This window comes from Shewanella sp. 0m-8 (assembly GCF_052977265.1).
In genome coordinates, this window is the sequence record NZ_JBRIMB010000028.1 from 1 (window position 1) to 57487 (window position 57487).

A 57487-nucleotide genomic window follows, 5' to 3' on the forward strand; every position below is an offset into this window, starting at 1 on the left:
CATGATTATACGCCTATCCTTGACTCTTTTTAGAGTACAGTTTGATAAGCAGTTACACAAAGTTAGTTACAGTCTCATTCTCAGGTTTACGTCTTGCGAATTAAAGATGATAAATCATCCCAAGCTTATTGCACCGCAAGGCCTGCAAAGTTGTTGGCCTTGTTTTACACATATGACAATAAGTCCCGTACTAGCCACTTATAGCGAGCTATCCCTCTCAGTTTACATACTGTACTTTCGCCTGGTTGATTTTTACTTTAGGATGCACAGCATCTATCGCTGTTAGTTGTAACCCTATGAATTTTATTAAATCTATTATTACTCTTGGCTTTATGTTCATCAGCTTATTATTTGTGGGTTGCAGCGATCAAGCAAAGCGTAAACCCATTGAGTGCAATACCTTTGAGCGCTGCTATGTATTGAGCTTGATAGCCGGGGAAGAAGCGCTGCAAAGCCACACTGAGTTTAGCCAGCTCAAAGTAGTGGTTGCAGTAGATTATGACGTTGGTAAAAGTACTGAAGTACAAACTAAGGTTAAAAAGTCGAGCGGTTCAGCGACATTTGATGCACTTGCTAAGCAGGAGTTACAAGGTTCAATCGAAGCATTATTGCCTGTTTTGGCGACACTTTCTGAAGAGGAACAAGAGAAAGGCGAGTCATTCAATACAGACTTTATTATGAAAACAGCCGATTTCCCCGTTGAGCCAAAAGTCGAACTAGAACCTGAGTTAGTTGAATATTTCTTTGATAATGGCCAGTTGAAGCTCCGCGGCTATGAGCTAGGAATTGATAGGGTGGGTCATTGGCAGACTTTTTATGAGGACGGCACACTACATTATGACGAGCACTACCCTGCGGGAATAAGAAAGCGTTTTCATGAAAATGGTCTGCTCGCACAAGAGGGATTTTTTGATGAAGGGCTAGAGCAGGGCGAATTTACAGATTACCACGACAACGGCAGCCTTAGAGCTAAGCGTAACTTTAAAGATGGCCAGATAGTCGGCTTCGCTGAATCTTATTCAGAGGATGGAACACTAGATCAACGAGCCAATTTCGATGCTCAAGGTAATGGCACATTACAAGAGTTTTGGCCTAACGGGCAACTGAAGTGGGACACGGCGGTTATTAATGGGCAGCCCAGTGGTGAGCAGAAGTATTACGACCTTCAAGGTCAGCGAATGGTTGCCAAGGCTCTCGCCGCCGCCAAGCTGTTTCAGCAAAGCATTACTGATAATGATGTTGATACGTTTATGGGCTTTATTCTCGATGAAGAGATAATGTTTGAAGGTGCAAGGGTCGCTTATCAACGTATTATTTGGCAGTTCACCGAAAGGATGAAGTCAGGCGCTTTTAGTCAAGATTCAGCGACATTTACTGAGCCCACCCAAATGTTTATTGATGGTGATGAATATTGCGCTTATTTGCCGATGACAATTAGTACACAAACTGCAGAAGGCAAGATATTCAGGAACTCTGCTTTATTGGGATACTCTACCGATATTGGTAAAACGTGGAAGTTTGTTGATGCCAGCGATGGTCACGATGTGATTGGTGCAGTGCTACCGCTAATTCCTAATGATTTGACTATCCCTAAGTTTGCAGAGCCTAAGATAATGGCGCGTGATTAAAGCTTGATGATTAAAAGCTTGTGGTTAAAAGATTGATGATTAAAGCGCTGGAAAAACTGATGATTATAATTGGTTTGATATAAGCATTTTCATCTGTGCTTGAGTGTATCGCTTAGCAACGCCTAATGAATGGCCGTTAGAAACAAAAACGCCTTGTAGCAAAGGCTGCGCAAGGCGTTTAGGATAACTTCTTTTGTAGTATTCAAGCTGCTTACTGCAAGAGCAGGTGCTTTACTTTTGCAACTATTACTTTTGCAGCTGGGCTTTTGCCGCTTCAACTTTGGCAAAGTCTAGGCCTAGCTCTTCAACAGCTTCTTTAATTAAAGCTGGGTTTTGCATAACAAGACCCATTAGCTGCTGTAGCTTCTCTGGTGGAATACCAAGTTGGCCAATCACTGCCATAGCCATCATTGGGTTTTCAGTCAGAGTTTGGAACAGCTCTTTAGCTTGTTCATCACTTACATTGTGCTCTTTTAAGATCGCAAGAATCGGGTTCATTGCATTACCTTTATATTGGCTAAAATCAATAGGCCTAGATTTTAACACTCATCACGGTTTTTATACCAAGCTAAATCGACAGTATGCCAAGTTTTACCGATTTCGACTTTGGTAAAGCGCCTTTATAGCAGCGCTGAAGCATTAACTGCGCGGGTAATAATCATGCTTATAAAGCCTGAAATTGCGCCTTGGTGATGCCATAGTGCACGCGGTCGTCAAACCCCAGCGCCATTTTGAAATAATCTTTTTGGGTACCTTCATGCACAAAACCGCACTTTTGCATGGTTTTATATGAGCCGGTGTTACTAATGTGGCAATCGGCAGTCACTTTATGGGCATCGAGCTCACTAAAGGCAAGATGAGTTAAAAACTTGCAGGCCGCAGTGGCAATACCTTGACCCCAAGCGTGCACTGGCAGTTGATAGCCGACTTCAAAGTTACCCTGCATAAACATAACCGCAGGTAAGCCAGCCATTCCCATATATTGACCATCAAGATCGCGAATAACGACAGTGATGTTATCTGGCCATTGGCCTTTGCTAATCGCCTCTGCGGTGTTTTCAATAATCGGGTTAAAGAAGCCTTGGTAAACCTCAACTGGCGATGGTGCGAAAAACAAATACTCTGCGACCTTAGGATCGTCCAGCATGGTGATGATCTCACTCAGATCACTCGCCTTAATTAACTCAATCGTTAGCGAGTCTGTTAATGGGATTGCTTGGCCTAATTTAAATTGTGTAATCGACAATGTTGCTTACCTAAATAATGAATATGCGCCCATCATAGCGTGGCCAATAAGCTAGCGATTGAACATTTGCGACAAGTTTCAGCTATCGTTTGCTCAAACCAATTGCTGCAGACAGCTTTAGCGGAACAGCTTTATTATTCAAAGTCGCCATAAATATCGATAACAAGATCCCGTGCGCTGATGTAACCAGCTGGGGTTACGCCTAAGATCTTTTTCATCTGGCGGATCAAATGTGGCTGATCGCTAAAGCCATATTGATCGGCTAAAGCGGCCCAATCTGGATTTAACGGATGCTGGTATAGATGGGTAAACAATGCCTCAAACTTCACTATGGTTTGATATTGCTTAATGCTCAAGCCAACCACTTTGCTAAAGGCACGCTCTAAGGTGCGTTTGGTACAAAAACACTGCTTGGCTAAATGCTCGCTGCTGAGCATGCCATTGCTTTGTTCGATAAAGAGTAAGGACTTTTCAACTAAGTTTACCGTGGGGTCAGACTTTGCGATGGTGAGCAGCGGGCTGAGATCTCGCTCAACCTGCTGTAGCAGTGTTTCTTTATTTGCTTGCGCTATTAAGGCTTGATAGCGTTCAGGCGGCAGTAAATCATCTAGCCAATCTATTTTTACGCATTGGTTGATAACTCCAGCTTGCTGTTGCTTAAGTTGATACAGCGCCGTGGGAGTAAAGCGAAAACCTAAACGGGTCAGTGGCGGTTTATCATCAAGGATCAAAGTCTGAGTATTGGCTGTAAGCAAGTAGCTGCCACTGCCTGAAAACTGAGCTTTAGCACTGGTGTATTGATAGGGCTGCTGGCTGGGCGAAATTATATAATGGGCATTAACATTGGGCACCAGTTGCGGCATGGCATCAATGTTGTCGTCAGCAGAAACATCGAGATACCACACCCAATCAATCAGGTGCTTTAGTGAGTCTATTTGATGTTTCCAAGTGATCATAGCTAGCTCGATAAAAGGCCGTGTTTGAATAATAACAGGCTTTAGAGGTTAGCCTAGGAAGATTTGAAGTGCAGAAAGATGATTTTTGTATATGTATTATGCAGTTAATTCCTTGTTTGTTGATATGTTCTGCAAAAGTTATTCGCCGCTATATAGCTAAACTACTGCCTTGGTTAAGCTACGCGAAATTTATAGCATTCGCTTGGTGTTAGTCAAAAGGTAGTTGGCATGCAAAGATCAGAAGTCAGTATGAATCGGTATTTATCAGGCGTCTTTTTAGAAGACAGGCCTGTAAGCAAACGGGTATTCAATTTAGTGATTGGTTTTGTGCTAATTTGGGGTTTTAGCATTAACTATCTTGCTGTTGCGTATTTTCCAGTTGAAATACTGCAATGGATAAATCCTTGGGTGTTATTGGCAGTTGTGTTTGCTTCATTAATGGCTGGCTGCTTGATTATGCTCAAGTATCCGGTGCCCTTGATTAGTTTTTTAGGCTACAACCTGATGACTTTGAGTATTAGTATTACCTTGAGCCTATTCCTACAAGGATTTACTGCTGCAGAGGTCGCGTTAGCTGTTGAGTACACTGCAGGCATTACCTTACTAATGATTATTACCGCAACGATTGTGCCTAAGCTCTTTGTTAGTTTTGGTAAAGTATTGTGCGTGGTAGGTGGTTGGATTGTGTCAGTTGAGCTGACTTGGTTGCTGTTCTTTGGTCAGAGTCACGATATGATCCATTTGATTGCTGCACTGAGCATGTGTGGTTACATTGGTTACACTTGGGCCGTTGCTTGTGAGTACGGTGAAACCTTAGATGAAGCGATAGACTTTGGTGGCATGCTGTATGTGCACATTATTAATTTATTTATGCGTCTTCTGCATCTTATTGAATCACTGCGCTCGTAATTTGGCACGAAATGAGATTGAACAAAAGCACAGCCTAAGCTGTGCTTTTTGTTTTTGATTGCGTTATAGCGGATTAAGGTAAGACTTAACCGCGGTTAAGCGCACGGTTGCGCCGCCAATAATGTCGAGAAAGCCTAATATCGACAGAGGTTTATCGGCACTTATCCATGCTGACCCCGTTGCGCCAATAGGTAACATCGCCATCGTGGCCTCATCAATTTCTAGCACTACGGTACGCCCAACAAGCATTGAACCTAAGTTGATATGACGAGATACCATCTGTTCGCGAGGTAAGATATCTCCTTGAGCTTCACCCGTTGCTTCAACCTTGCTGTGTACTCTAGCTCTAAAAATCTGCCCTGGATAAGCATCAATATAAAACTCGGCAAATTGACCTGGTTGAATATAGGCAAAGGATTGATCTGGAATGCGCATTTCGACAAATTTACGCCCAGTATCCCACAGGTGCATTGCACCGACTCTTGAGCCATCGGCGATATAAACATGGGTGACCATGCCGTCAAACGGAGCGCGAACTTCAAGGCGTTTGAGCTCAAATTGTTGCTTACGTAGTTGGGCATATTGCACCTCAAGCTGAGCGTGTTGCACCTTAAGCTCAGCTTTAATGATCTCTACGTTATCCTCGGCATTTTCTAAGTCGCGCTCGCTAACATGCTCGCCAAGGTTGGCTTTGCGTTGATGAGTACGCTTTGCTTGCGCCAGCTTAACTTCAGTGGCTTCGATGCTGCGTTCAACCTCATTGATGCGTGCATTGATTTCATCGATTGCGCTGCTGACCTTGTCATCCACTAAGGTGTAGAGTAGATCGCCCTTGTTTACCTGCTGGTTATGATCGATGGTAATTTTATCAATCTGTTGTCCAAACGCAGGTGAGAGGATCGCGTGAGGAGCTCTGACCGTTGTCGAGTTTGTCAGATCCGCAGGGGAGTAAAACCGGTGAGCTAAAAACAGGGTGAGGGCAATTAAGCAACCTACAAACACGCTGATAAAGTAGTTACGCGGTCTAGACTTGATCACCTTGAACTTGAACAACAACCAGACAATAAAAATATACGGTAGCATTATCTCTTTCATGCTCGGGTTCCTCTAATCCACTCTTGTGCTCGGTCCCAATCGGTAACGATGGCAATAACAGCCAGTACCCAAAGCGGCTTCCAAAACAGGCCTAACATACAAAGCCAAAAGACTAACTTGGCCTGTCGCATGCCGCGCTCTTTAGCGAGATATTTAGGAAGTGAATGTAGGTGCCATAGCTTTAACGCTAACCAGCTAAAAATACCGATAGTGATTAGGGTGACGACCCACATAAAGGCAACTGAATCAAGAAGTACCATCACACTAGGTAAGTGTTCATAAACTAGGTTGGTTTCATGGATTTTCATTCAACTCTCTTAATCAACATTTGATCGGTTAAGGCTTAATACGCATGCAATATTAGCGTTTGCTAGCTGAACCCAGGTTGAACTCTTGGGGCAGTTATAGAGATTTGTGTCATTAAATTGCTATTTTGATAATGAATCGATGTTTTAGGGGGGAGTTAATTTTGATACGTTAGTTTAGTTAAATGCATTTTGTTGAGTATTTTCATGCTTTAAGTTGGGTTTGCATTCGGTGAAATGCTGCTTTAATTTTATTTATCTTTAATTTTATTTTCATTTAATCAGTAGCTTGCTATCAGTATTTGTTTTTTGGTTTTTTTGGTAGGGATTATCGCTTAAGCGTTTGTTTTTAGCGCTATATGTTGTTTTGAACGATATGTATGAAGATAATCATCCGCGAAATAGCTACTCGGAACGCACCTAATATCCAGTTTGTTGTTTTCCTATTTTTTAATGGGGAGGGGTAAGTCAATGAAGTCGTTCTATAAAGCCATATGAATTGATTGAGCTTTTATCGTTTGCATGACTCGATATAGAATGACTTTTTATGGTGTTGATAAGTGGGTAATTAATAACGATTATAAAAAAATGCACTATGCGAGTAGAAAGTTGGCTATATTTTTCACTAGCTATTTCAATGCTTTCATCAGTAATTCATCTTTAATGCCCCTATCAAACAAAACTTAACACTGTTTTACTTTGCTGAATAAATACTTATACAAATTGATTACATACTTCTGTAAGATCATGTCTCTAAAATGAGTCGTGGGTCTGTGATGTTAGAGAGTGAGCTAATGGAATCCTCCCTTCTTTCGTCAGTTTGCTTACTCGCGATGTTTAACAAGAAAGATTATAGAAATAATAATCATGTTGAAGAAAAGCATATTGTCAGTATTTGTTAGTAGCGCTTTAATTAGTGGTTGTGGCAGCTCAGATGACAACACTCCAATCGAAATCCCCAATACCGCGCCTATGCTAAGTGCCGAGTTTGCTCCATTGACAGAGAAGTCAGCCTCGACGCTGTCAGTATCTGCGAGTGACAGTGATGGCAGTATCGCAAGTTATTTATGGGAGCAAACTGCAGGGCCAGAGCTTGAGCTTTTAGGCGCAGATTCAGCACAAATCAGCTTTACAGCTCCTTCAGTTGCTATCGATACGCCAATCAGCTTTAAAGTGACTGTTACTGATAATGAAGGCGCAACGATAGCAGTTACCGCTGACACCAATATTGAACGTATTGAAAATATCTATAAATTAGCTGGTAAAGTCGTAGGTGAACAATATTTTGGCGCTAAAGTGGCTGCGACAGTTGGTGATGAGGCTGTAGAAGGCTTAGTCGATGAGACGGGTAACTTTAGTGTTGATCTAGCTGTTGATGATGATGTTGAGTTGAACTCGAGTGTGAAGCTAACCGCGGCTACAGAATCAAGCTTGGAACTCGCTTCGCTTTTACCTTCATTATCTCAGTTGAGCGGACTTATTGTTGAGGTTCAGGCAAGTCCAAAGTATCAAAGAGTCGCATCTCAAGGCGTACAAGCGGTAGAGAATACGCCTGCTATCTCTGTCTCTGCAGTATCGACGGCATTATACAGTCTTCTCGTTGCTGCCAATGGCGGTGAAGAGCCTAGTAATTTAGAGGCCTTTGAACTCGTTGAAAGTCAGATTGATCCTGATGCCTTGATTGAGGCTGCTGCTGTTGTACAGATCCTAATTAATAGTGATGAAGCGATACTTGAAGACGGTGCCGATCTAGTATCTGTGCTTGCTGACCCTGCTCAATATAATGCATTGGTTGAAACCATTGAAGAGGCGACGCCAGGCGCTATAGAAGCGGCGATTGATATTGTAGTTACCGATCCTGAATTAACGCCGCCAGTTGAAGCTGCTGATATTCCATCTTTATATTACCAAACTACTCCAGTAGCACCGACTTTCATTGCCCGAGGCGGCAGTCGTTATGAGTTTGCCGATGATAACAGTGGTGAGCTTGCAACTAGCTATGGTGTTTCTAAGTTCACTTGGTTGGTTGAAGCTGGGGATATTTTACTCACATATACAGACGCTCAGCCTAGTGCGAGCTACCCAAGTGTTAGCTCATTAGATAAGCTCTCACAAGAGCTGAGAGATAAAATCCTCGCGGCAGGGATCACTCAAGTTGAAGTGAGTAATGAACCAATAACCGAGCGTATGACGCGCCTGACAACAGGCTCAGCATTAGATACTTATCGAGTAGAAAGTGTCACTAAAGTGATTATGTCACCTGTTGAAGTCGATGGTGAAATTATTACGGAGACTTGGGAGAGTACATATTCCTCTGATACTTTGATGCGTAAGTCGGCAACCGCAGGTGTCGAGTTCGTCGATACGAATATTGCCGGTTTATGGGGATTTGAGGTCTATAACGACATAAGCAAAGACAGTAATCACTTTGAAGTGCTGGAATTTCTAGCTGGTGGCAGTGGTGTGAGTAAGGACACTGGTGCTGAGTTTGATTGGTCTGTAACAGACGGCACTTTAGTACTAGTCTTTGCTGACTTTAATCAAACCTACTCTATTATCGATAGTAGTGAGGGTGATTTGGCGATCTATGCTGAAGCTTCAGATAAAGATGGCAAGTTACTCGCTTCACTGTTTGGCTTCGCGACTCAGTTAGATGCGGCGACAAGCTTTACTACAGAAACCGCTTTAACAGGCACAGAGCAATATTGGCAAACTACAATTAATCAGTGGTCAGCCGACTCCTGGGATGGTGATAAGCTGAATTACTGCTATTCAGTAACGAGTCTGGATTGCACTGCTGCCGAGAGCGTATTTTTTGGCTTCCAAACGCGAGATGACAACTCTGGAACTCGCTTTTGGGACGCCGAAGGCACACCGCCCAATCTAATCAATTATTCTGGTAATGCAATGACTTGGGCCGTCGAGACTAACGGTAAGTTAAAGCATAGCTTTGCCGATTGGAAGTGCTGGGATAAAGACGAGTCTTGCGAGTACCGCGAGTGGCGTTTACTAAAAGTGATTGATGGTCGTATAGGTAAGCGTTTCTATGTACAAGAAGCGCAGGTTTGGCGTCAAAACTCTACCGATGAGTGGAACTACTATATTGCACCACGCTGGAACATGTACGAGCTAATTGACTTAGAGTATTTCAACAATGCTAATTCAGAGCAAGCAAACTCACCGAGTAAGCGACTATCGAGCAGCCCAATGGTTAACTCTGCGGTTCAACGCATGATCCTTGAGCCAAATAGAGTATCTATGCTCAACCAGTAATCTAAAGTAAATATGTAGCATTTTGCTGCACATGATGTTCATTGATAAGGCCTCTTCATCGTCATTGAAGAGGCCTTTTGTTTTTAGCTTAAAGTGTTTTTCATAAGCAGATTCATCCTTTTATAAAATGGTAGTGCCCTTATGCAGAGAGTTAGGTTAGTGAGTCACTGGCCGCTATTAGGTTAACTTCGGCTATTTGGCTTAAATCAAATCTGTGCCTAATATTGAATGAGTATCAGCAACAGAGATTGTTATCTATGTCAGCTCCCCTAAGCTCATCATGCCAGTTACCCCCCGCCGATTGCATTTCAAACAATATCACTGAGCTTATTGGTAATACGGATCTATTACGTATTAACAGTCTCAGTGATCTTAGTGGCTGTGAGATCTTACTTAAGTGTGAACAGCAAAACCCCGGCGGTTCTATCAAAGACCGCGCCGCCCTGCAGATGGTGCAAGATGCTGTTGCTAGCGGCAAGTTAACTGCTGGAATGACCATAGTCGAGGGGACCGCGGGTAACACTGGTATTGGCTTAGCTTTGGTGGCAAAGGCTCTTGGGTTCAAGATGTTAGTTGTGATGCCAAAAGGCCAAGCGCCAGAGAAGGAGCAGATGATCTCGCTTTATGATGCCGAACTTAAGTTAGTGGATGCCTGTCCTTTTGCCAACCCCGAGCACTTTTATCATACGGCAAAGCGTCTTGGGGAAGAAAATAGTGATTACTGGTGGGCCGATCAATTTGAAAATACGAGTAATTTTAGGGCGCATTACCGCAATACAGGCCCTGAGATCTGGCGGCAAACCCAAGGCAAAATAGATGCACTCGTCTCAGTTGCGGGCACTGGTGGCACGATTGCGGGCAATTCTCGTTATCTATCAGCTAAGAATAGACAGTTGCAGACTTGGCTGGTAGATCCCGATGGATCCGGTATTTATCACTACCTAAAAATGGGCGAATATGCCTCTAGTGGAGGCTCTTTTACCGAAGGGATCGGCATTATGCGTTTGGTGGAAAACTTTAATCAGGCGAAGATCGATAAAGCGATCACCCTGCCTGATCTCGACTTGGTTGCCATTGCTCGGCATGTTAAATCGCATGATGGCATAGTGTTAGGCAGTAGCGCAGCGCTGAATGTCGCGGGAGCGCTTTATGCTGCGGCAAAAATGGGCTCAGGTAATACCATAGTAACTTTTTATTGTGACCAGCCAGAACGCTCTTCATCTAAGCTCTACAATGAACAATTTTTACAAGAAAAGGGCATTAGTGAACAGAGTGAAACGGCTGAGGCGATGTTTAGTCGCTATCAAAAACAGCCATTATCGGAGGTCGTGGAAGTTCAGTTTGAGTAGATAATATCGGCTGAGATTGGGAGCTAAGTTATATTTTTATTGATAACGATATAAAACTTTACTCCCATTACTGCAACTTTTCGGAGTTACATGTCATTGTCATTAAGACATAATCAGTGTCTTTTTGATGTGATTTATTGATGTCATTTAGACAGCTATTTGTTCGTGTTTTTTATTTAGTTCAGCATAATCAACTTGTTAATTTGTTGGCATGTTAACTGCTATTACTTATTCAAGTTTAGTGTAAACACACTAGTTGAATTAAGTAATAGGTGCACATATGACAATCCATGTAAAAAACAATATCCACTGGGTAGGCCAACGCGACTGGGAAGTACAAGATTTCCACGGTACAGAATTTAAGATGACTAAAGGTACGAGCTACAACAGTTATCTTATTCGCGAGCAAAAGACGGTATTGATCGATACCGTTGACCACAGATTTAGTCAGCAGTTTATTCAAAATCTAGAGATGGAGATCGATCTACATCAGATTGATTATATTGTTATTAACCATGCAGAAGAAGATCATTCCGGCGCACTGGTTGCATTGATGGCAAAAATTCCTAACACGCCGATTTACTGCACCGAGAATGCGGTTGATTCGATAGTGGGTCATCACCATCACCCAGAGTGGAACTTTAATGTGGTGAAAACCGGTGACACTTTGGACATTGGTAATGGCAAGCAATTGATCTTTATCGAAGCGCCGATGTTGCATTGGCCTGACAGCATGATGACATACCAAACAGGTGATGGGGTACTTTACAGCAACGATGCCTTTGGCCAGCACTATTGCGACGAGCACCTGTTTAACGATGAAGTCGATCAAACCGAGTTAATGGATCAATGTTTGCGTTATTACTCTAATATTTTGACCCCGTTTAGCAGCCTAGTCACCGCGAAAATTCATGAAGTGCTGAGCTTTAATGTGCCAGTGGATATGATCGCAACCTCTCACGGCATTGTATGGCGTGATAATCCGACTCAGATCATTCATCAGTATCTTGAGTGGGCGAATGATTACCAAGAAGATCGTATTACCCTGTTTTATGATTCTATGTCGAATAACACGCGCATGATGGCCGATGCGATTGCACAAGGGATCCATGATGTTGATCCGGGTGTGGCGGTTAAGGTGTTTAATGTGTCACGCCAAGATAAGAATGACATTCTTGCCAGCATTTTTAGATCGAAAGGGATCTTGGTGGGATCATCAACCATGAATAACGTGATGATGCCAAAAGTGGCTGGCATGCTTGAAGAGATCACTGGCTTGCGCTTTAAAAATAAGAAAGCGGGTGCTTTTGGTAGTTTTGGTTGGAATGGTGGCGCGGTGGATCGCATTCATACTCGCTTAACTGATGCGGGCTTTGAAACTACATATGGCATGAAAACTAAATGGCGACCAGACGGTAAAGCAATGCGCGAATGTCGTGATTACGGTAGACATATTGCTAAGCAATGGGCGCTTAAAGATCTATCTGAACCATTAAAGCAAAACATTGTTAATCGTGAACCACCTCAAGTTGATTTGGCTGTTGAATGTTTCACTCCAAGTGCTCCAGCGGCCGTTAGCGCTAGTGACACCAGCGAACAACGCATGCTCTGCACTGTGTGTAATTGGGTTTATGATCCGGCTATTGGTGAGCCAAATCAAGGTGTAGATCCAGGCACGACATGGGCCGATGTTGCTGAAGACTTTCTCTGCCCTGAATGTGGGATTGGTAAAGGCGTATTCCAACCAATAGCAGAGGCTTAGCGTGATGAAGGACCAACATGATGCACCGATTATCATTATTGGCAGTGGCTTTGCCGCTTACCAGCTTATTAGAGCGATCCGGCGTAGCGATCCCATTACTGCGATTCACGTTTTTACTGCTGATAATGGTGATGATTACAACAAACCAGACTTGAGCCATGTGTTTTCAAAGCAGCAGCTAGCGAGTGATCTGGTGCGAATATCAGGATCAGAGTTAGCCATAGAACTGAATTTTGAGTTACATGCCAACACTTATGTGGAAGAGATTGTTCCGGAACTACACCAGATCTACGCTGCAGGAAAAATCCATCATTATGCAAAACTGGTGTTAGCAACGGGTGCAAGCGCGGTGGTCCCAAGGATGACTGGCACGGCAGTTGATAGCGTGGTGACGCTAAATAGTTTGCAAGAATTTCAACGTTGCCAACAAGATTTGCATCAAGCGGAGCGGATCTTAGTGATTGGCGCAGGTTTGATCGGAGTCGAGTTGTCGATGGATCTTGCCAGTGCGGGTAAACAAGTGATCACCGTGGATGCTTGCGATCAACTGATGGCAAATTTATTACCTGAGTATATTGCCAATCAACTCGCTAAGCAGATGCAGCAATTGGGCGTGCAGCTTGTGCTTAGTAATACGGTTAGCCGCATTGATTATGGCGCTAATAGCGCAATAATCGAGAACAGTGAGCTTAATACTCCTAGTCTTAATAATACTCCTGATCTTAATCATGGTGGGGGGCTGGAGGTTGAGTTAGCGACAGGTGACATTTTTAGTGTCGATCGCGTCCTCTGTGCTGTAGGTTTGCAAGCTAACACCCATTTAGCCAAACAGGCTGGACTGCAATTGGGCCGCGGGATTGTGGTGGATGATTACCTGCAAACATCTGCGAGAGATGTGTTTGCAATCGGTGACTGCGCTGAAATTAATGGTCAGGTATTAGCGTATTTACAACCTGCTTTATTGGGCGCTAACGCATTGGCTAAAACATTACTGGGTCAGGCGACGACACTCACATTACCAGCCATGTTAGTCAAAGTTAAAACGCCACATTACCCCATTCAACTTGCGGGAAATGCCGCTAAAAATGTAAGTCGTTGGCAGCTGGATATTGATGCGAATGGTTGCAGTGTAACAGCGTTTAATTGTGATGGAGAGTTGCAAGGCTTTGTTGTAACGCAGGGACACATGACCAATGCTTTTGCTTTACTTAAACTTTTAAATTAACAGTTTACGTAAGCTTGTCTAAAAGCCAGCTTAGTTGGCTTTTTTTATTGGCTATTTTTTATTGATTATTCTTTATTGGGTTTTAGTTGTCTTTGACTATTTTTACGCTATTCACTTGTAATTGACTCGTTACTGATTAGTATCTATATGCTTGTTTTAATATGTTTATTTTGTATTTTGTCATGCTAAGTGAGAAAATCTTAGCGTGATTGCTAAAATTGCTGGCTAGGTCGTGGAATTTATAGCGGCTATCGGTATACTCCACGCTCAAAATTCTACCTAAATATTCCTTAAGTCGAGAGACATTTACAATGAGGTTTCAAGTGAAATCAAGGCGCACTTCTACGTTGAACAAAGGCTTGCTGGTCCTTTTCTTTTTCTGGGTGTCTGCTTCTCAGGTTATGGCAAGGGATTTAGCTGAGATTAAAGCTGAAGGGGTGTTACGTCATGTCGGCGTGCCCTATGCCAACTTCGTTTCTCAGTACACAGAAGGTAACAAGATTAGCCATAGTGGCCTCGATATTGAGCTGATGCAAAACTTTGCTGAGCATCTTGGTGTTGAATATCAGTTTGTGCCAGCACAATGGACAACGGTTCTGGGTAAGCTGACAGGTCGTAATGCGCAGTTTATTGATAAGCAGATTGTTTACGGTGAATCAATGCCGATAGCGGGAGACATTATAGGCAACGGCTTGACTACCTTAGATTGGCGTAAGGAAGTTATTGATTTCTCTGATGACTACTTTCCATCGGCGGTATGGCTAGTGGCACGTACCGGATCAGAGTTGAAGCCCATTAAGCCGACGGGGTCAACGCTTAAGGATGTCGCCATGGTTAAAGAATTACTCAAAGGTCGTGATATTTTGGCGATGGAGCAGTCTTGCTTAGAGCCTGATCTTTATGACTTACATTTGACGCAAGCAAATATCATTTTGCCCACTAAGCAGTTGCAGTTGAATGAAATGGTGCCATTTTTACTGACGATTGAAGCTGAAGCGACATTACTCGATGTTGCAGATTCACTTATTGCCATAGATAAATGGCCTAATTCGATTAAGATTATCGGTCCTATTTCAGAAGACCAAAGAATGGCTATTGGCTTTCGTAAGAACTCGCCGCAGCTGCGTGAGGCCTTTAATCAGTATCTAAAGCAGATCCGTTTAGATGGTAGCTATAATCGGTTAGTGAAAAAGTACTATCCGACAGTGTTCCATTATTATCAAAACTATTTTGAGCAGTCTGCTGCTGGTATTCATCATTAAAATGAAACACTTAAAATGGTTTAATAGTAAAACCACCATCATTATCGCGGGTATCTTACTCAGCGGATATTTAATCCTTATCTTGACTGTAACTAACTTAGGTCAGAGTCGCTTAAAGGAATCACAGAATAGCGCGCTGAATCTCAGGGTAAGTAATTACACCGAGAGTTTAAGTTTTTTCTTCGATGCCAGTGAAAAGAGCATTGCTAATTTAAGTCTTCAACGTGATGTGAATACTTATTTTTCAAACCTAGCCGCAGGTATGTCGCTGCAGTATGGCTTAGGAACAAGCTTGTTTAGCCTTACTCGGACGATAGATAATTTTACCCAGTCCAATAAGATGGAGGATCAGCTGATCTATTCTAGGGTGATGATTGTTGGATTAGGTGAAACAGTCATTATCGATACTGAGCCTGAGCAGAAATTTGATATTAGCCAACTGCCAATTAAAGAGATGGAGACTGTTGGCCAGAAGATGCACCTCGTTAAAGATGCTAATGGCATTAGCGTTCAGTTATTGCAGACGATTTATCATCAGAATAAGCCTATGGCTATCTTGGTTGCTTATTTTAATACCGACCTGCTTATTCAATTACTCTCGACTCAGGAACATAAAGACAGCGGCAGTTGTATCAAGTTGATCACGTCTGCTGGCGATATTTCAGTTTGGGATTCTCTGCCTAACAACCAGACAAAGTTAAGACACTTAAGCGGACAAGACTCTTCTGGGCTCATCTATTTTGAAAAAAGGGTATATTCGACTCCTTTTACATTAGAAGCTTGGTTTGAACCTGTTAGCGAACAAGATATTTTTACCTCTGCTTGGTTTATTGCTGCGATTTCGCTGCTTGCGCTGCCAGTATTTATGGGCTTGATCTTTCTAATGCGCGTCAATAACGCCAACTTAGTGCTCCAGACACAAGTGGAGTTATCTGCAGAGCAACAGCAAAAACTGGCGATGCAAAATACTCAATTGCATGAAGAGATCTCCAAACGTAAGACCTCGGAAAGTCAGCTGGCTTATCAGGCGACTCATGATGAATTAACCAACTTAGCTAATCGCACCCATGGTATGGCTCGTTTACAAGAGGCGATTCGTAACGCGCATGCGAAACAGGCTCAAGTTTTACTGCTATTTATCGACTTAGATAATTTTAAGCAGGTGAACGATACCGAGGGACATCACGCAGGGGATCTACTATTAAAGCAAGCCAGTGAACGCTTGATAAATGCTGTGCGTACCACTGATATTGTAGCGCGCTTAGGCGGTGATGAGTTTTTGGTTATTGTGCCAGAGATCCAGCATCAAGATTCAGCCAAGCTGGTGGCAAATAGTATTTTATCTGTGTTTGAAAAGCCGTTCCATATTGGGCAACAAGAGTTCTTTATTTCTGCCAGTATTGGTATGTCTGTGTATCCTAGAGATGGCAGCAATGCGTCGACATTACTGAAACGTGCTGATACGGCCCTGTATAGCGTTAAAGATATGGGCAGAAACGGTTTCAGTTTTTACGATGAGAGTATGAACCTCGATATACAGCGAAATTTTGCACTCAATGTGCGTCTGCATCAGGCTGTTCAGCAAGGTGATATCGAGATCTATTATCAACCGATCTTAGATCTTACCACACGCAAAATAGTTGCTGCCGAAGCGCTTATGCGCTGGACCGACAGTGAACTTGGTTTTGTTTCGCCTGAAGACTTTATTCCTTTGGCGGAAAAAAATGGTTTGATCCACCGACTCGGTGACATTGTTTTACATGAGGCTTGTACTCAAGCTGCTGCTTGGCAGGCGATTAGCCCAATCACGATAGCGATCAACTTCTCTAGTGTACAGTTCCGTTATTGTGAGCAGTTACAGGCGCGGATTGTGGATGTATTAAGGACTACAGGCTTACCTGCAAGTCAGCTCGATATGGAGGTGACTGAGAGCTTATTGATCGATCAAGGTCATGCCCTGATGCAGATGTTGTCATACTTGAAGCAACTCGGCGTCGGCTTATCTATTGATGACTTTGGTACTGGCTATTCGGCGCTCAGCTATCTGCAGAAGTTTTCATTCTCAAAGTTAAAAATTGATCGCGCCTTTATCAATAATATGAGCACCTGTAGCTCCGATGAATCGCTGGTATTAGCCATACTGGCGATGGCGAAATCGTTAAAGCTTAAGGTGGTTGCTGAAGGGATTGAAAACGAACAGCAAGCATTGTTTTTACAGCAAAATAATTGTGAGTTCGGTCAAGGATATCTGTTTAGTCGTCCGGTTCCTGCGGCTGAGTTTACCCAGCTATTAATTAATGATCAGCTATCACTTAATGAGCCGTTATGCAGCCAGCAAACTGATATCACCCAAAATCGGGATATTAAGCAAGTCAGTTGAACGAGCCCGTTGAATAGCCAGTTGAATAAGTCAGTTGAATGAGTCAGTGAGCAGGCCCAGTCGCTGCGATTAAATCAGAAAACGGTCTGTCTTTGATAAAAGACAGGCCGTTTTTATTTCTGTAAGCGTAAATTTTGCGAGGGGATTCACCTCACTTTACACCTATTGGTATTACTTCATTTCGCGATAGAGTTGCTTCATCGCCTTAACCAGTCCCTTAACATCATCGTCGTCGTGGAAAAGGTGAGTCGAGATACGCAAAGAGTGAGTCTTGATGTGGTCATTTGGGTCTAGATAGAAAGAGGTGGTTCTAACGATATAACCATACTCCTCATGTAAACGGTCGCGAAACTCGGTCAGTAGCTCGCCATTGTTTAAGTCATCAAATGGGTTAAACGTGGTTAGGCCGCTTGAAAGCTTGCGAATATTCGGCGCGAAGATCATTGCATCAGGGAACTTCTTAGCTAATTCTTTCTTACACAGCGCGCTTAAATCTAAAATACGCTCTTCAATTGCATCACGTCCAATTTCATCCCACAGTGCGCAAGCGTCTGCTAATGCACGTTTTGCTGGGTAGTTATCCTGACCAACCGATTGCAACTTAGTTTGTACTTCAGCTGCAGATGAAGAGGTATTGATGAACCATAGTGGTGTTTCGCGATCGCTCCAAAACTCAAATAGACGATTGGCGTTATCACGTACATATAGAAAACCGGTTGCGCCTGGGCCGCACTGCCACTTATGGCCTGCACCAGAGTAAAAGTCACAGTCGATATCATGGAAATCGAGATTGAACATACCTGGCGTGTGGGCGCCATCGACAATGGTGATAATCCCATTTGGAATGGCGACTTTTTTACAGATTTGCTTAGCAGGCAAGGTGGTGCCTGTAGTGAAGGTGACGTGAGAGAACACCATCAAGCGTACTCGGTTACCATACAGGTTGACTGCGTCGTTAAACACCTGCACGAAATCATCGCTGCTGACTTCATTATTCGGTGTATACACCGGCAGTGCCAACTCAATGACTTCGGCGCCATAGCGTTGTGCCACATGCTTTAGTGGCGTTGTAACGCCGTGGTGCTCATGGTTGGTGGTTAAAATGATATCGCCATATTCAAACTGCAGGCCATTGATAATGGTGCATAAACCGTCAGTAGTATTGCGACATAGCACCAATTCATGTTCATCTGCACCAAAACTCGGGGCGATCTGCTTAGCATAATCTAAGGTTGGAATATTGCTGTTCCAAGGGTTAATCGAGATCTGCTCATTGGTGCGGTTATAGTTCTTCAGTACGCGCTTAGGCATGGTACCTGCTGTACCGATATTCATGTAAGTGGTGCGTTTATTTAAAATGAATTCATTACGTACCTTGTTCCAAAAGCCATGTTCTGAACCGTGACCATGGAAAGTCTCAATATACTCATCAGTGCTCGCTTGAGCGCTTGCAGGTAATAGCGTTGTTCCGGCAGCCGCCAGTGCAACACCTGTCGTTGTCTTCAAAAAACGTCTGCGATCGACATTAGCTAAGCTTGCTTGATTTTCATGTTTCATATTTATCCTCGCCTTTAATTGTCTTTAAAATTAATTGTTTATATTTTTATTTGTTGTTTTTGGTTGTTAGGTGGTAAATGCTATGTTTATTGATGGATTTTATAGTCTAAAAATAGCTAATAACGTGATTTATATCGCATATAGTATTTTGCTTTTTTGTCATAAATCCATGCATTTCAATAGCTTTGACGGTAATTTGACGCTTTGTGTTATTGACGTGTTTAAACTTGATTTTTTATTGATTAATTTAACTTTTTCATAAAAACTAGCAGGGCTAGCCAGTGTGACTTAGCATTTTGTAGCAAAATGAAATTCATTGTCTAAAAGGCAAAAATTGATGCGAGTAGAAGCTATATTTTTACAGTCAAGTTTGACTAAAAGTGCTACCTTCGCCGCATAATTTTTTGATGAGAGTGAAACGACCATGATTACCTTTACCACTAACCTTGGTGATATTGAGATAGAGCTTGATTTTGACAAGGCACCTGTCAGTGCTAAGAACTTTATCAAGTACTGTGAAGACGGTTTTTTTGAGGGCACGATTTTTCATCGTGCGATTAAAGGGTTTATGATCCAGGGCGGCGGATTCACCGCTGAAATGGAAGAAAAGCCAACCCGTGCAGCTATCGTCAATGAGGCTAATAGAGGGCTTAAAAATGTGCGTGGCAGTATTGCCATGGCTCGCACCGACGCGCCGCACTCTGCAACAGGGCAGTTTTTTATTAACTTAGCGGATAACAGCTTTTTAGATCATACGGCCACCACCAACGCTGGCTGGGGCTACGCTGTGTTTGGTCAAGTGACCAAAGGTATGGATGTGGTGACTAAGATTGGTCGGGCTAAAACGGGCTCAAAGGGCGATCATGATGATGTGCCAAGAGAGGTGATAATTATTGAGAAAGTCACCATCAATCAGTAACGTTATCGCTTTATGGTCAGTGACGCCGTTAAGTTTAGTTAAGTTTAGTTTAGTTAAGTCAAAATCTGATTAATAAACAAAAACGAAGAACCCAGCATAAGCTGGGTTCTTTGCTTTAAAAGCGATAAACCATGAAGCGTTTACCGCGTAGTTCATTCTTATCTTTCGCTGCCATCGCATTTTCTGAGTAACGACTTTAAGTAAACACTATTACTATCTAGCGCTTTTTATTTTTTATGCTACAGGTCTAAAGTCAGTGCCTAGGTGCTGTGCGGATCTTATAAAGCCGATAGCTCATCGCCAGTGCGATACAGATAGCTGCGGGGGCAAGTAGGGCGAAGAACTGCAACTTGGCAAAAAGGTAAGCGCCTAATGTGCCACCGGAGATAAAGCCTGCAATGATTAACAGAAACAGTATGGCTTTGCGCTTGTCGAACTTCTCACCCTTGAAGGTGCCACCAAGCATGATGCCCAAATCTGTAAAAATACCAGTAACGTGCGTGGTACGCACGATGGCACCACTATAAGTGGTCGCCAGAGCGTTCTGCAGACCACAAGCTGCTGAAGCCATATAATGACCGTAGTAGGTGCCATCTTGCAGTAAGTAGATAGCAAATAGGAGAAAACCAGCTTCAATGAGCAACAGGGTGTCGTAGTGGCGGCCTAGCTTGACACTGCTGCCGGACAAAAATGCTCCAGAAAGCATTGCGCCAAGGGTAAAGCTGGCTAATATTCCAAGCAGGTGAAACAGGACTGTAGGTGATGAGCTTAACAACTGGGTGCCCACCAAAGTGGCTGTGCCAGAGAGGTGGGATACAGATTGATGTTCAAAGCCCAGTAAACCGATGGCGTTTACGCTGCCCGCAGTAAAAGCCAGAATGAAAGCGCCATACTCAACCCATTTAGGTAGTTTAGAAATCACGGTATAGCCTTAGTTGCACACATCGACAGCGCTTATTATGGGCGCAGAAGAATGCGGACAATTGGTCAGAAAATTAGGATCGTGGGAGCGTTAAACCGGCTCGAGACATACGGTTTAATTTGCACCTTATATTTTGCCAATTATCAACATACTAAACTGCTGCTTGGATCGCAAAAGTTGCGTGATGGCAGATGGCTTGCAGCGAGAGCCTACTTTTAAATGCGATTACTTTATCTGTCGCAATTAAGCCTATTTTATTACACATCAATCAAAGACAATCTTATTGCTTAATAGCGTTTTTTGAATGATAGACCACAAGCGAGTGCAGCACTGGCCAAGAGCACTTGAGCTAAGTTATGGCTGATTGCAGCCAGCGCAAGTCCAGCACCTAGCATTAAGTAATAAGCTAAACCAAAGAGTGCGCCAGCACTGCCTGCAGCATCTTTATATTGGGTTAATGCTTGGCTTAATATATTTGGGATCGCAATACCAAAGCCGATTACCGTTAAGCCCATGGGCAACAAAAAAAGTAAGCTGTTTTGTCCTAAGCAAACCCCTATAGCGCCAACTAAAGCTAACAGGCTAGCAAGGGAGATAAGTCGCTCAGGCCGCCAGCCTTTAGTGAGTAAAAACTTATTTAAAGCACTACCACACAGTACTGCTAGGGCGATAACAATGCCGCTGGTTCCAAATTGCGTCGTACTAAAACCCAGTTGATTAAATATGAAAGGTGCTAAAGAGTAATAGCTAAATAACATCAGATTAAAACTTGCGACCAATACAGCGCTGCGCCACAGGGTTAGGTCTTTTGCCATACAGATACTCAGTGCAAGTAAGGGCGGAGCTTTGTTAGATGAAGCTTGTGTTTCAGGCAGGCGCCAAATAGATATCCCAAGTAATACTCCTGCCAGTAATGCCAGTGCGCTAAAGACCCCCTGATAGCCCCAGATACTCGTGAGTACCGAGCCGCTAATTAGCCCAACTACAGGGCTAACCCCAATGCCTATACCCATGATAGAAAATACCTTAGCCAGCTCCGGACCTTGAAAGCTATCACGGAGCATGGTTTGAGTAATGATAGAGCCTACGGCTGCACCAAATGCACTCAGGCTGCGCGCAAGTAGCAACCATTCAAAGTGCACGCTGTAAAGGGCAATAATAGTGCCTATCCCATAGCTCATTAATCCTAATAGCATAGCGGGTCTGCGACCTATTACATCGGCTAAGCGTCCCCAAACAACCACGCCAAAGGCGAAAGCGATAAAGTAAATGGATAGGGTCTGAGAGGCTGCATGTTCACTGACGTCAAAGGCGCTAGCAATATTGGGCAATACAGGGCTGTAAATGGTCTCGACGATTTGTGGAAACATCATCAAGGCGGTGATTAACCCGATCTCCGGTTTGTTGTTCATATTCTTTCCTAAACGCTAATAGCTCAATTACGAGCGGAGTATAGCGCTGCCACATTTGCTCTATTACAATAATAAAGACTAAAAACAGCTAAAATCGGACAGAAGCGTTTATGGCATTAATTGATCATGAAACCAGATTTGATGCAGACCGTGTTGTGGCGAATGTTGTTGGTATCGCCGCCGATGTGGGCCAGCATGATTCGGGAATGCACTCCCATAAAAAAGCTCAGCTGTTGTATGCACCACGCGGATGTATGTCGATAACGTTATGCCAAGCGGGATTAGTTAAGCGTCAATGTGTGCTGCCACCGACAAAGGCTGCTTGGATCCCGGCTGGAGTAGAGTACTGCGCCAAGATGCGTAACGTGGTGGCCTATCGTTCTATCTATTTCGATATTGAGGTTTTTCCTGAGCTTCCTCAAACGGTTAAATTGCTAGGGGTGAACCCGCTACTTGGGGCCTTGATTGAGCGAATGGCAAAGTGGTCTTGGGATATGCCAAGTCAGCAGCAAGCGGCGATTATCGCCTTATTTATTGAAGAGCTCAATTTGGCTAAAGAGATAAAATTATCACTGCCTATGCCCGCTGATAAGCGCTTACAACATTGGCTACAGCAGCTACACGCAGGCAAGCATCAAGCAGAGCAGCTTAAGTTGATGGCGAGTGAGATTGGCGCCAGTGAGAAAACTATTTCACGGATCTTTAGCAAAGAAACAGGCATGAGTTATCAGGCTTGGCGGCAGCAATGGCGTTTGCAAGCCGCGATAGAACGCTTAGCTGAGGGTAAGAGTGTATCGACAGTCGCATTTTCACTGGGCTTTGCCAGTGATAGCGCATTTATTAGCTTTTTTAAACAGCACCTTGGGAATACGCCAAGTCAGTACTGCAAAAGTTAAGGTAACGCTTTTATAAGTAAACATTATTTAGCCTGTTTGAATATTTTTGAGTGTGAGTTTAGCCACAGTTTACCTGCAACAGATGTCTAATAATCAGGTTGTTGGCGTAGGCCAATAATGTCAGCCGTCACTCATCGGTGACTGACAACAGTAGAAGCGAAATCCACTAATCGAAGCGAGCCTTACAGTGCCTAGACCCAAGAAGTGTCGTCATCTTTCCTGCTGCGTGCCATGTAGCTTATTTAAACCCAATGGCATTGCATCGACTGAACTTGAAAAAATTCAATTAGAAGCTGATGAATTTGAAGCATTAAATTTAGGTGATGTACTGAAAATGAGTCAACTCGATGCCGCGACATCAATGGGGATCTCTAGGCAAACATTCGGTTATTTATTGGCGAGTGCCCGCAAGAAGGTTGCTACAGCCGTCACTCAAGGAAAGGCGCTTTTACTCCCTCAGAACATGAAGAAGGATTTACCATGATAATCGCAATTCCAATGAGTCGAGATCGTTTGGCTACTCACTTTACCAAGGCCGCTGAAATCGCTTTTTATGATGAGCAGCAGTTAATTGCTCGTTATGGCAACCCAGCGGTTAATGGCGGTTGTAGTGCTAAAAAGGCCATGTTAAACCTCATTATCGAGCATAAAGCCGATATCGTGATAGTGCAGCATATTGGCGAGCGCATGTTGGGCAAATTACTTGATGCGGGCATTAGCGTAAGTAAAGCGGATAACTCGCTCGATTTAGCGGAGCTGATTTGCACAGCAAAGGATTTAAATCGTCGTCTAGTGGATGCAAGTCAAGGGCGCGCATCACTTAACCATGAGAAGAAAGGCGGCTGCTGTGGCGGAGCGAGTGGTGGTTGTGGCTGCAGTACAACACCGAGTGCAGGTCATAGTCTAGACTCAAGGTTGCTCAAGATCCCTCAAAAAGTGAGCGTAAATGCCCAACAAGGCGTTGTGCAATATGCAGGCTTTAGAAGCATAAAGTAGGTGACTTGGTTTTATGGGATATTTTGTATTTAATTGTATGCAAATTGAGCGCTTTACATTTTTAGAAAAATATCCCATCTTAGAACAGTATTTCGTCAAAGGAGGACGTTATGGCTGTGATAGCAATGGGATTTATCATCATGTTTCTGGGGCTTGCCTTTATGGGTTTACCAGAACTTAACCGAGTGCTGAAGCAGCATGACAGAGCGCAATGGGATGCATTACTTGGATCTCAAGGCAGCTTTATGTCTTCTTTTGACCGTATGACGCTATTTACCTGGACTTTGAGTCGAGGCTTTGAAAATTCAGAGAATATTGATATTCAGTATGCGGGATTGTTAGCTTACAAGCAGGCGACCCGAGTCAAATATATGATCTTAACCGGCGTATCGCTGATTATTATCGGCGCGATAACGGCTTTGTTTGGATTGTAATTTCCTCGCTGGAATGGGTATAAATCTAAATCTAAATCTAAATCTAAACCTAAATCAAGATACAAAAAAGCCGCAAACACAGACGTGTTTGCGGCTTTTTATTAAGCCATTGCTTAGTCAACAGCAACCATTACGTTGCTTGCCTTGATGATCGCGTATGCTTGACCACCAACAACTAGACCTAGCTGCTCACAAGATTTTTTAGTTACAACAGATGTGATTTCAACACCTGGTGCTAGTTCGATAACAACTTCGTTGTTTACTGAACCTTCATCGATTGATTTGATTGTACCATTTAGGGCGTTACGTGCGCTGATTTTCATAAGTATATCCTTAATAATAAAGGAGTTATTATAAAGTTCTTATTGGCAAATTAGTATCTGTCACGGACAATATGTCGCATTTACTTGAATCACGTCGCATTTGCTTACCCCATATCTTATTTTTTGAGACATGGGTCATATGTTATTAATTTATCGATGATTATCTAGTGATGCTTCTTTTAGCAGCATCACCAACACTTCGAAATGGTCGGTATGGGGGAACATATCGAACAGTTGCACTTTTTGAATTCGGTAGCCCTTAATATTGGCTAAATCTTTAGCCAAAGTGTGTGGATTACAGCTCGAATACAGAATGGCCTTGGGGGCAAACATAGATAATGAGTCACATAGGCTTTGCCCAATGCCTCGTCTCGGCGGATTGACGATAACCACATCGGGTTTATCATTGGCATCACGCCCGTGAGCAAAATCAGTAGAGTCCAGTGCAGTAAAGTCGACTTGGGTTAGCCCCATAGCCTCTGCCGATATCTTGGCACAGGCAATGGCCTCGCTTGAGATTTCAATGCCAGTTAGAGCAATGTCTTTGGCAGCGCAGTGCAAGCCAAAACCACCCACACCACAGAAAAGATCCCATAAAGAGTTGGGCTTAAGCTCGGCAACCCACTCTCTGGCTGTTTGATAGAGTTTTGCTGCGACCTCAGGGTGAGTCTGGAAGAAGCTCTTTGGCCGAATAAATAAAGGCACATCATTAAATTGTTCGGCTAAGCGGGTTTCTTCAGTTAAGAAGATCTCTTCTTCACCTTCGAGGATCGCCATATGTATTGGTTGAATATTTACCGAAACCACTTTTATCTGTGGATATTCACCGACTAATTTAGGGAGCTCACGCTCGATACGTTCGATAGATTTATGAGAGTTGAGCACAAAACGCAGCAGATATTCACCTTTGACTTGGCTGCGGGTAAGCAAAATAAACTTAAGCTCACCTTTAGCTTTATCAACATTATAAGGAGGGATCCCTGCTTGGCGTACAAACAACTCAAGTCGATGCAGTAACTGCTGCATATCGTCAGGATATAGGCTGCAATCACATAAGCTCACAGGTGCCCCCGAAGGCGTGACAATACCTAGAATAGGTTGGTGTGCGGCGCCCAGAACGACCATTTTAGCTTTATTACGAAATCCACTATCAGGCCCAAATACAGGGGCATGCCATTGCTCAACCTCAAAGTCACTAAGAAGCTGGGTTAGGACTTGTGTTTTTGCGTCAACTTGCGCAGACATAGGCTGCTGAATATGGCGGCAAGATAGACACTGTTGTTGATCAAAGTGGGCGCATTTCACTGATAGGTACTCTACATCGAAGGTGACAATTTATGCTGACTATTCTCGATAACCGAATTTACATAGCCATCTAGTGCGCATTTTAGTGGTTTTTCACTAAAAAATCGCCCTTTAGTTGGGAGGGGATATTTTATTGCGTTGCTGGATAGCAAAAGCGTAGCTTTCGCTGCGCTTTTTATCGCATTTTACGCTAGGTATTAGCCAATAGCTGGTGTGTGGCCGCTACGGGTGTTTTGCAGGCTCTTAATCAGCATGTAAATAGACGTAGTCGTTAATACTACCGCTAGGTAGGTGATCAACGAGTGCGCCGAGCTACTGCTGTGCTCAGCAATGATAGGGCCAAATACCGAACCGACACTGTAGCTCAGTAGCATTAACTCTGTTGCCGCCACAATTTTTTCTAGCACCATCGACTCGCAAGCAAGTGTGATAGCGATAGGGTATAGCGCAAAGCAGCTAGCACCGAGTATAAAGTAGCTTGCTGTTGTAAAGGCGATAGATGCGCTATCGGCGATGCCGACGATGCCGATAGTACCTAATAGGCAAAACAATGCCATTAGCAGGCTCTTACTGATCCTCGTCGATAAATAGCTCACTAAAGGCTGCACTAGCATTCCGCCTAGAATAATCACTGCCATTAAAAACGCAGTACGTTCTGTACTGGCAAATTGGCCATTAATATAGCTTGGCATTAGGCCGTAAATAGGACCTAACAGCATGCCAGATACAAGGCAGCCAATAATCGCAGGCAGGCTGATCTTCTTGACTTCACGTAAGCTGATCTTTTGATGCTCTAGTGTTTCTGGCTGACCTCTTTTGACTAAAAGAGGTGGCAAGATAGCCAACATCAATAAGCCAATGACCCATAAAAATGGGGTGACGCCATTAACACCTAAAGGCCCAATCGCCAGCTGTCCAAGTGCACTACCGCCATAAAGGGAGGTCATGTACAGTCCTAAGCGTTTGGCTCTTTGCTTGGCGTTATCAGCCATTAATAGCCAAGACTCAACAACAACAAAAACCCCCGCTACTGCAAAGCCTGCTATAAATCTTGCAACTAACCAAACTGTCGGTGTCGGCATGACGAGCATAGCGACGATGGTTAGGGTGAGCATGGCTAAAAACAGCATCAAAGAAAATCGATGGCCGACTTTAGCCACGATAGTTTGAATGCAAGTTGTACCAACTAAAATCCCCAAATAGAAGATGCTCGCTAACCACGCCACCAATGAGTTATCCATGCCAAATGACGCTAATGACAATGGGATAAGGCTCATTAAGAAGCCAGATGCGACAGCAAAAAATGATAAACCAGCAACAGGTACGAACGTACTGTTTTTGTGTGGTTTGCAGGCAGAAATGTCCACCTTTATCTCCTATAGATTGATAGTTATTAAAGTTTGAGTGTTGGTCTTTGGAGGCGGATTTTATGCTTTTAATATAGAAAGTAAAGCTTAATTTATATACGGACTGATAAAAAACGTATTTTGCGGATTTTATTGCTCTATCTTTATGATTTTGCTTTATTTATCTTTTGATGGCTTTAGCTTTGTTTTATCTTTTTTTCGCTTTTAAATGGATGTTATATAGCGAAGCCTCAGGGGACAAGAGGTAGGTTATTATTTTAAGTTAATGCTTACTTATAGGTGGTTGAGTGGGGATAGGTTAATAGATGGTTAAAAAGCGGCTTTTAAGGCCGCTTTTTAGGGTTGGTTTATAGCTGGTTTAGAGGTATTAGCTTAATTGCAGCGCTACGATTTTTAATGGGTGGTTACCATCAAATGAGGGAAAGTCTGCATGACAGTCTAACCAGGTGTACTGTGTGACTGTTCGGCCTTGCTTTTCAACACAGCGCACTAAGCTTTCAAACCATGTATTACGGTCAACTTTAGCGACATTGTTACAGCACACGATAGTACCGCCAGCTTTGGTGGTTAATAGTGCGGGTTTAAATAAGCCTTGGTAATCATTAATGAGATCGACAATGCCGAATGCACTCTTGGCATATCTTGGTGGGTCGAGAAACACTAAGTCAAATTGAGTCGCACTCAGTTTTGGATAAGAGGGCAGCTTTTGGTTGCGGCGACCGCCCACTTTAAGGCCTGCAAATTGTCGTAAGGCAGGAAAAGCATCACTTTGAATAAATTCACATACATCCTCAGCTTGGTTTAAGGCTGCATTTTTACGGCCAGCGGCTAGGGCGAAAGAAGAAAAATCGACGTTAACCACGCGCTTAGCACCACCTACTGCAGCCGCAGTACCAATACCGCAAGTATAAGAAAACAGGTTTAGTACCGTCTTACCTTGGCTGTTTGCTGCAACGTATTCACGGCCGATACGCATATCTAAAAACAGTAACGGATCTTGCCCTTCATGGCGTAGTTTACTGGTAAATTGAATGCCATTTTCCTGCATCTGTTGTTCGCTGGTTGCGAATTCTTGCAATTGCTCAGTTAATGGATTCAATACGCGTGAGTTCTTATCTGAACGGTCGTTATAGATTACGGCTTGCTCGGTGATTGTCATCAACTGCTGAGTCACATCCGCTAACTCATCTTCAGTCAGTGATTGGTGAAAACTTTGAATGAGCCATGCATTACCGTAACGATCAATATTGAGTCCATTACAGCCTTCAACCGTACCGTGGAAGATACGGTAACAATCAGTTTGCTGCGCTGCAGAGCGCTGTAAGAAATCAGCTCGCTTGGCAATGGCTTGGCTCAATGCTTGAGAAACGGATAAAGCGGTTGGGTTCGATGTAGTTACCGACATAAATATTGGGCTCATTTTAAATACGGTCAGAGGTGACAGTCAATGATAGCAAAATTGCATTAATAAATACCCTCAATCTTAAAGCTAAGGCGATGAGAGTAAGGCTTTGGTGACTTATACCAATTAGTATGAGTATATGGGCTGATAAGATTTGACTCGGATAGGAAATTGACGCACAAATATGCATTGAAAGTGCTACGTTGTCATTGAGTCTAGCTAGGGAGTAAGCGGATGAAAGTGGTGTTAGTACATGGTATTTTTAATACGGGTCATGTGATGCGCTTGCTGCAAAAAAGACTGCAAGCCTCTGGGCATGAGTGCTTTTCGCCAACGATTAGCCCTTTTGATGGCCGCCATGGTATTGAGCATGCCGCCCAAAATTTGAGGCAACAAATTGATGAGTATTTTGGTGTTGACGCCGAGATAGTGTTAGTCGGCTTTAGCATGGGAGGCATTGTTGGGCGTTATTACTTGCAGCATCTAGGCGGTGCTCGGCGAGTGAGTCAGTTCTTTAGCCTATCTACGCCTCACAATGGCAGCTATTTAGCGTACCTACCATACCCTTCTATGGGCGTTAAGCAGCTAAGGCCTAATAGTCGCTTGCTTGCTGAACTTGCCGAGTCTGAAACCCTTTTAGCTGGGGTTAAGCTCTATTCTTACTGGACGCCCATCGATTTTACGATTGTACCCAGCTCTAGTTCTTGTTGGCGAGTTGCTGAAAACAAAAGCTTCATCATTATTTTGCATTTGTCGGTGATTTTTAGTCGGCGTATTGCGAAAGAGATCTGTAATAAAATGACTTGCGATTGAATGAACCAGGCTGTAAACCAAATAGTTATACCGATAATGACTTGCTACACGAACAAGTCATTAACGGAGCAAGTATGCGCCGTTATGCTGAGGCGGCTGGAAAGGTTAAACTTGCCCGACAACCCCGAGGCTTGATATCCACTAAGCTAAATTGCCACTGATAGCGCTGACATAAGCTGTCGACAATTAACAGCCCCAATCCATGTCCATCTATACCGTTATTTTCAGAGGAGTTCAGCCCGCGACCGGTATCGGTTATTTCTATTTGGTGTTTATCGACACAAATTGTTATTTCACCAGCGTCGCTAGCATTGATGGCGTTACTGATAAGGTTACTAAGTAACATCCGCAGTACGGCAGGGCTAGGTTTGATCTGGGGAGATTGTTTAAAATCAAGCAGCAGCGCAATTTGCTTTGACTCGGCTAACAGTGATAAAGACGCGATAACCTGCTCAATTTCTTTGAGTTGCAGTGCTCTAAAATCGTGACTTTCAGTACCTTTATCTTGTTTGACTAAGCTTAATAAGGCATCGACCGTGTGCTGCATATCATGGGCTGAACGTTGGATGCGGTCTCGTTGGCGTGCTTGAAACTCAGGAGAATCATTTTGCTCTTGCAGCTTTGCTGCTCCACAAACCACTGTCAGCGGGGTACGCAGCTCATGGCTAGCGTAGCGGGCAAAGGCTTGCTCTTGTTTTATCATCATCTCATTTTGCTGACGATAGTCGTTTAGGCTATGGGCGAGTTCGCTAAACTCTGTCGCAGATTGTGCTGGGACCGTAAACTTAGGGTGCTTACTGGGAGACTTGAGCTGCTTGCTCAATTGTTCCACGGGTTCAACTAAGCGGCGGCTGAGCTTATGAATGGCAAAGCCAAATAACAAAAAAAGTACGCAGATAAAGCTGAGCACAAATAGGTTTATTGATTGCCACTTGCTATCGCTCAACTCAACATTTTCCGCAGGCATAATTAAGTACAGCGGCTGTACTTTTCCATCTAGTTTAAATTCATTGCGGTATAAGAAGATCTCTTGATGTTGGCTAAGAGAGTCATCTTCAAAAAGCTTGAAGCTGAATATTTCGTGCAATATCCCTGCTGCCTCACGATCGACGACTTCACCTGAAAATCCTCTGGGAAATTGGCTTAAATCGCCATACTGCTCAGGTATGAGCTCATGGGAATAGTAGGCTTGTACATGTAAGCCAATTTTTAGCGGCTGTTTAGCCCCCTGTTGAAATAGGCTTATGGCAAAAGGCGCGCTTGCCTCTAGTTCATGTTGATTCACTTCATCTTCAATCCACTGCATCAGGCTTAGCATAGAGATATAGATGGATAGTCCGATGAATAAGGCTATGGTACTAAAATAGAGTAGCAATTTATGCGGCAAACTCGATGCCGATGGGACTCTGTGGAGCAGGCGGTGTATCAAATCTCCTCTCCTTTTTGTAGCCGAAAGCCTACCTTCGGTATTGTGGCAAGCATAGGTTGTTTGAAAGGTTTATCGAGCTGATTACGTAACTGATACATGTGGCTGCGTAAAATATCACTGCTTGGCGGGAATTGCCCCCAAATGGTATCAATTATCTGTTCACGCTTAACAATATTGGGTGCGTTTTTGATTAGCAGTAACAAAATTTGGTAGGTGATAGGAGTGAGAGCTAGTTGCATGTTTTGGCGGTAAGCCAAGTGTTTGGCTATGTTGACCTCAATATCGCCAAACTTTAAGCTGCCTTGAGCCACTTGGCCACGATGTCGCTTTATCAATGCCTTTAAGCGAGCATCGACAACATCTAGATCAAAAGGTTTGCCTAAGTAGTCATCGGCGCCACAATCAAAACCGTTGAGTAAGTCGGTTTTATTATCTAACGCGGTAAGCATTAAAATGGGGGTGCTGCACCCTAGTGAGCGGAGTGCTTTGCAAAGACTTAATCCATCGAGTTTTGGCAGCATCAGATCGAGAATAATGGCATCAAAATCGAAGGCTTGTGCAAGTGACAGTCCAAGTTCACCATTGTCGGCAAAATCGAGTTCCATTCCTTGCGCTTCAAAGTAATCGCCGAGGATCCCTGCAACATCGCTGTTATCTTCAATTATCAGTAATTTTATTGTCATTATCTATAGGGTTGTTACTGCTGTATATGCGGTGATTTTAGCACTTTTTATGTCGAAAAAATGTCAATGACATTTTTTCGACTTGAGGTTAGGCATGCTACGAACACATTCGTAGTAGCTGGATAAACTTATGCCTTACTCTTCATCCCATAAAAACCTGAGTGGTGCTGAGATTTGCTTGTCAGTTGTAGTGCCGTTATTTAATGAATCTCTTATGATTACTCCCTTAATTGAGCGATTAACTAAGGTGTTATCTGAACTTGATGATAGCAGTGAAATCGTATTTGTTGACGATGGCAGTCATGATGATTCTTGGCAACTCGTGAGCCAATTACCTCTGGTTGATAACGAATATCAATGTATTAAATTGAGTCGTAATTTTGGCAAAGAAGCAGCGATGTCAGCAGGTATTGATCATGCAAGAGGGTTAGTGGTGATTATGCTTGATGCTGACTTGCAAGATCCGCCAGAGCTGATCCCTGCTATGTTAGCGCAGTGGCGCGCCGGGTATGAGATAGTCAACATGAAACGTAAAAAGCGCTTGGGAGAGACTTGGTTTAAGCGTTTCTCTGCAGGTTGTTTTTACAAACTGATGAATTGGGTTTCAGATTCACCAGTGCCCGAAAACGTGGGTGATTTCAGGCTAATGAGCCGTCAGGTGGTAGACAGTATTAAGATGCTACCGGAACGTAACCGCTTTATGAAAGGCTTGTTTAGCTGGCCCGGTTTCTCACAAAAGACCTTAGAGTTTGACCGTGATCCACGCTTTGTTGGTGAAACGAAATGGAATTATGGCAAGTTATTTGGTTTAGCGATGGACGGCATTACATCTTTTAGCTTTAAACCACTAAGGCTCGCAACTTGGTGCGGAGTATTTACTGCACTGAGTGCGTTTATTTATGGCGGCTGGATCGTGGCGAACACGCTTGTTTTTGGCGAAAGTGTTGCGGGTTACCCGTCTTTGATGGTGGTGCAATTGGCGCTTGCCGGGGTGCAACTGCTCGCACTTGGTTTAATTGGTGAATATCTTGGCAGGGTGTTTGTTGAAGTAAAGCAAAGACCACTGTATTTAATCGAAGAGGTGGCTTACAGGCAATCCTTAGCGCAGGTGAAAGCGAGACCCCTCCAGGCTCCTTCCTTTAATGGAGCACAAAAAGATAATGTTAGTTACCTGGAGGCCAAGTAATGCTTCAGGCTTGTGAGGTAGGCAAGACTCGGGATATGTATAAAGGTATTACTGTACTGTTATTGGTGGTGTTAACTCGACTGCTGCTATTGCCTTGGTATCCACTCATGGATACTACCGAAGCACGGTACGGTGAGATGGCCCGTTTAATGGTAGAGACGGGGAACTGGGTGACCCCGTTGTTTGATTATCATGTTCCCTTCTGGGGGAAACCGCCACTGCACACTTGGTTGAGTGCGGGATCGATATTGGCATTCGGGGTTAACGAGTTTGCGGTACGCTTTCCCCATTGGTTGGCAGCGATGTTGACACTGGTTGTCGTGGCAGCCTTTGCGAAACGGCTACGCCTACCAGTTATTTCAATATTGATTATCTTAGCTTCTACTGTGGTATTTACCATCAGTGCGGGGGCCGTGATGACCGATATGGCACTCACCCTTGGGCTGACCCTCGCTATGGGCGGATTTTATCTGTGCTGGCAAGGGGGCAAAGTCTGGGGCTATTTGGCTTTTATTGGGTTAGCTATTGGTTTACTTGCCAAGGGGCCTGTGGCTTTGGTGTTGTTTTCGATAGGAGTTGGCCTGTGGCTGCTATGGCAATATGGGCCAATAAGAATGTGGCGAGAATTGTGGCAGCGTACTCCATTGTTAACAGGCACCTTGTTAATGCTAGCCATCGCGCTACCTTGGTATGTGATTGCAGAGCAGGCAACGCCAGGATTCCTTAACTATTTTCTTGTGGGAGAGCACTGGTCTAGATTTGTTGATAGCGGCTGGAAAGGAGATCTATATGGCTCGGCTCATGATGAAGTGAGAGGAACTATCTGGTTTTACTTCGTTGTAGCTGCCATGCCGTGGTCACTGTTTTTACCTAGAGCGTTCTACAAAATAGCGACAGAGATTAAAGGTAAGCAAACTCAAGAGGGGGCTAGTGAGCCAGCCTGTGGACTTGTGGGCTATTTAGTCTGCTGGATGATCGCTCCTATGCTGCTATTTACTTTAGCAGGCAATATTCTTCCGGCTTATGTGCTACCTGGGATCCCAGCTTTAGCCTTGTTGCTTGGATACGCGTGGCGTAAGAGCAAACTACCGGGATTAAATATTATTGCTCTATGTATTCCCGTATTGCTGGTGGCCACCACTTTTGTACTTCATTTTGGAGCAGGAAAAGACAAGAGTGAGCGCTGGTTATTGGCCCAGCGTAGCGATGCATTAGCAACATATTATTGGCAGAAACAACCGTTTTCAGCACGTTTTTACAGTGCTGGTCAAGCGGCCAAAATCAACAGTATGAAGCAAGTTAGTGAGAGCACTTTTTATCTCGTTTTAAGCAATGAAAAGCTGACTGAACCAGCGTTCTCTCGCTGCGTTAAAGTGGCGAGTAATAAATATCGAGGGCTGCTCAAGTGCCATCGTCGTTAAGCATGAATATGCCGTCAAAGCGCGCTTCATTGGGGCTCGAAAACCAACCGCTACTACGTTTTCTTATTGTTGGTGGCGGCGTATTTATTTTCGATGCAAGCGTATTTTTTGGGCTAGTGAACATCCTCGCATTGCCCTTGCTCCCAGCAAGGGTCGCTGCGTTTGCTGCTGCGGTAATATTGTCGTGGTTTGTGAATAGATACTGGACATTTAGGGGGCGTCATCAAGCCCCCCATATGCGCCAACTATTTATGTCTATGACGGTGGGGAGTATCGCTGCGATGTTAAACCTATCGGTATTTTACTTATTGACCTTTCTCCTAGGCTGGGGGGCGATAAACACTTTTATTAGTTTTGCCTCTGGCGTGTTGGCTGGACTGATAATTAATTGGTTAGGCGCTAACTATTGGAGCTTTAAAGGCGTTAAAGCTGATTAATTCTGAATTAGCGGCTCCTTATGTTACAAACTGTTAACTAGTGGTTTTACTCTGCTGGGAAAACCGCTAGTTTCAGAGACAGGATAATCATGATGAGATAGGGACAGTATGGAGCGCTTCAATATGAGGTCACTTTGCAAAGGATTTATTACGGCCTCGGCTTTGTTCGGGGGCTGCTTATCATTCAATGTTAGTGCTAATTCGACGTTGAGCTTTACCGAATCTACCATTAACGCGCCTTTTGAGTTAACTCACCCGATTATCGCTGCCGACCTGTTATCGCAACCGGGTAAAGAGTTAGTTGCATTTGGCGTTGATGGCTTGAGCCATCGCTGGATGGCTATCTATAAACTCGAACAGGGTCAATATACGCTGGCCTTTAAGCTTGAGTTGCCTCAAATGCTGCACAGTTTTGATATCACGCAGTATCAGGCTGGTGAACTTCAGCAGCTATATTTTCTTTCTCAAGATAAGCTGCAAGTATTGGTTAATAATGATCGTGTCGGACAATTGCAGATTGAAGCTGTGGCTAACATCGATTCTCTGTCATTTAAAGATCGGCCCGATTTTATTAGTCGTGGCGAGTTTATTCAGGATCTCAATGGCGATCAACGCGATGACATCTTGATCCATGATTTTAATCAAGTACACCTTTTCTTGGCCGCAGAACAAGGTTTTGTGCGCCAAACTCTGCCGATTAAACCTCAGTCTCGTTTGTTTGATGATGGCGCGACTTATACTCAGTCTACACTTTATGTCAGTGATATTGATCTCGATGGTTTGGTCGATATCGTCAAAATTGGTGAGGGGGAGCTGGAAGTTTATAAGCAGACTCAAGCTGGCATAGAAACTCAAGCCAATGCTCAAGCTAAAGTCAAAATTCAAAGCAGCGTTCAAAGCAAAGCTCAAGCGAGAATTCAAGCCAAAAATGAAACTCAAGTCGAAGCTCAAAGCCTAGAACGTAGAAATACTTCAGAAGGTGTTCGGGGCTTTGATCCTATTGCTGAGTTTATTTCGGTGAGCCAGCCTATCAGCGGAATTGACTGGTGGAATAAGCGTGATGCTTATGGAGAGCAATTAGATCAAAGTGAGCTGGTGTACCGCAAAGTCGAAGAGCTTAAAGATCTCAATAATGACGGTATCACCGATATGGTGATCCGTTATACCAAGAGCAGCGGCGTGTTCGATAGAGTTAACGATTATGAGATCTATCTGGGGGAAAACAAGCAAGGAAAGTTAGCTTTCCCGAAGGTGGCTAGCAGTGTTGTTAGGGCTGAGGGGACATTAACGGGCTTGGAGTTTATCGATATCGATAATGACGATAAAGATGAAGTGATGGTTGCTGGCTTCGATATTGGAGTGTCGCAAATTATCGGCGCATTACTGTCGGGCAGTATAGACCAAGATGTTCATCTGTTTAAGATGGACGCGAATGGTCGTTTTAGTGATGACTCAAACGTCACTAAAGAGGTAGAGCTTAATTTTAGTTTGAGCTCGGGACAAACCGGTAGCCCAGTGGTGAAGCTGGCCGATCTCAATGGTGATGGTTTAAAAGATCTGTTGCTGTCTGATGATGAGTCGACCTTGAAAGTCTATTTAGGCCAGCGCGGTGATAGCTTGTTTAGCCGTGACGCACAAAAGCATGAGCTTAAACTCCCTGTCGAAGGTGGCATGTTAAAGACAGAAGATCTTAACGGTGATGGTCGAGAGGATCTGTTGATCAAATATGGTCGACAAGACGATAAGAAACTCGCGAATCAATTTAGAGTGTTATTGGCAAGTTAGCTCGTCCGATTGATATTTACCCCATAAATAAGCGGCTTTAGTAAGGCTGCTTTTTTGTTTCTGAAATGCGTTTCCTGACCATTTATCTGTTTAATCTTGCCAGTTTTACTGGCATATTTTCGAAAACTCACACAAGTTTACAAAGCTATTCAAAGCCTTGCTGTTCATTTCACAATCTGACAGTTCTTGACGTATTTTGAGTGTCATAAGTAGCGCACTTATTGCTAATTAGTTAAGGAAGATAAATGAAATTTACACGGTGGGCAGGCGCTGGTTTGTCATTAGTATTGCTAAGCATGGCAGGCTGTAGCTCTGATGATAATGAATCAAGCAGCAACAGTAGTTATATCCAATATTATAATGCTTCGCCAAATAGCACTGCGACAAGATTAGTATTGGATGACTATCCATACTCCGACGTTGAATACGCCGATACTATGCCTAGATATGAGTATCTGACGGGGAACGTAGAGTTAGAAATTACAGGGTTTGATGCGACAAATGATGAGCAATCCCTCTATCAGTCGATTGTTGAGTTGGGTAACACTGAAAACCATCTTTTTATGCTAGTTGGAGATTATAGCGAGCCCGAGTTTGTCGATATTAACTATAACCGTAGCGAAATGGATGAACTTAATAATGATGAAAGTGGTGATTACAGTAAGATGCAGGTATTAGTTGCACATGCTGCGATGGGAGAGCCCAGTTTTGATCTGTATTTTGCCAAACAAGGTGAGGAGTTTGGCTCAGCAGTAATGCTTGATTCTCTTAATTACAAAGAGTACACCACTGAGCAGATGTACGATACCGGAGAATATGTACTCTACCTCACTAAAAGCGGGGAAACAGTACCAATTTATACCACCGCGACACTCGAACTGAATGCTAACACTGTGTATAAATTAATTATTCGCAATAGCTTTGGCCCTGGGGTTCCTAAGCTGACGGTCGATAATGTTGATTCTACAGGGACGCCTGAAACGCATGCAAATATTGATGCCAATGCAGAGTTTCGCTTCTTTAACGGGTTAAATGCGACTCATACAATCAATGCGCAGATTGTGAGTAACGAAGAGTCGCAATATCTTTATGATCTGAATCAAAACCAACTCACAGAATTTAAGGACATTGGCTATAACGATTATGGCGTGAGTATTGTCGACAGTACAACGAACGCTGTTCTTGCAAATAATCTATTGGTGACCTTCAATCAAGACGAAAGCAAGTCCATTTTATTGTATGAAGATGAAATGGGCCAAACCAATGGCATGACCATCAGTCACGATCATCGTCCAAGAGCCTATGAGCACCAGATTAGTTTGGCCAATTTGGTCTCTGATTTTGACGAATTGATGATCTATTTTGTACGAGCAAGCGAGACGATTGAGTCTGCCCAATACAAGCTTACAGGACTCGAGTTCACTGAGCTAGGCGTGATTAGCTTACCTTCTGATGACTATGAAATTAGTGTGGTTTTTGAAGATGAAAATGACACATTAACTTTATTGTATCAGTCAGATGTTGTGCAATTTAGTCAAGCGGGGAATTACACCATGGTGCTAAACAAAGATGATGATGAGTCTCTGGGCTATCGACTGACAACCTTTCAATAGTTGCTAATGGATTAATGATGGGGTGCAGAGGCGAAAATCACATTAAGCGTATTTTATTTGAATAGAGTTAGCGCGTTAATTTTTTGATTTCGTTGGGGCGAAAAATAGTGTTTCCCGCCTCTGCTTTAACAGGGTACAGCCTGTTAATTTAACGACGACCGAGTAGCTGCTTTATACGTAAAGCGAGCTGTTTGGTCTGTTGCATAATGGGCAAAGAAGTTGATTTTGAACCTCGCTCATTTTCATGAATAATGTGATAAACGGTTTTTGTCGACAGTCCATAATCTTTAGCAACGTCCGATAACAAACGGCCGTTATTTTTGACTTCGTTGATAACTTTAAGGTTCAGGTTCATAGCATCCATCGGCATTCTCTTTTTAAGTTCTAATGTTAAAACATCAGTGGTTTGGACGTCTTTGAGCGTGGTGACGGAGTTCCCATGGCAAGGTTGTCTAGCTTGACCTTGTCGTTACTCACGAAACAGAGTTTGTTATTATTTTTTTAGTGTCTGTGAATACTCAATAATATATATGCTTAACATATGCCAAAGCCGCAATATATTTAAAATCATTACATTTCATAAGGTTAAATTTACCGAGCTTACTGTTATGCATGGAATCTGCGAAATCTTGCTCAAAAATGGTGCGCGTGCGCACTATATTGGTGCGTAGATATGTCGGGTGACAGCAGAGCTGCGCTACTGCAGAGGCTATTGGCTACGCTATTAATTCAGTGTTAATTGCTCGATTTTGAATCACTTAACAAGCGAGTCCATTGTCTAATTTGCTGTGGTTTATATACTGCTTTGCAAATACAACTTATAAGTGGCCGCTTTTGTGACTCACACAAGTGGTTGGGAGTGGTTCAAATGAGCGTAAAGCGTAGTTCTTATCTTGCTGGTGGCCTTATCGCCGCCATGATGGTGTCTGGTTGTCAAACAACTAATCCTTATTCCAACGAATCTCAAAATGCTAAAGCGACCAACGGCGCCCTGATTGGTGCTATTGCTGGTGCGGCGATTGGCGTTGCGTCTTCAAGTAAAAACGATCGCGGTAAAGGTGCATTGATCGGTGCTGCGTCGGGCGCTGCATTAGGTGGCGGTATTGGTTACTACATGGATGTGCAGGAAGCTGAGCTTCGTAAGCAGCTGCAATCATCTGGTGTCAGTGTGACACGTAGCGGTGATAACATTATCCTTAATATGCCAAATGACGTGACGTTTGGTGTCGATCAAACGGACTTAAGTCAGCGTGCTCAGCAAGTGCTAAATAGCGTTGTGTTGGTCGCGCTTGAATATGATGAAACCAAGTTAAATGTAATGGGCCATACTGATAGTTCTGGCGCCGAGTCATATAACTTAAGGTTATCGCAAGTGCGTGCGAGTGAGGTGGCGAACTACTTAACTCATCAAAAGGTACCAGCGCAGCGAGTTGCTTCACATGGTATGGGTGAGTCAAAGCCAATTGCTTCGAATCAAACGAAACAAGGTCGCGCTGAAAATCGTCGTGTAGAGATTATTTTAAGCCCGATGCCAAACGCATAACGTGCAATCGTTAATGCGTTGAATTAATGCCACTCTTGAGTGGCTTTTTTATGTCCTAACCTGCTGTCGTGTCGGTGTTATTTATTCCTATCAATATATGAAATTGAGCTAAAGTCGGTCTCTAAGACTGCTATGATTTATGGCGGCAGTAATATGAGGGGGGATGAGACTTTTTGTCTTGTCTGCCTAATGATACCGTGATTGAACTCTCGGGTTTGGCAACTAAAGTTAGTTTGCTAAAAGGCAAGTATTGTTATTTGGTTATAGATGATTTGTCATTGCTTAAAATGAGTGCCTTTATTTAAAAACGAATATTGATAATGGAAAAAATGATGAAAAAATGGATGCTAGTTTCACTTCTAAGCTTACCTTTTGCTGTTAATGCTAACCCCATTGAGTTGAGAGCGGCAGGCAGTTTAAAAAATGCTATGAATGATATTGTTAGTGCCTATCAGGCAGCGAGTGAGCAAACCGTTCATGCTGATTTTGGACCGTCAGGATTATTACTTAAGCGTATAGAGTCAGGTGAAAACACAGACGTGTTTGCCTCTGCCAATATGAAGCACCCACAAGCATTACAAGCTGGGGGGAAGGGCAGTAGCGTAGTGATGTTTGCGCGCAATCAGATGTGTGCCATTGCTCAGCCGAGTGTCAAAATCAACAGCGAGGGGGTGCTAGCTGCGATGCTTGATCCTAACGTGCGATTAGGTACCTCAACGCCCAAAGCCGATCCTTCAGGTGACTACGCCTGGAAAATATTTGCAAAGGCTGACCACTTACAGGCTGGAGCGACGGCTAAGCTAGAAGCCAAAGCATTGCAGCTCACCGGTGGTGAAAACAGTGCAAAAGCGCCTAAAGGCCGTAATACCTATGCTTGGGTGATGGAAAATAAACGCGCCGATCTGTTTTTGACTTATTGCACCAATGCGGTGCTGGCTCAGAAAGAGGTCAAAGATCTGCAAGTTGTTCAGCTGCCTGAGCCTTTAAGTGTTGGAGCTAATTATGGTTTGATTGTACTCGATGATGCCCAACAAGATGCCTGGAAACTGGCGATGTATATTCTCTCTGAACCCGGGCAAATGATCCTAGCTGACTACGGTTTTGATGCCCCATTAAAGCAATAGGATTTGTAATCAAAAGGCCGCAATAGCGGCCTTTTGATTAGTCTTTAATAACTAATTTGATAACGAACTTGATAACTAGTTAAGTAAGAAAATCGTGGCTAAGCCTAGGAAGGCAAATAAGCCAATCACGTCGGTGACAGTGGTTAATACCATCCCCCCTGCTAATGCAGGATCGATGTTCATCCTCTTTAGCATAAGAGGGATCGTTGCCCCTGCAAGACCCGCTACCGTCATATTGATGAGCATAGCGCCAGCAATCAAGGCTCCCAAGGCGATATCGCCTTTCCATATCCATACAGCGACAAAAACGAGAACAGACCACAGCAAGCCGTTGAGGAAGCCAATGGCGAGCTCTTTACCTATCAACCAGCGAGAATTGCTTTTACCGATTTGGCCAAGGGCAATACCGCGAATAACCAGAGCTAAAGTTTGGTTACCAGCAACGCCGCCCATACTGGGAACAATAGTCATCAGAATCGCGATCGTGGCAAATTGTTCAATCGTGCCTTCGAACATATTACTGACTGATGCCGCGAGTAATGCCGCGAATAAGTTAACGGTTAACCATAGTGAGCGGCGAAAGGTACTTTTTAATACTGGACCAAAGGTATCAGTATCGTCGTCCATACCTGCCATGCCCATCATAGAGTGTTCGGCGTCTTCACGAATAACGTCGACCACGTCATCGATGGTAATACGGCCAAGTAGCTTGTTGTCAGCGTCGATAACGGGGGCCGACACCCAGTCATGTCGTTCAAATAGCTGCGCCACTTCGCTGTCAGACATGCCAATAGGGATCCCTTCAAGATCCGACACCATTATTTCACGTACTGAGGCGTTTGGGTCACAGGTCAGCAGATCTGCAATACGTACACCACCTAACACGCTGTCTTGTTTATCGACCACATATAGCATGTCTGTGGCTTGCGGAAGTTCACCGCGGATCCGCAAGTAGCGCAAAATCACGTCGATATTGACGTCTGGCCTTAAGGTAACCGTATCGGTATTCATCAAGCTGCCAGCAGTGTCGTCAGGGTATGACAGCGCTTGTTCGACACGCACGCGATCTTGCTTGGTCATTGACTGCAAAACTTGCTTAAAGATGCTGTCAGGCAGGCTTCGCAAAATATAGGCTAAGTCATCGGTGTCCATGTTTTCGGCGGCTTTTGCAACGCGCTCTGGACTCATCTGAGCAATGAGACTGTCTTTAAGCTCTTCACCGAGTTCGTCGAGGATTTCACCTGTGTGTTCCTGGTCAATCAGTTGCCATAGCACTTGACGAGTACGAGGTGGAGAAGATTCGAGAATAAAAGCAATGTCCGTTGCAGCCATATCCTGCAACATGTTGCGGACGTGGACAAACATACCGTTGCCTAATGCTTGAGTCAGCTGATTGAGACGTTGGTCAGTTGTTTGATTATCTAAGACTTCAATCGGCATAGCTCCCTCACTGGGTCGTTTTAAAGGCGCTTATCATAACGTAACTCAAGAGTATTTATGTGCGGTAGCTAGGAAATTCATTAGGAAAATAACGAATTAATTATCTTCATCAAATCTGGCATCAATTAATTGGCAAATGGCATCGAGCGCTGCTTGGGCGTCTGTCCCGGTTGCAACGAGTTGTACCGTTTTTCCCATTCCTGTTTCTAACATCAATAAGCCTAGTACACTTGTAGCCGAGGCTTGTTTCTCACCTTGAATGATGGTGATCTCAGCATCAAATTCGGAGGCTAAAACAACGAGTTTTGTGGCAGCGCGAGCGTGAAGACCTAGTTTATTGCAGATGGTAACTTCACGTTCAATGGTCGGCATTTTTTAGCTCACGGTGGCGGACTTGTATTTTATGTTTGCCATCTTTGAAGTGAGCAGCAAGGCGCTCAGTGATATAAACCGATCGGTGTTGGCCACCGGTACAGCCAATCGCAATGGTAAGGTAGCTACGGTTGTTACGTTCTAGATCGGGTAACCAAGTTTCGAGTAGATCTTCAATCTGTTTAATAAACAGGTTGACCATTGGGCGTTCATTTAAGAAATCTTGTACTGGTTGGTCGAGCCCAGTCATAGGGCGCAGGTCGGGCTCCCAATGTGGGTTTGGCAAAAATCGTACATCAAACATAAAGTCAGCTTCGGTTGGCATACCATGTTTAAAACCAAACGATTCGAAGTTGATCATCAACTCTTTATCAAGATTGCCAAGTAGGATCTCACGCACCTGATCATTAAGATCGTAAATGTTGAGATTTGAGGTATCGATATAATGATCGACAATGTTGGCTAGCGGCTCTAACAAGCGACCTTCTAGCGCAATGGCCTCTTTAAGCGAAATGTTATCGTGCGATAAAGGGTGCAGACGACGGGTCTCGTTATAACGTTTAAGTAGCACTTCATCGCTTGAGTTAAGGAAAAAGCTTAATAACTCGACCCCATCAGGCAGAAAAGTGAGGTGCTTAACCAGCTCATCTTTCTTTTCTGGCAGGTTACGAATATCGACACTGATGGCGACAAGCTTAGTGTTACCCGATAGCTCTTTGAGTAAGGTCCCCATCATTGGCAAGGGCAGGTTATCGACACAATAATAGCCGAGATCTTCTAGCATTCTTAATAGAACGGACTTACCTGAACCGGAGCGACCTGAGACTAAAACAAGCTTCATCGTATGGTTACCTGATAGACATTAAACAAAATGTATGATTTTTGTGGTTATATTGTGTAAGTGTATAGATTAACTTTTTTAAGGCTGAAAGCAAGAAGTTGAGCGGGTGAATAAGAATAAATAATATTGCTGTAATAATTACTTAGGTCTTTAAATCATTTACCTTTTGTGTAAAAAATAAATAACTTAAAGACCTGAGTAGTTAGCTATTGGGTAATGACTTGATATAGCTCTGATTCATTGCTGGTCTTTCTCAACTGCTTAACCACCGCTTTATCGTTGAGTTTTTCAGCCATACAAGACAGTGTTGCTAAATGTTGCTCACACTGATCAGATGGCACCAATAAAGCAAATAGAATATCGACAGGCTGCTTATCGAATGAGTCAAATGGGATAGGAACTTCACATTTAACCAATACTGCAACTGGACGTTCTATATTCGACAGCCTTCCATGAGGAATCGCTATACCATTACCTATTCCCGTGCTACCCATTTTCTCTCGTGCCAAGAGACTTTCAAAGATCTCTTGTGAAGAAAGGGTTGGGTACTGGACAGCGGCAATGTCACTGATTAACTCCAGTACTTTTTTCTTACTGCCCGGAGTGGCGCAGGTAGTGCACTCCGGCTGCAGGATGGTACTTAGTTCCATCGTTAGTGTTTAGTCAGCTTCTCTTTGTGTTTAATAACCTGACGATCTAGTTTATCGATCAGGGAGTCTATTGCAGCATACATATCTGCATGTTCCGAAATAGCAAATACTTCCCCTTTTTTAAGGTGAATTTTAGCTTCGGCAATCTGCTGCATTTTTTGTACATTCAAAATAACGTGCACATTATTGATCTGATCGAAATGTCGTTCAAGCTTTGTAAATTTCTCTTCTACATAACCGCGTAGTGAATCGGTGATTTCGATGTGATGTCCTGTCAGGTTGATTTGCATTATCGATCCTCCATGTGCCTAATTTTGAGTTATAAACTCTTACGTTGGTTTGAGGGCGGGATCAGCATCGCTTCTCGATATTTTGCAATCGTACGTCTAGCAACTTTAATCCCTTGTTCAGCCAGAAGCTGGGCCATTTTGCTATCGCTTAACGGTTTCCTCTGGTTTTCAGCTGCGACTAATTTCTTAATAAATGCCCTAATTGCTGTCGATGAGCATTCTCCGCCATCGTCGGTACCCACATGGCTTGAGAAGAAATATTTTAGTTCAAAAATGCCCCTTGGGGTGTGCATGTACTTCTGTGTGGTAACACGTGAAATGGTAGATTCATGCATTTCAACAGCTTCGGCAATGTCATTGAGTACCATAGGTTTCATGGCTTCTTCACCGAACTCAAAAAAGCCTTGCTGGAATTTGACGATACAGTTTGTCACTTTCAATAAGGTGTCGTTGCGGCTTTCCAGGCTCTTTATAAACCACTTAGCTTCTTGCAGGTGGCCACGGATAAATTGACCGTCGGCCTGATTCGTTGTGCTACGCGCCATTGATGCGTAATGCTGATTAACATTAATCTTAGGCATATAGTCAGGATTTAGCTCTACCACCCAGCGACCTTTTTTCTTGCTGACAGACACGTCGGGAATGACGTATTCATCTTTACTGCGTGCAATGGCAAGCCCAGGTCTTGGGTTAAGAGTTTGGATCAGTGTGATCGCCTCACGTAAATCATCCTCTTTGAGTTTGGTTTTACGCATTAACTGCCTAAAATCACGCCCCGCAATAAGGTCTAAATAGTCTTTAATCAGTAATCTTGCATTTTCAATGTGCGGTGTATCTGCGGCATATTGTGCTAGCTGGATAAGTAGGCATTCACTTAAGTTGCGGGCGGCAACACCGATAGGATCAAAATGTTGAATTCGTTTTAAAACGGCTTCGACTTCATCGAGTTCAGTTTCAGGATCGCCCATCGCTTCGAGAATTTCGTCACAGCTCTGGGTTAAATAACCTCGTTCATCGATCGCATCAATAATCGCGGTGGCGATAGCAAGATCGTTATCTGAAAATGGGGTGAGGTTCTTTTGCCACTCAAGATGCTCATATAAGCCTTCGCTAGTCTCGCCTTGGAATGGCATGTCATCTTCACGACTTACGCCTGAGCTAGCATTAGAGGAAACGGTGTAGACTTCATCCCAAGTGGTATCCATAGGCAGGTCATCGGGCATGGAATCTTGGGTGAGGGCTTCGGAGGTGTCAACGCTTGCGCTATCTTGGGTGAGTTCACTATTAGAGTCATTTACAGAGTGATCTTCATCGTTGATCATATCGCCATCTGACTGCTCTTCATCTAGCTCCAGTAACGGATTAGAATCTAATGCTTGTTGGATCTCTTGTTGCAGCTCTAAAGAAGACAGTTGTAACAGGCGAATGGCCTGTTGTAACTGGGGAGTCATAGTGAGCTGTTGACCCATTTTGAGCTGGAGTGACGCTTTCATTTTACCGCTATTCCCTACACTGTAGTTAAACGTTAAAGCTCGTTGAACTGGCGAAGGTTGCTCAAAAACTCAACACGTTGATTTTTTTGGAAATAATTCCATATTGAGTTTTTCAGCTTCCATACTGTGAATTAACTATAGCCTGAATTGTTCACCTAAGTACACCGCTCGAACCTGTTGGTTGTCCAAGATTTCGGCAGGTGTACCTTCAGCAATCAGATTTCCGTGGCTTACTATGTAAGCACGCTCACAAACGTCCAAAGTTTCGCGAACATTATGATCGGTGATCAGTACGCCCAGACCGCGACTCTTAAGTTGTTCAATAATTTTTTTAATATCGATAACTGAAATGGGGTCAACACCCGCGAACGGCTCATCTAACAAGATAAACTTTGGATTAGCTGCGAGTGCCCGAGCAATTTCTACCCGGCGGCGTTCGCCTCCAGACAATGCCATACCTTGGCTGTCACGAATGTGAGTGATATGAAACTCTTCGAGTAGATGCTCAAGTTGTTCTTCACGTTGCTCGTTATTGATGTCATGACGAGTCTGTAAGACGGCCATGATGTTGTCACGTACTGACAGCTTTCTAAAAATACTGGCTTCCTGAGGTAGGTAACCGATACCTTTACGGGCGCGTAAATGCATAGGATCGAGCGTAAGATCGTCATCATCAATAAAGATCTTACCCTTATCACTCTGTACTAGGCCAACCACCATGTAGAATGTCGTTGTTTTACCTGCACCGTTTGGGCCAAGCAAACCAACAATCTGACCTGTCTTTACGGTTAAGCTAACATCTTGTACGACGGCACGATTTTTATAGCTCTTAGCAAGATTGACCGCTTTTAAGGTGATTTGGTTCATTGCTGTTCCTGCTTTTTCGCTGGCGATTCTGGTTTCTCTTCCTGATAGGTTTCAGGCTGAATAATGGTGATAACTCTGTCATCGCCCTTGCCAGTACTTTCTGCAATAAGCTGTTGCAAACTGATGTTGTATTTAATGCGGTTACCTGTGACCTGGCTACCGTCTTGCGCTAGGGTGGCTTCGCCGACTAAGGTGAGTGTGCGCGTAGCAAGTTCGTAGCGGATCTCTTTTGCGCTAGCCGTTGCCGGGCGTCCATCATCCATTGTTTGGGTGTAAGTGGCTGGGTTACCAGTCGCCACAAGCGTTTTACCGCTCTTATCTTCTTTTGAGAAAACCCGTAGCTTATCGGCATTCATCTTGATTGTGCCCTGAGTGACTTCGACAGGCCCAAAAAAGATAACCTGATTATTCTTGATATCAGCTTCTTGGCTAGCGGCCGCAATTTTCACCTCTTGCATCAGGTCATCAACTTTAGCAACAGAGCTGAAACTGAGCAGACAAAATAGGCCTGCAAGGATAGATTGATTGTATTTCATAGCGTCCTTCTACTCAGCTAAAGCGTTTTCTTTAGCTAGTATGAGTGTAAAATTGTTCAATATGTTGGCGTTACTGAGCTTCGTAGATACCTTCTACTTGGCTGATTAGTTTTACGCTCTGGGCATTCAGGTCGGCATATAAGCCTACACCTTGAATGACGAATTCGTTGCCAGTGACGTGGATAATTTCATCTGACGTCATGATCATAGTATTCAAATCAAGATCTAAATAGCTGGTGCTTAACGTCTGTATCGGCTCTTCTGGGCTAATCGAGTCGATAATAACATTGTTTTCTAGCGTTACCTTGCCAGTGACTTTATTCAGGCTGCCTTTATCACTTTTAAGTCGCCATTCGGCTAGGCCATCATCAGGGTAAATGAGATAAACAGGCTCAGTAAAATAGGTCATATTGACGCTATCAAAGTGTTCCATGTGTTTCGCTGTTACTTCGCTATTGATGAAGCCTAACTCGTTATATTCGATGCTACGTAGATCATCGATAATATAGTCGGGTCGCTGACTTGTATCGATATTCAGCTCCTGCTCGCTTTTTTTAGACTGAACTTGCCAATAGAGCAAAAGTGCAGTGCCAAAAAGTGCGATTATCGCAAGGGTGACGCGGTTCATATACTCATCCCATGAGCTGAGTCAAACTTGTCTTGGCTTAATAGTAGTAAATCAGTGAGTTCGCGTAGGGCGCCGTGGCCGCCTTTAATATGGGTGGTCATTTTTGCATGTTGTTTTACATATGGGTGACCATCGGCCACACAAACGGAAAGACCAACCTGCTGCATAACGGGCAAGTCCACCATGTCATCACCAATATAAGCGACCTCTTCAGGGCTAACATTATAAAGTGATAGCAGTTCATTATAGGGGGCTAACTTGTTATCGACACCTTGGTAGATGTGGGTAACGCCTAGAGCGGTAAACCTGTCTTCAACGATTTGTGATTTACGACCGGTGATAATCGCCACTTGGATGCCACTAGATAATACTGAGCGTACGCCATATCCATCACGAGTATGGAATGTTTTAAGTTCTTCACCGCTGTTGCTCATATAGACTAGGCCGTCGGAAAACACGCCATCAACATCGCAAATGAGTAGTTTTATCTTGCTGGCTGCTTGCCAGACTACATCGCTAATAGGGCCGTATAAACCTTGCTTGGACATATTAAATTACTCCTGCTTTGACCATATCTAGCATGTTTAATGCGCCAACAGGCTGTTGTTTGTCGTTAATCACGATTAAACCATTAATACTCTTAGTATCCATGACTTTTAATGCTTCTGCTGCAAGCACGTTATCGGTAATGGTGACGCAGCCTTTAGTCATCACCTCTGCGATAGGAGTAGTGCGTAAATTGACTTCAGCGTCGATAACCCGGCGTAGGTCACCATCGGTGAAAATACCGACTAAGGTGTTGCTGGCATCAACAACCGCTGTCATGCCTAAGCCTTTTTTAGAGATCTCGTACAGCGCCTCAGTAATACAGATATCATTTTGCACACTTGGTAACTCACAGCCCTTATGCATGACATCACTGACTTTAAGTAGCAATTTTCGCCCTAGGCTACCGCCGGGGTGAGACAGTGCAAAGTCATCTTGAGTAAAGCCGCGCGCTTGCAATAACGCAACCGCTAGGGCATCGCCCATGACTAATGTTGCTGTGGTGCTCGACGTTGGTGCAAGCCCAAGTGGGCAAGCTTCTTCTGGTACTTCAATGCAAAGGTGCAGTTGCGCCAGCTTCGCCATATTAGAATCTGGCTTACCCGTGACAGAGATCATTGGCAGCCCCATGCGCTTAATGACTGGCATTAAGGTTAAGATCTCACTCGACTCACCTGAATTTGAAATCGCAAGTACGATATCGTTCTCACTCAATACGCCTAAGTCGCCATGGCTAGCTTCACCGGGATGCACAAAAAATGCAGGTGTACCTGTGCTGGCTAGTGTGGCTGAAATCTTGTTGCCAATGTGTCCTGATTTGCCCATGCCCATCACGATAACTTTACCTGTGCATTGCAATATTAATTGGCAAGCTTGGGCAAATTCTGAAGAGTCAATGTACTGATACAGATTATCGAGTGCTTGTTTCTCGATATCGATGACCTTAGTACCCCATTGGCGTAGTTGATTTGCATCTACCATTTCTTGGTCTCTCTTTAAATTGCTGCTTAACGTATCGCACCCATTGCTAAGATAGGAAGAGTAATGCCTGGTATGCGATAAATGTAATAAGTAATACTACGCCATGCCATGGTTTTAGCTGTCTGGCGCGTCCAGATAATAAGATCAGTATTGCAAGTGCGCTGCTTGTTGCAAGCACCATATAAAAATCACGGGTACTCGCCGCTGCATCAACAGCGCCAGGCGCTATAATGCCAGGTATAGCAAGTACCGCTAGAATATTGAATAAGTTTGAACCAACTATGTTACCGATCGCAAGGTCATCTTCTTTTTTTAAGACTCCGGCAATACAAGCGGCGAGTTCTGGCAGACTGGTACCGACTGCAATAATGGTTAAACCGATAACTAAATCAGACAAATGATACGCTTTAGCGATCCCTACTGCACCTTGTACCATCCAGTCTGCGGATAATGGTAACAATACCATACCCACAATCAGCCATAAAATGGCTTTACCCGTTGGGACGTCGGCAGGCACTTCGCTTTCTGCTTCAACGGCTAATGCATCTTTGTCTTTACTGTTTAAGCCATGCCAGATTAGGTAACCCATTAAAGCGATAAATAGCACTAATAAGCTAATGCCTTCGATACGGGTTAAAAAACCATCGTAAAGAAAGTAACCTACAATCACTGTAGCGACTAGCATCATTGGGATTTCACGTTTGAGTGTCTGTGAGCTCACCGAAATTGCGCCGAGCAAAGCGGTGATCCCCAAAATTAAAGTGATGTTAGCGATGTTAGAACCTAGTACGTTACCAATTGCGGTATCAGTCATGCCTTCGAGTGATGCGGTCGCCGCAACGAACATTTCAGGAGCCGAACTCCCCATAGCGACAATCGTTAAACCAATAAGCATTGGCGGTAAACCAAGGTTACGAGCAAAGGCTGCTGCACCGTAAACAAACTTATCGGCACTCCAAACAAGGGCGCCTAAGCCTGCGACTAACATAAAAATATTAAATAACATCGATTCTTAGTATTTTGGGGTATAGCCGCGTATTTTCGCTGTAATTGAAGAAAAATGAAAGTATTGAGGTGAGATAGTCTTGATTTGGTTGTGCCTCTTTAGTCAATTACGTACAATTTCTCCCTTTCCGGTACGGAAAACGGAAGTTTCCATTATTAGATGCAGGGTGCTTGCATGACTGAAATCCCCAAAACATTGGTTGAAACTCAAGGTATGACCTTTAGCCGCGGCGAACGTGTCATTTTTCAAGATGTCAGCCTGTCGATACCTCAGGGTAAAGTTACCGCGATCATGGGCCCAAGCGGTATCGGAAAAACCACACTACTTAAGCTTATTGGTGGGCAGTTAACCCCTGATAGCGGAACAGTAAAATTCGATGGCGTAGACGTACATAAGTGCAGCCGCAGTGAACTGTTTGCTCTGCGTAAACGTATGAGTATGCTGTTTCAAAGTGGTGCGCTGTTTACCGACATGAATGTATTCGATAATGTTGCTTTTGCACTAAGAGAGCATTCAGGTCTACCAGAAGAGATTATTCGCCGAATCGTATTGATGAAACTCGAAGCCGTAGGGCTTAGAGGCGCCGCGCAGATGATGCCGACAGAGCTGTCCGGTGGTATGCAGCGCCGAGCAGCATTAGCACGCGCAATTGCATTAGAACCTGAGATGGTGCTTTACGATGAGCCATTTGCGGGGCAAGATCCGATCTCTATGGGAGTGCTGGTTAAGCTTATTCGTGAGCTGTCAGATGCACTCAATCTCACTTCTGTTGTGGTATCTCATGATGTGGTAGAAGTGCTTGGCATTGCAGATTACGTCTATGTGTTGGCAGACAAGCGCATTATTGCTCACGGTACACCAGAAGAGCTGCGTTTGGCCGATAATCCGCAATTAAAGCAATTTATTGGCGGCGAACCCGACGGCCCGGTGCCGTTTCACTATCCTGCAGAAGATTATAAGAAGGAACTACTCCGTGAGCTTGATTGATCAAATTGCGCGATTAGGTAAGTCTGCAATTGAGTTAGTGGTAGGGCTTGGACAAGCCGGCTTAATGCTATGGGGCGCAATTGCACATCGCCCAAGATTTCGAAAAGGCACCCCATTACTGCTAAAGCAGTTGTATGTTGTGGGCGTGCAGTCGATGGTGATTATCTTGGTTTCGGGTCTGTTTATCGGCATGGTACTCGCGCTGCAGGGCTATAATATTCTTGTGGGCTTTGGCACTGAAGAAAGTCTTGGGCCGATGGTGGCTTTGAGCTTATTAAGGGAGTTAGGCCCGGTAGTGACTGCGCTACTGTTTGCTGGCCGAGCAGGTTCGGCGCTAACGGCAGAGCTTGGTCTAATGAAGAGTACCGAACAGTTGGCGAGTCTAGAAATGATGGCTATCGACCCGCTTAGGCAAATTATTGCACCACGTTTTTGGGCGGGAGTGATCAGTTTGCCATTGCTAGCCTTGATGTTTACTGCTGTAGGGATCTATGGTGGCCACATAGTTGGTGTGGAGTGGAAGGGCATTGATAGTGGTAGTTTTTGGTCGATATTGCAGGCGTCAGTTGAGTGGCGACAAGACATTGTTAACTGCATTATCAAGAGCTTTTTATTTGCGGTGGTGGTGACATGGATTGCACTTTATCGTGGCTATCATGTTATCCCTAATCCTGAAGGGATTAGCCGTGCAACGACGCAGACGGTAGTTCAATCGAGCCTAGCAGTTTTAGCATTGGACTTTTTGCTGACAGCGATGATGTTTGGCCAGTAATTTTTACGGTGACGCAGGAAGCTTCCACGTCGTTAATTATTGTTTAGATTTATTGAATAGAGTGGTAAATGAGTTATGTTGACAAGGAAAATTGAGATTCTAGTCGGTCTATTTTTATTGTCCGGGTTGGCAGCCTTTTTAGTATTGGTGTTTAACGTTGCCAACGTCGAGGTCAAATCGGGCGATAGCAGTTATACGCTGTACGCCAAGTTTAGTAATATTGGTGGTCTTAAGGTACGCTCTCCCGTTAAAGTGGGTGGCGTGGTGGTTGGTCGTGTGAGCGAAATCAATCTTGACCCTGAGAAGTTGGTGCCAGTAGTCAGCATCGCCATGGATAAGCGTTATCAGTATTTTCCAGAAACCAGCACCTTATCTATTTTAACCTCAGGCCTGTTAGGTGAGCAGTTTTTAGGGCTAACGCCAGGGTTTATGGACGACGATATTGAATTGTTAGCCGATGGCGACAGTATTGAGGACACCCACTCAGCACTAGTATTAGAAGACTTGATTGGTCAGTTGCTGTATAGCATGGGTTCAAAGGATTAACCTTCGGTAAGCTATTGGAGTATACGAATATGTTTAAAAGTATTTATCGCAGCATTATGTTCGTCTTGATGGCGGTGTGTAGTCTAGGTGCGCAGGCTGCAGACGCAGTGGCAAGTGCTGATATCGACCAAACCAATCCTTTTACTATGGTTGAAGAGGTCGCAAATAAGACCTTTGCGCGTTTTCATCAAGATGAAAAGCTGATTGCCTCAGATCCGGATCATTTAAAAGTGATTGTGACGGAAGAGTTGATGCCGTATATCGACTATAAATACGCATCTTATAAGGTGTTAGGCCAGTATTTACGTGAGACGAGCAAAGATCAACGTGACCGTTTTGTTGAGGCATTTCGAGACTATTTGGTTTCAACCTATGCGCAAGCGTTTACTGAATATACCGACCAAACTGTAGAATATGGTAGAGCTGAAGATTTTGCCGATGAAAAGTTTGTCAGTGTTAATGTGCAAGTTGTTGAACAAGGCCGCCCTCCAATTAAGTTGCAGTTTAAAGCGCGTCGCTTAAAAAACGGTACATGGAAAGCGTTTGACTTAGTTGCTGAAGGGGTAAGCTTGTTATCATCGAAGCAATCAGAGATTACTAACCTTGTTCGCCAACAAGGTATTGAGTCAGTGATAACCATGCTCAAAGAACGCACTGCTGAGCGCATTGACTTAAACGCCAAAGAGAAACAGAGTTAGTGGCAAGTTTTAAGCAGCAAGGGATTAACTGTGCAGTATCGGGTCGATTAGATCAAGATGCGGTACGTAGTCTATGGAATAGCCGCAATAGTATTTTAGCGCCAGAGACTGCATTTTTGCAGCTTTCTGGCATTGAGTATTGTGACAGCGCCGGGGTGGCATTTTTACTTGAGTTCGTCAGTATATTTGCCGCCAAAGGTGCAAGCCTTAAGTTAGTCTCGCCTTCAGAGCAGCTTAAGAAATTTATTATATTATACGATTTAAACGACTTCTTTATTGAAGAAGCTAAGTAAGGTGAATAGTTCCATGGAATGCAAAGAAATTGAAACCATCCTTTTAGACGCGCTTTCTTTAGAGGAAGTTAAAGTGACCCAAGAAGGGACACACTACAAGATTGTTGCTGTAGGTGAGTGCTTTGACGGCATGGGACGAGTGAAACAACAACAGACAATTTACGGCCCATTAATGGCCCGCATTACTAGCGGTGAGTTACACGCTATTACGATTAATGCATTCACGCCAACACAATGGAAGCGTGAAAAAGTTTTTAATATGTAATCGCGGATTTAGAGAGTTAAAGTGGATAAATTAAAAATAGAAGCAAGTGGTGCACTTGCTGGAAACGTGGTTATCTCAGGTGCTAAAAACGCTGCCTTGCCAATCTTAATGGCGGGCGTGCTGGCCGAGACAGACTTCAATGTTTCTAACGTACCAAATCTAAGAGATGTGAACACAAGCTGCGAATTGCTTCGCTGCTTAGGTGCTGAAGTGACTCGCTCTGGCACAGATAAAGTGTGTATCTCAACAACCAATCTAAATGAGTTTTGCGCGCCGTATGAGTTAGTAAAAACCATGCGTGCATCGATTCTTATTTTGGGCCCTTTACTTGCACGATACGGCACTGCCGATGTGTCTTTGCCTGGTGGCTGCGCCATCGGTGCGCGCCCAGTTAACTTGCATTTGCAAGGTCTTGAGCAGATGGGCGCACAGATTGAAGTGCAAGAGGGCTACATTAAGGCTCGTGTTGATGGCCGCCTAAAAGGCGCGCATATCTTTATGGATATGATTAGCGTTGGCGCGACAGAAAACTTGCTAATGGCAGCATCATTGGCCGATGGTGAAACCATTATCGAAAACGCTGCCCGTGAGCCTGAAGTGGTCGATCTGGCAAACTGCTTGATTGCTATGGGTGCTAAAATTGAAGGTGCGGGTACCGATACCGTGCGTATTCAAGGTGTTGAATCGCTAAAAGGCTGTGATTACAAAGTCATGCCAGATCGCATTGAAACCGGTAGTTTCCTGGTTGCTGCGGCTGTGACCCGTGGCAAAATCCGTTGTACTAAAGCGGATCCTAAGTCACTTGAAGCGGTTTTGGCAAAGCTTGAAGATGCAGGCGCAAACATCACCACAGGTGATGACTGGATTGAGTTAGATATGCAGGGCAAGCGCCCTAAAGCTGTCAATATCAAAACAGTGGCGTACCCAGGTTTCCCTACTGATATGCAAGCGCAGTTCTGTGTGTTAAACGCACTCGCTGAAGGCACGTCAACCATTACCGAAACGATTTTTGAAAATCGCTTTATGCATGTTCCTGAGTTAAGCCGTATGGGCGCAACGATGGAGCTTGAAGGCAATACGTGTATTATTCATGGTATTGAAAAGCTTAATGGTGCTCAGGTGATGGCAACGGATCTACGTGCGTCAGCAAGCTTAGTGATTGCAGGCCTTGTGGCTGAAGGAACCACTATCGTCGATCGTATTTACCACTTAGATCGTGGTTACGAGCATATTGAAGACAAATTTAAGGGATTGGGCGGACACGTCGAGCGCGTTAAGTCTTAAGATAAATCCTGGTGCAACAAAGAAGCCACTTAAGTTTTTTACTTAAGTGGCTTTTTATTTTTTGAACTCACGCAACTTACAACCTGACGAAACAAGAAGCAGATCAAATCATACTTAATAGGTAGGTGCTAAGGTGTACCCATGCCTGTTTTTGTCACGTTTAATATTTATCTTTTCTACGGCCTCGTTTTTTTCTCGATGGGCTGCGCCGTCCTGTTTCGTAACTTTCGTTATAGTCAGCTAAAAATTGCCCCCACATTATGGGCGCTAGCGGTTTTTGGGTTTTCCCATGCGTTTCATGAATGGTCAGAGCTTTACGTGCTCATTTTTTCCGATGATATCGCACCTGAATATCGCCTACTGACACAATGGCTCTGCTTGGTAAAGCTATTTTTATCCTACGCGGCCTTGATGGTATTTGCTTGGTTGATATTAACCATTAGCAATAAATGCCTTGCTTATATCGGACATGGACTGATTATCGCCTTGTTGCTTAGTTACGGTTATTTAGTGATCCCTGACTTGCACCACCTCTCAGTGAACAAAACCGGGTTTGAAGAAGCGAGCCGCTATACGCGTAGCTTGATCGGGTTTGGTTCTGCGGCTTTAGCGGGTATTGGTATGATGGTTTATGGCAACAGTTTGCGTCAAGATGAGCATGGTTATGGTCAGTACTTTGCTCTTTGTGGTGTTGGGTTAATGATCTACGGAGTGCTATCAGGTTTGGTGCCCACGGATTATCATCATAGCGTACCTGTGTTAAGAACCTTAGCCGGTGGTCTTATCTTAATTGCACTGTTTAAGGCGCTTAAAGTCTTTGATGTAGAAAAAGAGCAAGCCACAGAAGCAAAACTTAAGCGAGCTATTGAAGCTGATAAGTACAAGGCGATTGGTCAGTTGGCCATGGGGGTTGCCCATGAAATTAATAACCCGCTAGCCTCATCGACATTAGCGCTCGATCTTTGGGAGCGAAAACACCCACAAAGATCAGAGTCTGAAGCCAATTACTTAAGCCGCGTCCGCCTAGGGATTGAAAGAGCCTCTTCAATTAGTAAAGAGTTACTCAGTTATGCGAGGCCTGCTTCGGGCAAGCGTAGTTTTATCGCCATTAACAATGTACTCGATTCGGCCGTAAAGTTACTGGCACACCGCACTAAGCAGCATCACATTGAGCTTGAATGCAGTGCGAGTATCATTTTATATGCAGAAAAAATTAAGCTCGAAGAGCTGTTTATTAATTTGCTTTGCAATGCCATTGACGCCTCTCATCCCCATAGCGCTATTCTTATAAAAGCCACTCAAGATGATGAGAAGGTCCATATTTCAGTTGAAGATTCGGGTAACGGCATGACTCCTGAGCAACTGTCTCGCGCAACAGAACTGTTCTACTCCAGCAAGGCAATAGGGCAAGGTACGGGTTTAGGTTTAGCGATTTGCGAGCAAATCGTGTCTCTACATAATGGGAAAATGCATATTGTGAGCAGTAAAGAACAAGGCACACGAGTTGAACTCACTTTTTATCGGGGGCACCATTCATGACCGCAATTTTACTGGCTGAAGACGATATTGAACTGAGCGAAAATATAGTTGAAATTCTAGAGTTAGAAGGGTTTTCCGTTACAGCAGTGACGAGTGCTGAAGCAGCGATTGAGGCGAGTGATAGGCAGCACTTCGATATTACATTGATGGACTTGTTGATGTCTGGTATGACAGGGGTTGAAGCAATTTCTAATTTGCGTCAAAACCAGCCTTTAATCGCAGTAATAATTATCACAGCCTATGCGACTGTCGATACCGCTGTGGATGCCATGAAAAAGGGCGCAGACAGTGTGATGACTAAACCCTTTAAAAGCCATGAGCTGATCGTAACGATAAGACGAAGTCTAGCCGAGAAGCAACTATTTAAGAGTCGTAGCGATCTTGATCCAGATTTAGTTTACAGCGCGCTGGCAAACACTTACCGGCGTAAAGCACTTAAAGTGTTAGCTGCCCATAAAGGGGTTAAATTTATGGATCTTTGCCGCTTAGTTGAAAT

At 43.9% G+C, this 57487-nt stretch carries 57 protein-coding genes (1 of these 57 cut by a window edge); 30 read left to right on the forward strand and 27 right to left on the reverse strand.

The annotated features are described in order from the left end of the window. Positions 1–296: 296 nt before the first annotated feature. A complete protein-coding gene (locus ACVBIO_RS13575) occupies positions 297–1628 on the forward strand; it encodes a toxin-antitoxin system YwqK family antitoxin (RefSeq protein ID WP_447159680.1) in 1332 nt (443 codons plus the stop codon). A 246-nt stretch (positions 1629–1874) separates the two neighbouring features. Here ACVBIO_RS13575 and ACVBIO_RS13580 read toward each other — a convergent pair whose 3' ends face one another. The 3 genes from ACVBIO_RS13580 to ACVBIO_RS13590 form a co-directional block, all read right to left on the reverse strand. Then, a complete protein-coding gene (locus tag ACVBIO_RS13580; protein WP_248471200.1) occupies positions 1875–2126 on the reverse strand; it encodes a DUF2999 family protein in 252 nt (83 codons plus the stop codon). Between the two features lie 166 nt (positions 2127–2292). Beyond that, complete coding sequence (locus ACVBIO_RS13585) at positions 2293–2874, reverse strand: GNAT family N-acetyltransferase (RefSeq protein WP_447159679.1); 582 nt, start codon at positions 2872–2874, stop codon at positions 2293–2295. Positions 2875–3008: 134 nt separating this feature from the next. After that, complete coding sequence (locus tag ACVBIO_RS13590; protein ID WP_447163249.1) at positions 3009–3830, reverse strand: helix-turn-helix domain-containing protein; 822 nt, start codon at positions 3828–3830, stop codon at positions 3009–3011. Between the two features lie 228 nt (positions 3831–4058). Here ACVBIO_RS13590 and ACVBIO_RS13595 point away from each other — a divergent pair, with 228 nt between their 5' ends. Then, the gene (locus ACVBIO_RS13595) at positions 4059–4739 is read left to right on the forward strand and encodes a Bax inhibitor-1 family protein (RefSeq protein WP_447172820.1); all 681 of its coding nucleotides are present in this window, start codon (positions 4059–4061) and stop codon (positions 4737–4739) included. A gap of 63 nt (positions 4740–4802) precedes the next feature. Here the strand turns inward: ACVBIO_RS13595 and ACVBIO_RS13600 are convergent, their stop codons facing one another. Next, the gene (locus tag ACVBIO_RS13600) at positions 4803–5834 is read right to left on the reverse strand and encodes an HlyD family secretion protein (RefSeq protein WP_447172821.1); all 1032 of its coding nucleotides are present in this window, start codon (positions 5832–5834) and stop codon (positions 4803–4805) included. Next, complete coding sequence (locus ACVBIO_RS13605) at positions 5831–6142, reverse strand: Mg2+ and Co2+ transporter (protein ID WP_220765366.1); 312 nt, start codon at positions 6140–6142, stop codon at positions 5831–5833. Before ACVBIO_RS13605 ends, ACVBIO_RS13600 begins: the two co-directional genes overlap by 4 nt. 864 nt (positions 6143–7006) lie before the next feature. Here ACVBIO_RS13605 and ACVBIO_RS13610 point away from each other — a divergent pair. From ACVBIO_RS13610 to ACVBIO_RS13635, 6 genes are all read left to right on the forward strand, one after another. Further along, positions 7007–9412, forward strand: coding sequence for a PKD domain-containing protein (locus ACVBIO_RS13610; protein ID WP_447172822.1), 2406 nt, complete (start codon positions 7007–7009; stop codon positions 9410–9412). 257 nt (positions 9413–9669) lie between these two features. Beyond that, the gene (locus ACVBIO_RS13615) at positions 9670–10761 is read left to right on the forward strand and encodes a cysteine synthase A (RefSeq protein WP_447172823.1); all 1092 of its coding nucleotides are present in this window, start codon (positions 9670–9672) and stop codon (positions 10759–10761) included. A 280-nt stretch (positions 10762–11041) separates the two neighbouring features. Beyond that, positions 11042–12523, forward strand: a complete 1482-nt coding sequence (gene norV, locus ACVBIO_RS13620; protein ID WP_447163244.1) for an anaerobic nitric oxide reductase flavorubredoxin — start codon at positions 11042–11044, stop codon at positions 12521–12523. Positions 12524–12527: 4 nt separating this feature from the next. Continuing rightward, positions 12528–13748, forward strand: a complete 1221-nt coding sequence (norW, locus tag ACVBIO_RS13625) for an NADH:flavorubredoxin reductase NorW (RefSeq protein ID WP_447163243.1) — start codon at positions 12528–12530, stop codon at positions 13746–13748. Between the two features lie 323 nt (positions 13749–14071). Beyond that, positions 14072–15010 (forward strand): transporter substrate-binding domain-containing protein, encoded by a 939-nt coding sequence (locus tag ACVBIO_RS13630; protein WP_447159670.1) that lies wholly within the window; start codon positions 14072–14074, stop codon positions 15008–15010. A 1-nt stretch (position 15011) separates the two neighbouring features. Then, entirely contained in the window at positions 15012–17390 is a 2379-nt protein-coding gene (locus ACVBIO_RS13635) for an EAL domain-containing protein (protein WP_447172824.1), read from the forward strand. Positions 17391–17561: 171 nt separating this feature from the next. On the opposite strand, the gene ACVBIO_RS13640 is transcribed toward ACVBIO_RS13635, so the two are convergent. Continuing rightward, the gene (locus ACVBIO_RS13640) at positions 17562–18947 is read right to left on the reverse strand and encodes an aminotransferase class V-fold PLP-dependent enzyme (RefSeq protein ID WP_447163241.1); all 1386 of its coding nucleotides are present in this window, start codon (positions 18945–18947) and stop codon (positions 17562–17564) included. 424 nt (positions 18948–19371) lie between these two features. On the opposite strand from ACVBIO_RS13640, the gene ACVBIO_RS13645 reads away from it, so the two are divergent. After that, positions 19372–19866, forward strand: a complete 495-nt coding sequence (locus ACVBIO_RS13645; RefSeq protein WP_447163240.1) for a peptidylprolyl isomerase — start codon at positions 19372–19374, stop codon at positions 19864–19866. A gap of 253 nt (positions 19867–20119) precedes the next feature. Here the strand turns inward: ACVBIO_RS13645 and ACVBIO_RS13650 are convergent, their stop codons facing one another. Both ACVBIO_RS13650 and ACVBIO_RS13655 read right to left on the reverse strand, forming a co-directional pair. Next, the gene (locus ACVBIO_RS13650) at positions 20120–20788 is read right to left on the reverse strand and encodes a YoaK family protein (protein WP_447169355.1); all 669 of its coding nucleotides are present in this window, start codon (positions 20786–20788) and stop codon (positions 20120–20122) included. Between the two features lie 287 nt (positions 20789–21075). Continuing rightward, positions 21076–22200, reverse strand: a complete 1125-nt coding sequence (locus ACVBIO_RS13655) for a multidrug effflux MFS transporter (protein ID WP_447159664.1) — start codon at positions 22198–22200, stop codon at positions 21076–21078. A gap of 110 nt (positions 22201–22310) precedes the next feature. On the opposite strand from ACVBIO_RS13655, the gene ACVBIO_RS13660 reads away from it, so the two are divergent. From ACVBIO_RS13660 to ACVBIO_RS13675, 4 genes are all read left to right on the forward strand, one after another. Further along, positions 22311–23096: an AraC family transcriptional regulator gene (locus ACVBIO_RS13660; protein ID WP_447172825.1), complete on the forward strand. Its 786-nt coding sequence runs from the start codon at positions 22311–22313 to the stop codon at positions 23094–23096. 187 nt (positions 23097–23283) lie between these two features. Next, positions 23284–23580 carry a DUF134 domain-containing protein gene (locus tag ACVBIO_RS13665; protein WP_447159662.1) on the forward strand — a complete coding sequence of 99 codons (297 nt, stop codon included), beginning with the start codon at positions 23284–23286 and terminating at the stop codon, positions 23578–23580. After that, positions 23577–24092: a NifB/NifX family molybdenum-iron cluster-binding protein gene (locus ACVBIO_RS13670; protein ID WP_447159661.1), complete on the forward strand. Its 516-nt coding sequence runs from the start codon at positions 23577–23579 to the stop codon at positions 24090–24092. Before ACVBIO_RS13665 ends, ACVBIO_RS13670 begins: the two co-directional genes overlap by 4 nt. A gap of 110 nt (positions 24093–24202) precedes the next feature. Beyond that, positions 24203–24526 (forward strand): hypothetical protein, encoded by a 324-nt coding sequence (locus ACVBIO_RS13675; protein WP_447159660.1) that lies wholly within the window; start codon positions 24203–24205, stop codon positions 24524–24526. A gap of 113 nt (positions 24527–24639) precedes the next feature. On the opposite strand, the gene ACVBIO_RS13680 is transcribed toward ACVBIO_RS13675, so the two are convergent. The 4 genes from ACVBIO_RS13680 to ACVBIO_RS13695 form a co-directional block, all read right to left on the reverse strand. Further along, on the reverse strand, positions 24640–24849 hold the full coding sequence (locus tag ACVBIO_RS13680; protein ID WP_447159659.1) for a TOBE domain-containing protein: 210 nt from the start codon (positions 24847–24849) through the stop codon (positions 24640–24642). Between the two features lie 150 nt (positions 24850–24999). After that, on the reverse strand, positions 25000–26154 hold the full coding sequence (gene rlmC / locus ACVBIO_RS13685) for a 23S rRNA (uracil(747)-C(5))-methyltransferase RlmC (RefSeq protein ID WP_447159658.1): 1155 nt from the start codon (positions 26152–26154) through the stop codon (positions 25000–25002). Between the two features lie 197 nt (positions 26155–26351). Further along, entirely contained in the window at positions 26352–27521 is a 1170-nt protein-coding gene (locus ACVBIO_RS13690) for an MFS transporter (RefSeq protein WP_447159657.1), read from the reverse strand. Positions 27522–27888: 367 nt separating this feature from the next. Continuing rightward, positions 27889–28926, reverse strand: a complete 1038-nt coding sequence (locus tag ACVBIO_RS13695; RefSeq protein ID WP_447172826.1) for a class I SAM-dependent rRNA methyltransferase — start codon at positions 28924–28926, stop codon at positions 27889–27891. A gap of 231 nt (positions 28927–29157) precedes the next feature. On the opposite strand from ACVBIO_RS13695, the gene ACVBIO_RS13700 reads away from it, so the two are divergent. Continuing rightward, positions 29158–29736, forward strand: a complete 579-nt coding sequence (locus tag ACVBIO_RS13700; RefSeq protein ID WP_447159655.1) for an esterase/lipase family protein — start codon at positions 29158–29160, stop codon at positions 29734–29736. Positions 29737–29818: 82 nt separating this feature from the next. Here ACVBIO_RS13700 and ACVBIO_RS13705 read toward each other — a convergent pair whose 3' ends face one another. Both ACVBIO_RS13705 and ACVBIO_RS13710 read right to left on the reverse strand, forming a co-directional pair. Then, positions 29819–31165, reverse strand: a complete 1347-nt coding sequence (locus ACVBIO_RS13705) for a sensor histidine kinase (protein WP_447163235.1) — start codon at positions 31163–31165, stop codon at positions 29819–29821. Continuing rightward, positions 31162–31848, reverse strand: coding sequence for a response regulator transcription factor (locus ACVBIO_RS13710; RefSeq protein ID WP_447172827.1), 687 nt, complete (start codon positions 31846–31848; stop codon positions 31162–31164). Before ACVBIO_RS13710 ends, ACVBIO_RS13705 begins: the two co-directional genes overlap by 4 nt. A 130-nt stretch (positions 31849–31978) precedes the next feature. Between ACVBIO_RS13710 and ACVBIO_RS13715 the strand changes: the two genes are divergently transcribed. From ACVBIO_RS13715 to ACVBIO_RS13735, 5 genes are all read left to right on the forward strand, one after another. Continuing rightward, positions 31979–33034: a glycosyltransferase family 2 protein gene (locus tag ACVBIO_RS13715; protein WP_447172828.1), complete on the forward strand. Its 1056-nt coding sequence runs from the start codon at positions 31979–31981 to the stop codon at positions 33032–33034. A gap of 35 nt (positions 33035–33069) precedes the next feature. After that, on the forward strand, positions 33070–34455 hold the full coding sequence (locus ACVBIO_RS13720; RefSeq protein WP_447159651.1) for an ArnT family glycosyltransferase: 1386 nt from the start codon (positions 33070–33072) through the stop codon (positions 34453–34455). Positions 34456–34463: 8 nt separating this feature from the next. Further along, positions 34464–34892, forward strand: coding sequence for a GtrA family protein (locus tag ACVBIO_RS13725; RefSeq protein ID WP_447172829.1), 429 nt, complete (start codon positions 34464–34466; stop codon positions 34890–34892). A 123-nt stretch (positions 34893–35015) separates the two neighbouring features. Continuing rightward, entirely contained in the window at positions 35016–36677 is a 1662-nt protein-coding gene (locus ACVBIO_RS13730) for an FG-GAP repeat domain-containing protein (RefSeq protein ID WP_447172830.1), read from the forward strand. Between the two features lie 245 nt (positions 36678–36922). After that, complete coding sequence (locus ACVBIO_RS13735) at positions 36923–38290, forward strand: hypothetical protein (protein WP_447172831.1); 1368 nt, start codon at positions 36923–36925, stop codon at positions 38288–38290. A gap of 148 nt (positions 38291–38438) precedes the next feature. Here ACVBIO_RS13735 and ACVBIO_RS13740 read toward each other — a convergent pair whose 3' ends face one another. Then, positions 38439–38654 carry a transposase gene (locus ACVBIO_RS13740; protein WP_447159647.1) on the reverse strand — a complete coding sequence of 72 codons (216 nt, stop codon included), beginning with the start codon at positions 38652–38654 and terminating at the stop codon, positions 38439–38441. A gap of 504 nt (positions 38655–39158) precedes the next feature. On the opposite strand from ACVBIO_RS13740, the gene ACVBIO_RS13745 reads away from it, so the two are divergent. Together ACVBIO_RS13745 and ACVBIO_RS13750 are read left to right on the forward strand one after the other, a co-directional pair. Further along, on the forward strand, positions 39159–39833 hold the full coding sequence (locus ACVBIO_RS13745; protein ID WP_447159646.1) for an OmpA family protein: 675 nt from the start codon (positions 39159–39161) through the stop codon (positions 39831–39833). 332 nt (positions 39834–40165) lie between these two features. Continuing rightward, a complete protein-coding gene (locus ACVBIO_RS13750) occupies positions 40166–40957 on the forward strand; it encodes a molybdate ABC transporter substrate-binding protein (RefSeq protein WP_447159645.1) in 792 nt (263 codons plus the stop codon). Positions 40958–41032: 75 nt separating this feature from the next. Here ACVBIO_RS13750 and mgtE read toward each other — a convergent pair whose 3' ends face one another. The 12 genes from mgtE to ACVBIO_RS13810 form a co-directional block, all read right to left on the reverse strand. Continuing rightward, positions 41033–42397, reverse strand: coding sequence for a magnesium transporter (gene mgtE / locus ACVBIO_RS13755; protein ID WP_447159644.1), 1365 nt, complete (start codon positions 42395–42397; stop codon positions 41033–41035). A gap of 96 nt (positions 42398–42493) precedes the next feature. Next, positions 42494–42769, reverse strand: a complete 276-nt coding sequence (locus ACVBIO_RS13760) for an HPr family phosphocarrier protein (protein ID WP_447159643.1) — start codon at positions 42767–42769, stop codon at positions 42494–42496. After that, on the reverse strand, positions 42756–43610 hold the full coding sequence (gene rapZ / locus ACVBIO_RS13765) for an RNase adapter RapZ (RefSeq protein WP_447159642.1): 855 nt from the start codon (positions 43608–43610) through the stop codon (positions 42756–42758). Before rapZ ends, ACVBIO_RS13760 begins: the two co-directional genes overlap by 14 nt. A gap of 206 nt (positions 43611–43816) precedes the next feature. Next, a complete protein-coding gene (gene ptsN / locus ACVBIO_RS13770; RefSeq protein WP_447159641.1) occupies positions 43817–44260 on the reverse strand; it encodes a PTS IIA-like nitrogen regulatory protein PtsN in 444 nt (147 codons plus the stop codon). A gap of 2 nt (positions 44261–44262) precedes the next feature. After that, positions 44263–44550 (reverse strand): ribosome hibernation promoting factor, encoded by a 288-nt coding sequence (gene hpf, locus ACVBIO_RS13775; protein WP_447159640.1) that lies wholly within the window; start codon positions 44548–44550, stop codon positions 44263–44265. Between the two features lie 29 nt (positions 44551–44579). After that, positions 44580–46043, reverse strand: a complete 1464-nt coding sequence (locus ACVBIO_RS13780; RefSeq protein WP_447159639.1) for an RNA polymerase factor sigma-54 — start codon at positions 46041–46043, stop codon at positions 44580–44582. Positions 46044–46178: 135 nt separating this feature from the next. After that, on the reverse strand, positions 46179–46910 hold the full coding sequence (lptB, locus tag ACVBIO_RS13785; protein WP_447159638.1) for an LPS export ABC transporter ATP-binding protein: 732 nt from the start codon (positions 46908–46910) through the stop codon (positions 46179–46181). After that, positions 46907–47446 carry a lipopolysaccharide transport periplasmic protein LptA gene (lptA, locus tag ACVBIO_RS13790; RefSeq protein WP_447172832.1) on the reverse strand — a complete coding sequence of 180 codons (540 nt, stop codon included), beginning with the start codon at positions 47444–47446 and terminating at the stop codon, positions 46907–46909. The genes lptB and lptA overlap by 4 nt, the downstream gene beginning before the upstream one ends. Before the next feature lie 70 nt (positions 47447–47516). Then, positions 47517–48074, reverse strand: coding sequence for an LPS export ABC transporter periplasmic protein LptC (lptC, locus tag ACVBIO_RS13795; RefSeq protein ID WP_447159636.1), 558 nt, complete (start codon positions 48072–48074; stop codon positions 47517–47519). Continuing rightward, positions 48071–48622: a 3-deoxy-manno-octulosonate-8-phosphatase KdsC gene (gene kdsC / locus ACVBIO_RS13800; RefSeq protein WP_447159635.1), complete on the reverse strand. Its 552-nt coding sequence runs from the start codon at positions 48620–48622 to the stop codon at positions 48071–48073. The genes lptC and kdsC overlap by 4 nt, the downstream gene beginning before the upstream one ends. 1 nt (position 48623) lies before the next feature. Continuing rightward, a complete protein-coding gene (locus tag ACVBIO_RS13805; protein ID WP_447159634.1) occupies positions 48624–49601 on the reverse strand; it encodes a KpsF/GutQ family sugar-phosphate isomerase in 978 nt (325 codons plus the stop codon). A gap of 46 nt (positions 49602–49647) precedes the next feature. Next, positions 49648–50607, reverse strand: a complete 960-nt coding sequence (locus ACVBIO_RS13810; protein ID WP_447159633.1) for a calcium/sodium antiporter — start codon at positions 50605–50607, stop codon at positions 49648–49650. Between the two features lie 174 nt (positions 50608–50781). Here ACVBIO_RS13810 and ACVBIO_RS13815 point away from each other — a divergent pair, with 174 nt between their 5' ends. The 9 genes from ACVBIO_RS13815 to ACVBIO_RS13855 form a co-directional block, all read left to right on the forward strand. Next, entirely contained in the window at positions 50782–51594 is an 813-nt protein-coding gene (locus tag ACVBIO_RS13815; protein ID WP_447159632.1) for an ATP-binding cassette domain-containing protein, read from the forward strand. After that, positions 51581–52366: a lipid asymmetry maintenance ABC transporter permease subunit MlaE gene (gene mlaE, locus ACVBIO_RS13820; RefSeq protein WP_447159631.1), complete on the forward strand. Its 786-nt coding sequence runs from the start codon at positions 51581–51583 to the stop codon at positions 52364–52366. The genes ACVBIO_RS13815 and mlaE overlap by 14 nt, the downstream gene beginning before the upstream one ends. A 75-nt stretch (positions 52367–52441) precedes the next feature. Next, entirely contained in the window at positions 52442–52912 is a 471-nt protein-coding gene (gene mlaD, locus ACVBIO_RS13825; RefSeq protein ID WP_447159630.1) for an outer membrane lipid asymmetry maintenance protein MlaD, read from the forward strand. Positions 52913–52941: 29 nt separating this feature from the next. Beyond that, positions 52942–53610, forward strand: a complete 669-nt coding sequence (locus tag ACVBIO_RS13830) for an MlaC/ttg2D family ABC transporter substrate-binding protein (protein ID WP_447159629.1) — start codon at positions 52942–52944, stop codon at positions 53608–53610. Beyond that, a complete protein-coding gene (locus ACVBIO_RS13835; RefSeq protein WP_447159628.1) occupies positions 53610–53903 on the forward strand; it encodes an STAS domain-containing protein in 294 nt (97 codons plus the stop codon). The genes ACVBIO_RS13830 and ACVBIO_RS13835 overlap by 1 nt, the downstream gene beginning before the upstream one ends. Before the next feature lie 13 nt (positions 53904–53916). Then, positions 53917–54168: a BolA family protein gene (locus ACVBIO_RS13840; RefSeq protein WP_447159627.1), complete on the forward strand. Its 252-nt coding sequence runs from the start codon at positions 53917–53919 to the stop codon at positions 54166–54168. Between the two features lie 21 nt (positions 54169–54189). Next, positions 54190–55452 (forward strand): UDP-N-acetylglucosamine 1-carboxyvinyltransferase, encoded by a 1263-nt coding sequence (gene murA / locus ACVBIO_RS13845; protein WP_447159626.1) that lies wholly within the window; start codon positions 54190–54192, stop codon positions 55450–55452. A 141-nt stretch (positions 55453–55593) separates the two neighbouring features. After that, positions 55594–56991, forward strand: a complete 1398-nt coding sequence (locus ACVBIO_RS13850) for an ATP-binding protein (protein WP_447172833.1) — start codon at positions 55594–55596, stop codon at positions 56989–56991. Continuing rightward, a protein-coding gene (locus ACVBIO_RS13855; protein WP_447172834.1) for a response regulator crosses the window boundary here: on the forward strand, positions 56988–57487 show its 5' portion. Its footprint extends 70 nt past the window's final position; the window shows 500 of its 570 coding nt (coding positions 1–500); it begins with the start codon at positions 56988–56990; its stop codon lies off the right edge, out of view. Before ACVBIO_RS13850 ends, ACVBIO_RS13855 begins: the two co-directional genes overlap by 4 nt.

What these genes read in the sequence shown, in the direction of transcription:
- ACVBIO_RS13830 (WP_447159629.1), top strand. Translation starts at nt 52,942, where the DNA reads ATGTTTAAAAGTATTTATCGCAGCATTATGTTCGTCTTGATGGCGGTG.
- ACVBIO_RS13850 (WP_447172833.1), top strand. Translation starts at nt 55,594, where the DNA reads ATGCCTGTTTTTGTCACGTTTAATATTTATCTTTTCTACGGCCTCGTT.
- hpf (WP_447159640.1), bottom strand. Translation starts at nt 44,550, where the DNA reads ATGCAAATCAACCTGACAGGACATCACATCGAAATCACCGATTCACTA.
- ACVBIO_RS13635 (WP_447172824.1), top strand. Translation starts at nt 15,012, where the DNA reads ATGAAACACTTAAAATGGTTTAATAGTAAAACCACCATCATTATCGCG.
- ACVBIO_RS13815 (WP_447159632.1), top strand. Translation starts at nt 50,782, where the DNA reads ATGACTGAAATCCCCAAAACATTGGTTGAAACTCAAGGTATGACCTTT.
- ACVBIO_RS13735 (WP_447172831.1), top strand. Translation starts at nt 36,923, where the DNA reads ATGAAATTTACACGGTGGGCAGGCGCTGGTTTGTCATTAGTATTGCTA.
- ACVBIO_RS13720 (WP_447159651.1), top strand. Translation starts at nt 33,070, where the DNA reads ATGTATAAAGGTATTACTGTACTGTTATTGGTGGTGTTAACTCGACTG.
- mgtE (WP_447159644.1), bottom strand. Translation starts at nt 42,397, where the DNA reads ATGCCGATTGAAGTCTTAGATAATCAAACAACTGACCAACGTCTCAAT.
- ACVBIO_RS13700 (WP_447159655.1), top strand. Translation starts at nt 29,158, where the DNA reads ATGAAAGTGGTGTTAGTACATGGTATTTTTAATACGGGTCATGTGATG.
- ACVBIO_RS13780 (WP_447159639.1), bottom strand. Translation starts at nt 46,043, where the DNA reads ATGAAAGCGTCACTCCAGCTCAAAATGGGTCAACAGCTCACTATGACT.
- ACVBIO_RS13670 (WP_447159661.1), top strand. Translation starts at nt 23,577, where the DNA reads ATGATAATCGCAATTCCAATGAGTCGAGATCGTTTGGCTACTCACTTT.
- ACVBIO_RS13610 (WP_447172822.1), top strand. Translation starts at nt 7,007, where the DNA reads ATGTTGAAGAAAAGCATATTGTCAGTATTTGTTAGTAGCGCTTTAATT.
- ACVBIO_RS13740 (WP_447159647.1), bottom strand. Translation starts at nt 38,654, where the DNA reads ATGGATGCTATGAACCTGAACCTTAAAGTTATCAACGAAGTCAAAAAT.
- norW (WP_447163243.1), top strand. Translation starts at nt 12,528, where the DNA reads ATGAAGGACCAACATGATGCACCGATTATCATTATTGGCAGTGGCTTT.
- ACVBIO_RS13730 (WP_447172830.1), top strand. Translation starts at nt 35,016, where the DNA reads ATGAGGTCACTTTGCAAAGGATTTATTACGGCCTCGGCTTTGTTCGGG.
- ACVBIO_RS13640 (WP_447163241.1), bottom strand. Translation starts at nt 18,947, where the DNA reads ATGAAACATGAAAATCAAGCAAGCTTAGCTAATGTCGATCGCAGACGT.
- ACVBIO_RS13760 (WP_447159643.1), bottom strand. Translation starts at nt 42,769, where the DNA reads ATGCCGACCATTGAACGTGAAGTTACCATCTGCAATAAACTAGGTCTT.
- ACVBIO_RS13605 (WP_220765366.1), bottom strand. Translation starts at nt 6,142, where the DNA reads ATGAAAATCCATGAAACCAACCTAGTTTATGAACACTTACCTAGTGTG.
- lptA (WP_447172832.1), bottom strand. Translation starts at nt 47,446, where the DNA reads ATGAAATACAATCAATCTATCCTTGCAGGCCTATTTTGTCTGCTCAGT.
- ACVBIO_RS13745 (WP_447159646.1), top strand. Translation starts at nt 39,159, where the DNA reads ATGAGCGTAAAGCGTAGTTCTTATCTTGCTGGTGGCCTTATCGCCGCC.
- ACVBIO_RS13645 (WP_447163240.1), top strand. Translation starts at nt 19,372, where the DNA reads ATGATTACCTTTACCACTAACCTTGGTGATATTGAGATAGAGCTTGAT.
- rapZ (WP_447159642.1), bottom strand. Translation starts at nt 43,610, where the DNA reads ATGAAGCTTGTTTTAGTCTCAGGTCGCTCCGGTTCAGGTAAGTCCGTT.
- ACVBIO_RS13680 (WP_447159659.1), bottom strand. Translation starts at nt 24,849, where the DNA reads ATGAAAATCAGCGCACGTAACGCCCTAAATGGTACAATCAAATCAATC.
- ACVBIO_RS13575 (WP_447159680.1), top strand. Translation starts at nt 297, where the DNA reads ATGAATTTTATTAAATCTATTATTACTCTTGGCTTTATGTTCATCAGC.
- ACVBIO_RS13615 (WP_447172823.1), top strand. Translation starts at nt 9,670, where the DNA reads ATGTCAGCTCCCCTAAGCTCATCATGCCAGTTACCCCCCGCCGATTGC.
- mlaD (WP_447159630.1), top strand. Translation starts at nt 52,442, where the DNA reads ATGTTGACAAGGAAAATTGAGATTCTAGTCGGTCTATTTTTATTGTCC.
- ACVBIO_RS13805 (WP_447159634.1), bottom strand. Translation starts at nt 49,601, where the DNA reads ATGGTAGATGCAAATCAACTACGCCAATGGGGTACTAAGGTCATCGAT.
- ACVBIO_RS13595 (WP_447172820.1), top strand. Translation starts at nt 4,059, where the DNA reads ATGCAAAGATCAGAAGTCAGTATGAATCGGTATTTATCAGGCGTCTTT.
- ACVBIO_RS13675 (WP_447159660.1), top strand. Translation starts at nt 24,203, where the DNA reads ATGGCTGTGATAGCAATGGGATTTATCATCATGTTTCTGGGGCTTGCC.
- norV (WP_447163244.1), top strand. Translation starts at nt 11,042, where the DNA reads ATGACAATCCATGTAAAAAACAATATCCACTGGGTAGGCCAACGCGAC.
- ACVBIO_RS13840 (WP_447159627.1), top strand. Translation starts at nt 53,917, where the DNA reads ATGGAATGCAAAGAAATTGAAACCATCCTTTTAGACGCGCTTTCTTTA.
- ACVBIO_RS13810 (WP_447159633.1), bottom strand. Translation starts at nt 50,607, where the DNA reads ATGTTATTTAATATTTTTATGTTAGTCGCAGGCTTAGGCGCCCTTGTT.
- ACVBIO_RS13710 (WP_447172827.1), bottom strand. Translation starts at nt 31,848, where the DNA reads ATGACAATAAAATTACTGATAATTGAAGATAACAGCGATGTTGCAGGG.
- ACVBIO_RS13590 (WP_447163249.1), bottom strand. Translation starts at nt 3,830, where the DNA reads ATGATCACTTGGAAACATCAAATAGACTCACTAAAGCACCTGATTGAT.
- ACVBIO_RS13660 (WP_447172825.1), top strand. Translation starts at nt 22,311, where the DNA reads ATGGCATTAATTGATCATGAAACCAGATTTGATGCAGACCGTGTTGTG.
- lptB (WP_447159638.1), bottom strand. Translation starts at nt 46,910, where the DNA reads ATGAACCAAATCACCTTAAAAGCGGTCAATCTTGCTAAGAGCTATAAA.
- ACVBIO_RS13750 (WP_447159645.1), top strand. Translation starts at nt 40,166, where the DNA reads ATGAAAAAATGGATGCTAGTTTCACTTCTAAGCTTACCTTTTGCTGTT.
- ACVBIO_RS13600 (WP_447172821.1), bottom strand. Translation starts at nt 5,834, where the DNA reads ATGAAAGAGATAATGCTACCGTATATTTTTATTGTCTGGTTGTTGTTC.
- ACVBIO_RS13580 (WP_248471200.1), bottom strand. Translation starts at nt 2,126, where the DNA reads ATGAACCCGATTCTTGCGATCTTAAAAGAGCACAATGTAAGTGATGAA.
- lptC (WP_447159636.1), bottom strand. Translation starts at nt 48,074, where the DNA reads ATGAACCGCGTCACCCTTGCGATAATCGCACTTTTTGGCACTGCACTT.
- ACVBIO_RS13715 (WP_447172828.1), top strand. Translation starts at nt 31,979, where the DNA reads ATGCCTTACTCTTCATCCCATAAAAACCTGAGTGGTGCTGAGATTTGC.
- kdsC (WP_447159635.1), bottom strand. Translation starts at nt 48,622, where the DNA reads ATGTCCAAGCAAGGTTTATACGGCCCTATTAGCGATGTAGTCTGGCAA.
- ACVBIO_RS13655 (WP_447159664.1), bottom strand. Translation starts at nt 22,200, where the DNA reads ATGAACAACAAACCGGAGATCGGGTTAATCACCGCCTTGATGATGTTT.
- ACVBIO_RS13695 (WP_447172826.1), bottom strand. Translation starts at nt 28,926, where the DNA reads ATGTCGGTAACTACATCGAACCCAACCGCTTTATCCGTTTCTCAAGCA.
- ptsN (WP_447159641.1), bottom strand. Translation starts at nt 44,260, where the DNA reads ATGGAACTAAGTACCATCCTGCAGCCGGAGTGCACTACCTGCGCCACT.
- ACVBIO_RS13725 (WP_447172829.1), top strand. Translation starts at nt 34,464, where the DNA reads ATGCCGTCAAAGCGCGCTTCATTGGGGCTCGAAAACCAACCGCTACTA.